This is a genomic window from Streptomyces sp. NPDC001970 (assembly GCF_053594115.1).
In genome coordinates, this window is sequence record NZ_JBSFDW010000021.1 from 55,586 (window position 1) to 113,256 (window position 57,671).

The 57,671-nt window shown below is 70.8% G+C and carries 44 protein-coding genes and 1 pseudogene (1 of these 45 cut by a window edge); 32 read left to right on the forward strand and 13 right to left on the reverse strand.

Going from position 1 to position 57,671, the window contains the following annotated elements; genetic code table 11:
• Nucleotides 1-273: pseudogene (locus ACWCP0_RS24310) on the forward strand (hypothetical protein); the annotation flags it as partial.
• Between the two features lie 127 nt (nucleotides 274-400).
• Nucleotides 401-1,144 carry a class III extradiol dioxygenase subunit B-like domain-containing protein gene (locus tag ACWCP0_RS24315; protein WP_451080904.1) on the forward strand — a complete coding sequence of 248 codons (744 nt, stop codon included), beginning with the start codon at nucleotides 401-403 and terminating at the stop codon, nucleotides 1,142-1,144.
• A 216-nt stretch (nucleotides 1,145-1,360) separates the two neighbouring features.
• On the opposite strand, the gene ACWCP0_RS24320 is transcribed toward ACWCP0_RS24315, so the two are convergent.
• Both ACWCP0_RS24320 and ACWCP0_RS24325 read right to left on the reverse strand, forming a co-directional pair.
• Complete coding sequence (locus ACWCP0_RS24320) at nucleotides 1,361-1,639, reverse strand: antitoxin (protein WP_351229221.1); 279 nt, start codon at nucleotides 1,637-1,639, stop codon at nucleotides 1,361-1,363.
• A 22-nt stretch (nucleotides 1,640-1,661) separates the two neighbouring features.
• Entirely contained in the window at nucleotides 1,662-1,955 is a 294-nt protein-coding gene (locus ACWCP0_RS24325; RefSeq protein WP_451080905.1) for a hypothetical protein, read from the reverse strand.
• A 183-nt stretch (nucleotides 1,956-2,138) separates the two neighbouring features.
• Between ACWCP0_RS24325 and miaA the strand changes: the two genes are divergently transcribed.
• The 6 genes from miaA to hflX all read left to right on the forward strand — a co-directional run bounded on the left by miaA (nucleotide 2,139) and on the right by hflX (nucleotide 10,331).
• Nucleotides 2,139-3,077 (forward strand): tRNA (adenosine(37)-N6)-dimethylallyltransferase MiaA, encoded by a 939-nt coding sequence (gene miaA, locus ACWCP0_RS24330; protein ID WP_451080906.1) that lies wholly within the window; start codon nucleotides 2,139-2,141, stop codon nucleotides 3,075-3,077.
• 107 nt (nucleotides 3,078-3,184) lie between these two features.
• The gene (locus tag ACWCP0_RS24335; RefSeq protein WP_451080979.1) at nucleotides 3,185-3,661 is read left to right on the forward strand and encodes a hypothetical protein; all 477 of its coding nucleotides are present in this window, start codon (nucleotides 3,185-3,187) and stop codon (nucleotides 3,659-3,661) included.
• A gap of 97 nt (nucleotides 3,662-3,758) precedes the next feature.
• The gene (dapF, locus tag ACWCP0_RS24340; RefSeq protein WP_451080907.1) at nucleotides 3,759-4,658 is read left to right on the forward strand and encodes a diaminopimelate epimerase; all 900 of its coding nucleotides are present in this window, start codon (nucleotides 3,759-3,761) and stop codon (nucleotides 4,656-4,658) included.
• 240 nt (nucleotides 4,659-4,898) lie between these two features.
• On the forward strand, nucleotides 4,899-7,049 hold the full coding sequence (locus ACWCP0_RS24345; protein ID WP_451080908.1) for a RelA/SpoT family protein: 2,151 nt from the start codon (nucleotides 4,899-4,901) through the stop codon (nucleotides 7,047-7,049).
• 147 nt (nucleotides 7,050-7,196) lie between these two features.
• Nucleotides 7,197-8,657 (forward strand): M1 family metallopeptidase, encoded by a 1,461-nt coding sequence (locus ACWCP0_RS24350; RefSeq protein WP_451080909.1) that lies wholly within the window; start codon nucleotides 7,197-7,199, stop codon nucleotides 8,655-8,657.
• A gap of 180 nt (nucleotides 8,658-8,837) precedes the next feature.
• A complete protein-coding gene (gene hflX, locus ACWCP0_RS24355) occupies nucleotides 8,838-10,331 on the forward strand; it encodes a GTPase HflX (RefSeq protein ID WP_451080910.1) in 1,494 nt (497 codons plus the stop codon).
• Between the two features lie 147 nt (nucleotides 10,332-10,478).
• Here hflX and ACWCP0_RS24360 read toward each other — a convergent pair whose 3' ends face one another.
• Together ACWCP0_RS24360 and ACWCP0_RS24365 are read right to left on the reverse strand one after the other, a co-directional pair.
• Entirely contained in the window at nucleotides 10,479-11,651 is a 1,173-nt protein-coding gene (locus tag ACWCP0_RS24360) for a trypsin-like serine peptidase (protein ID WP_451080911.1), read from the reverse strand.
• 327 nt (nucleotides 11,652-11,978) lie between these two features.
• Complete coding sequence (locus ACWCP0_RS24365) at nucleotides 11,979-13,196, reverse strand: trypsin-like serine peptidase (protein WP_451080912.1); 1,218 nt, start codon at nucleotides 13,194-13,196, stop codon at nucleotides 11,979-11,981.
• Nucleotides 13,197-13,496: 300 nt separating this feature from the next.
• Here ACWCP0_RS24365 and ACWCP0_RS24370 point away from each other — a divergent pair, with 300 nt between their 5' ends.
• The 6 genes from ACWCP0_RS24370 to ACWCP0_RS24395 all read left to right on the forward strand — a co-directional run bounded on the left by ACWCP0_RS24370 (nucleotide 13,497) and on the right by ACWCP0_RS24395 (nucleotide 22,628).
• Nucleotides 13,497-14,873 (forward strand): diaminobutyrate--2-oxoglutarate transaminase family protein, encoded by a 1,377-nt coding sequence (locus tag ACWCP0_RS24370; protein ID WP_451080913.1) that lies wholly within the window; start codon nucleotides 13,497-13,499, stop codon nucleotides 14,871-14,873.
• Nucleotides 14,874-14,915: 42 nt separating this feature from the next.
• Entirely contained in the window at nucleotides 14,916-17,003 is a 2,088-nt protein-coding gene (locus ACWCP0_RS24375; RefSeq protein WP_451080914.1) for an IucA/IucC family protein, read from the forward strand.
• Between the two features lie 45 nt (nucleotides 17,004-17,048).
• Entirely contained in the window at nucleotides 17,049-17,816 is a 768-nt protein-coding gene (locus ACWCP0_RS24380) for a GNAT family N-acetyltransferase (RefSeq protein ID WP_451080915.1), read from the forward strand.
• 59 nt (nucleotides 17,817-17,875) lie between these two features.
• A complete protein-coding gene (locus ACWCP0_RS24385) occupies nucleotides 17,876-19,696 on the forward strand; it encodes an IucA/IucC family protein (RefSeq protein ID WP_451080916.1) in 1,821 nt (606 codons plus the stop codon).
• Between the two features lie 220 nt (nucleotides 19,697-19,916).
• Nucleotides 19,917-20,549, forward strand: coding sequence for an RDD family protein (locus ACWCP0_RS24390; protein ID WP_451080917.1), 633 nt, complete (start codon nucleotides 19,917-19,919; stop codon nucleotides 20,547-20,549).
• Between the two features lie 105 nt (nucleotides 20,550-20,654).
• The gene (locus ACWCP0_RS24395; protein ID WP_451080918.1) at nucleotides 20,655-22,628 is read left to right on the forward strand and encodes an ATP-dependent DNA helicase; all 1,974 of its coding nucleotides are present in this window, start codon (nucleotides 20,655-20,657) and stop codon (nucleotides 22,626-22,628) included.
• A 143-nt stretch (nucleotides 22,629-22,771) separates the two neighbouring features.
• On the opposite strand, the gene lexA is transcribed toward ACWCP0_RS24395, so the two are convergent.
• Nucleotides 22,772-23,557, reverse strand: coding sequence for a transcriptional repressor LexA (lexA, locus tag ACWCP0_RS24400; RefSeq protein ID WP_351229253.1), 786 nt, complete (start codon nucleotides 23,555-23,557; stop codon nucleotides 22,772-22,774).
• Between the two features lie 523 nt (nucleotides 23,558-24,080).
• Between lexA and nrdR the strand changes: the two genes are divergently transcribed.
• Both nrdR and ACWCP0_RS24410 read left to right on the forward strand, forming a co-directional pair.
• On the forward strand, nucleotides 24,081-24,593 hold the full coding sequence (gene nrdR, locus ACWCP0_RS24405; protein WP_451080919.1) for a transcriptional regulator NrdR: 513 nt from the start codon (nucleotides 24,081-24,083) through the stop codon (nucleotides 24,591-24,593).
• A gap of 154 nt (nucleotides 24,594-24,747) precedes the next feature.
• Nucleotides 24,748-27,648 carry a vitamin B12-dependent ribonucleotide reductase gene (locus ACWCP0_RS24410; protein ID WP_451080920.1) on the forward strand — a complete coding sequence of 967 codons (2,901 nt, stop codon included), beginning with the start codon at nucleotides 24,748-24,750 and terminating at the stop codon, nucleotides 27,646-27,648.
• A 154-nt stretch (nucleotides 27,649-27,802) separates the two neighbouring features.
• Here the strand turns inward: ACWCP0_RS24410 and ACWCP0_RS24415 are convergent, their stop codons facing one another.
• On the reverse strand, nucleotides 27,803-28,333 hold the full coding sequence (locus tag ACWCP0_RS24415; RefSeq protein WP_451080921.1) for a TerD family protein: 531 nt from the start codon (nucleotides 28,331-28,333) through the stop codon (nucleotides 27,803-27,805).
• A gap of 115 nt (nucleotides 28,334-28,448) precedes the next feature.
• The gene (locus ACWCP0_RS24420) at nucleotides 28,449-29,408 is read right to left on the reverse strand and encodes a DUF1152 domain-containing protein (RefSeq protein ID WP_451080922.1); all 960 of its coding nucleotides are present in this window, start codon (nucleotides 29,406-29,408) and stop codon (nucleotides 28,449-28,451) included.
• Nucleotides 29,409-29,546: 138 nt separating this feature from the next.
• Here ACWCP0_RS24420 and ACWCP0_RS24425 point away from each other — a divergent pair, with 138 nt between their 5' ends.
• The 4 genes from ACWCP0_RS24425 to ACWCP0_RS24440 all read left to right on the forward strand — a co-directional run bounded on the left by ACWCP0_RS24425 (nucleotide 29,547) and on the right by ACWCP0_RS24440 (nucleotide 34,339).
• Nucleotides 29,547-30,152: a YdbC family protein gene (locus ACWCP0_RS24425; protein ID WP_451080923.1), complete on the forward strand. Its 606-nt coding sequence runs from the start codon at nucleotides 29,547-29,549 to the stop codon at nucleotides 30,150-30,152.
• Between the two features lie 102 nt (nucleotides 30,153-30,254).
• On the forward strand, nucleotides 30,255-30,938 hold the full coding sequence (locus tag ACWCP0_RS24430; protein ID WP_451080924.1) for a histidine phosphatase family protein: 684 nt from the start codon (nucleotides 30,255-30,257) through the stop codon (nucleotides 30,936-30,938).
• Nucleotides 30,928-31,908 carry an ADP-ribosylglycohydrolase family protein gene (locus ACWCP0_RS24435; protein ID WP_451080925.1) on the forward strand — a complete coding sequence of 327 codons (981 nt, stop codon included), beginning with the start codon at nucleotides 30,928-30,930 and terminating at the stop codon, nucleotides 31,906-31,908. The genes ACWCP0_RS24430 and ACWCP0_RS24435 overlap by 11 nt, the downstream gene beginning before the upstream one ends.
• Nucleotides 31,909-32,425: 517 nt before the next feature.
• The gene (locus ACWCP0_RS24440; RefSeq protein ID WP_451080980.1) at nucleotides 32,426-34,339 is read left to right on the forward strand and encodes a DUF4153 domain-containing protein; all 1,914 of its coding nucleotides are present in this window, start codon (nucleotides 32,426-32,428) and stop codon (nucleotides 34,337-34,339) included.
• A gap of 71 nt (nucleotides 34,340-34,410) precedes the next feature.
• Here ACWCP0_RS24440 and ACWCP0_RS24445 read toward each other — a convergent pair whose 3' ends face one another.
• Entirely contained in the window at nucleotides 34,411-35,964 is a 1,554-nt protein-coding gene (locus ACWCP0_RS24445) for an MFS transporter (protein ID WP_451080926.1), read from the reverse strand.
• A 125-nt stretch (nucleotides 35,965-36,089) separates the two neighbouring features.
• Between ACWCP0_RS24445 and ACWCP0_RS24450 the strand changes: the two genes are divergently transcribed.
• The 3 genes from ACWCP0_RS24450 (at nucleotide 36,090) to ACWCP0_RS24460 (ending at nucleotide 38,225) form a co-directional block, all read left to right on the forward strand.
• Nucleotides 36,090-36,716, forward strand: coding sequence for a TetR/AcrR family transcriptional regulator (locus ACWCP0_RS24450; protein ID WP_451080927.1), 627 nt, complete (start codon nucleotides 36,090-36,092; stop codon nucleotides 36,714-36,716).
• Between the two features lie 73 nt (nucleotides 36,717-36,789).
• Nucleotides 36,790-37,497 (forward strand): ribonuclease HII, encoded by a 708-nt coding sequence (locus tag ACWCP0_RS24455; protein ID WP_451080928.1) that lies wholly within the window; start codon nucleotides 36,790-36,792, stop codon nucleotides 37,495-37,497.
• 107 nt (nucleotides 37,498-37,604) lie between these two features.
• The gene (locus ACWCP0_RS24460) at nucleotides 37,605-38,225 is read left to right on the forward strand and encodes a hypothetical protein (RefSeq protein WP_451080929.1); all 621 of its coding nucleotides are present in this window, start codon (nucleotides 37,605-37,607) and stop codon (nucleotides 38,223-38,225) included.
• Nucleotides 38,226-38,401: 176 nt separating this feature from the next.
• Here the strand turns inward: ACWCP0_RS24460 and ACWCP0_RS24465 are convergent, their stop codons facing one another.
• A complete protein-coding gene (locus ACWCP0_RS24465; protein WP_451080930.1) occupies nucleotides 38,402-39,028 on the reverse strand; it encodes a hypothetical protein in 627 nt (208 codons plus the stop codon).
• A 213-nt stretch (nucleotides 39,029-39,241) separates the two neighbouring features.
• Nucleotides 39,242-41,413 (reverse strand): RecQ family ATP-dependent DNA helicase, encoded by a 2,172-nt coding sequence (locus ACWCP0_RS24470; protein WP_451080931.1) that lies wholly within the window; start codon nucleotides 41,411-41,413, stop codon nucleotides 39,242-39,244.
• Nucleotides 41,414-41,523: 110 nt separating this feature from the next.
• On the opposite strand from ACWCP0_RS24470, the gene ACWCP0_RS24475 reads away from it, so the two are divergent.
• From ACWCP0_RS24475 to ACWCP0_RS24500, 6 genes are all read left to right on the forward strand, one after another.
• Nucleotides 41,524-43,119, forward strand: a complete 1,596-nt coding sequence (locus tag ACWCP0_RS24475; protein WP_451080932.1) for a DUF4192 domain-containing protein — start codon at nucleotides 41,524-41,526, stop codon at nucleotides 43,117-43,119.
• Between the two features lie 515 nt (nucleotides 43,120-43,634).
• Nucleotides 43,635-44,396 (forward strand): NUDIX hydrolase, encoded by a 762-nt coding sequence (locus ACWCP0_RS24480; protein ID WP_451080933.1) that lies wholly within the window; start codon nucleotides 43,635-43,637, stop codon nucleotides 44,394-44,396.
• A gap of 234 nt (nucleotides 44,397-44,630) precedes the next feature.
• A complete protein-coding gene (locus tag ACWCP0_RS24485) occupies nucleotides 44,631-46,508 on the forward strand; it encodes an ATP-binding cassette domain-containing protein (protein ID WP_451080934.1) in 1,878 nt (625 codons plus the stop codon).
• Nucleotides 46,509-46,563: 55 nt separating this feature from the next.
• Complete coding sequence (locus ACWCP0_RS24490) at nucleotides 46,564-47,517, forward strand: FadR/GntR family transcriptional regulator (protein ID WP_451080935.1); 954 nt, start codon at nucleotides 46,564-46,566, stop codon at nucleotides 47,515-47,517.
• 448 nt (nucleotides 47,518-47,965) lie between these two features.
• Entirely contained in the window at nucleotides 47,966-49,540 is a 1,575-nt protein-coding gene (locus ACWCP0_RS24495; RefSeq protein WP_451080936.1) for an RNA polymerase sigma factor, read from the forward strand.
• Nucleotides 49,541-49,748: 208 nt separating this feature from the next.
• Nucleotides 49,749-50,579 (forward strand): S1 family serine peptidase, encoded by an 831-nt coding sequence (locus ACWCP0_RS24500; RefSeq protein ID WP_451080937.1) that lies wholly within the window; start codon nucleotides 49,749-49,751, stop codon nucleotides 50,577-50,579.
• Between the two features lie 160 nt (nucleotides 50,580-50,739).
• Here the strand turns inward: ACWCP0_RS24500 and ACWCP0_RS24505 are convergent, their stop codons facing one another.
• Nucleotides 50,740-50,970 (reverse strand): DUF7455 domain-containing protein, encoded by a 231-nt coding sequence (locus tag ACWCP0_RS24505; RefSeq protein WP_451080938.1) that lies wholly within the window; start codon nucleotides 50,968-50,970, stop codon nucleotides 50,740-50,742.
• A 449-nt stretch (nucleotides 50,971-51,419) separates the two neighbouring features.
• Here ACWCP0_RS24505 and ACWCP0_RS24510 point away from each other — a divergent pair, with 449 nt between their 5' ends.
• The 3 genes from ACWCP0_RS24510 (at nucleotide 51,420) to ACWCP0_RS24520 (ending at nucleotide 55,822) form a co-directional block, all read left to right on the forward strand.
• A complete protein-coding gene (locus tag ACWCP0_RS24510; RefSeq protein WP_451080939.1) occupies nucleotides 51,420-53,537 on the forward strand; it encodes a DNA gyrase/topoisomerase IV subunit B in 2,118 nt (705 codons plus the stop codon).
• Between the two features lie 171 nt (nucleotides 53,538-53,708).
• The gene (locus ACWCP0_RS24515; RefSeq protein WP_451080940.1) at nucleotides 53,709-54,233 is read left to right on the forward strand and encodes a DUF485 domain-containing protein; all 525 of its coding nucleotides are present in this window, start codon (nucleotides 53,709-53,711) and stop codon (nucleotides 54,231-54,233) included.
• Complete coding sequence (locus ACWCP0_RS24520) at nucleotides 54,230-55,822, forward strand: solute symporter family protein (RefSeq protein WP_451080941.1); 1,593 nt, start codon at nucleotides 54,230-54,232, stop codon at nucleotides 55,820-55,822. Before ACWCP0_RS24515 ends, ACWCP0_RS24520 begins: the two co-directional genes overlap by 4 nt.
• Nucleotides 55,823-55,832: 10 nt before the next feature.
• On the opposite strand, the gene ACWCP0_RS24525 is transcribed toward ACWCP0_RS24520, so the two are convergent.
• Nucleotides 55,833-56,519, reverse strand: coding sequence for a DUF7342 family protein (locus tag ACWCP0_RS24525; RefSeq protein WP_451080981.1), 687 nt, complete (start codon nucleotides 56,517-56,519; stop codon nucleotides 55,833-55,835).
• A 41-nt stretch (nucleotides 56,520-56,560) separates the two neighbouring features.
• Nucleotides 56,561-57,671, reverse strand: partial view of a sensor histidine kinase gene (locus ACWCP0_RS24530; protein ID WP_451080942.1) — the 3' portion only. It continues 566 nt past the right edge of the window; the window shows 1,111 of its 1,677 coding nt (coding positions 567-1,677); its start codon lies off the right edge, out of view; its stop codon occupies nucleotides 56,561-56,563.

Genomic DNA, 57,671 nt, shown 5'->3' on the forward strand with positions numbered 1-57,671 from the left:
CGGCTGCTCGGCGGTCGGCTGACGGCGGCCGCGCCCTGGGCCTGTCCTGTGGATCCTGCCGGGCTCGCGGGCTCCGGCACGCGCTCCACCGGAGTCCCGGCGCCGCTCCCGGCCGCCGACGGGTGGCTGCTCGGCGGTCGGCTGACGGCGGCCGCGCCCTGGGCCTGTCCTGTGGATCCTGCCGGGCTCGCGGGCTCCGGCACGCGCTCCACCGGAGTCCGCCCGGGGAGGTACCCCCAGCCGCGTCGGCGTCGGCCACCGGCTCCCCCGTAGCCCCGCGGGCACGGGAGGTACCCCCACCGCGTCGATGTCCGCTGCGCCTTGCAGCTGCACGCGCCGGACCCCGCTCCCTTGTCCGGCCCGATCCACAGGACATGCCCCCAGCCACTAGGCTGCGATCATGCTCGTCGCCGCCGCCGTCTGCCCCTGTCCTCCGCTCCTCGTGCCCGACGTGGCCGCCGGCGCCGCGCCCGAACTCGACGCCGCCAGGACCGCGTGCGCGGATGCGCTGAGCGTCCTCGCCGCGTCGCGCCCCGACCGGCTGGTCGTGGTCGGCCCCGCCGAGGACGACGAGCCAGGGGCGTATCCGCAGGGTGCGCGCGGCTCCTTCAAGGGCTTCGGGGTCGATGTCGGCGTCCGCCTCGGGGCGCCGGGTGCCGCGGATCCCGGCTCTGAGGGATCCGGCTCCGGGGCGCCCGAGCGCGCGCTGCCCGCGTCGCTGGCCGTCGCCGCCTGGCTGCTCGAGCGGGTGCGGTGGGCCGACGCCCCTGTCGAGGGCCTCGGCGTCGACCAGAGGCTGGCGGCGGAGCGCTGCGCGGAGACCGGCCGTGAGCTCGCTGCCGTGGCGCCGCGCGTCGCGCTGCTGGTCATGGGTGACGGCAGTGCCTGCCGCACGCTGAAGGCGCCCGGCTATCTGGACGAGCGCGCCGCCGCCTTCGATGCCGGAGTGGCCCGTGCCCTGGGCGCGGCGGACACCACGGCGCTCAAGGCGCTGGACGCCTCGCTCGCGTACGAACTGAAGGTGGCGGGCCGCGCCCCCTGGCAGGTGCTCGCGGGTGCCGCCGAGTGCGCCGACCCGGCCGGGCAGCTGCTGTACGAGGACGCTCCGTACGGCGTCGGCTACTTCGTCGCCGCCTGGTCCTGACGGGCCACCGCGTCCAGCGCGGCGCACGGTCCGTCGCGGAGGACAGGTCCGGTCGACGTTCTGACCGTGAGCCGTGAGCCGTGGGCCGTGGGCCGTGGGCCGTGGCCAGCGGCGGCGGACGGCGGACGGCGGACGGCGGACGGCCGCGGAGCTGAACGCTCCGCGGCCGTCCGCCGTTGCTCCGCCCACGCATCGTCGCGTCGGCGCGTCACCGTCTCAGGAGGCCGGCGGCATCGTCCCCTCGTCCTTGCGCTCGGTGCCCTCGTCCCTGTGGGCGAGACGATCGAGGGCCTCTTTGGCCTTGCCGGTGCCCGACTCGATCTTGTCGCTGTACTTGCCTTTGGTCCGCTGGTCGACCTTCCGCGCGGCCTTGTCCAGACCGTGCTCAAGCTTCTCGATCTTGTCCCCGTGCTTCTCCCCGTGATGGTGCGCGAAGTCGGAGACCTTCTCCTTGGCGGGGGCGAGCTTGGTTTTCAGCGTGTCCAGGAAGCCCATGGGTCACCTTCGCTCGTGAGATCTACTTCCGGGCGCCCTCACCGGCCTCGTTGTCCGCGGCCTCCTCGGCGGACTGCTGCTTCGGGATATCCACGCTCTCCGCGGCGGGTGCCCCCGCCTCCTCGGAGGCGCACACCGAAGCGACCGCTGCCGCCTCGGGCGCCTCCGCGGACGCCGCCCCGGAATCGGACTCGGTGCCGGCCGCAGCCCCGCCCTCGGAATCGGATCCGGCCGTCGGAGTGCCGGCCGCGCCGCCCTCGGTTGACGCCTCGGCAGTTCCCTTGCCCTTCCGGCGAAACCTTGCAAAAACGCCCATATCTGCTCCATAGCGTACTCGTGTGGGTGAAACTCCGCCCTGTCCGGGGCGTCCCATTGCGCCGCCCGGAGCCGCCGGTTCGGAAACGGGGCGGGCGGAACCTCGCAACAGGCAACGAACCCGGTGGTGTGCCGTCACGTAGCTCGTTCGGGGACGGTCCGTGAGGTTTGCGAGACTGGGGAAGTGAGAAGTGCAGCTCCCGCACCGCGGGTCATCGCCGTCGTCGGTCCCACAGCGGCCGGAAAGTCCGATCTGGGCGTCCACCTGGCCCAGCAGCTCGGTGGCGAGGTGGTCAATGCCGACTCGATGCAGCTGTACCGCGGGATGGACATCGGCACCGCCAAACTGATCCCGCAGGAGCGCGGCGGCATCCCGCACCACCTCCTCGACATCTGGGACGTCACGGAGACGGCGAGCGTCGCCGAGTACCAGAAGCTGGCCCGCGCGGAGATCGACCGGCTGCTCGCCGAAGGCCGCACGCCCGTCCTCGTCGGCGGCTCCGGACTGTACGTACGCGGGGCGATCGACGCCCTCGAGTTCCCCGGCACCGACCCCGGGGTGCGGGCACGCCTGGAGGCCGAGCTCGAGGAGCGCGGCTCCGGCGCCCTGCACGCCCGCCTCGCCGCCGCCGACCCCGACGCGGCCCGCGCGATCCTCCCGAGCAACGGCCGCCGCATCGTCCGCGCCCTGGAGGTCATCGAGATCACCGGCAGGCCCTTCACCGCGAACCTCCCCGGCCATGACGCCGTGTACGACACGGTCCAGATCGGCGTCGACGTCGAGCGCCCCGAGCTCGACGAGCGCATCGCCCTGCGCGTGGACCGCATGTGGGAGGCGGGGCTCGTCGACGAGGTGCGCGCCCTGGAGGCACAGGGACTGCGCGAGGGGCGCACCGCATCACGCGCCCTCGGCTACCAGCAGGTGCTCGCGGCGCTCGCGGGGGAGTGCACCGAGGACGAGGCGCGCGCCGAGACCGTACGCGCCACCAAACGCTTCGCGCGCCGCCAGGACTCGTGGTTCCGCCGCGACCCGCGCGTCCACTGGCTGAGCGGGGCCGCCGCTGACCGGGAGGAACTCCCGGAGCATGCCCTGGCGTTGGTCGAACGACCGGTCACAGCCTGATCACGTGATGGCATCGGGACGCCCTGCTCGTCATTCAGGCGCCCGAGGCCATGCCATCATCAAGCATCGATCCACCAGTGGAGTCCGAGTTGGGAGGGCGCGTGGCGATGGAGGCCGGCCCTCGCGAAAGAGACCAGGAAGCACGGCAGGACGCGACGCGTCTGAGCCCGGACGGTCCTGAGGACGCTCTGGACGTCAGGCTGGACCTGCCCTCGGACGACGCCGATACCGGGGTCGTGGTCGGCGCGGAGGTCGAGGTCGAGCTCCGTCCGCAGCGCCGGCTGAGGATCTGGCAGCTCGCCCCCATCGTGGGGCTCGCGGCCGTCGGCTCACTCATGTTCGCGTTCCCCCTCGCCTTCGGCTCGGGCGACGGCGGCGCGGTCGTCGCCATGCTCGGACTCCTGATCAGCAGCTGCGCCGCCGGCTGGGGCATGATGGCCGCCCGCCGCGTCGGCCACACCTGGCCGGGGCTGCCCGCCCGGGGCTCGGGCGAGCGACCCGACTGGCGCGTGATCGCGCTGTACGTCGTCGTCGTGGGCGCGCTGGTCGCGCTCGCCGTCTGGCGGGTCGCCCGGCTCCGCTGAGTCCCGGACCGTGCCCGGTAGCCTGCTGCGCCGAGTGCCGGACCTCCGCGGACGCCCGGCCCCGCCGGGTGCCGGCACCGCCCCGTACGATGGGGAGGTGACCATCTCCGAGACCTCGCCGATCACCTTCCTCAAGGGCCACGGCACCGAGAACGACTTCGTGATCGTCCCGGACCCGGACAACGTGATCGAACTGTCCGCGTCCGCCGTCGCCAGGCTGTGCGACCGCCGCGCGGGCATCGGAGGGGACGGCCTGCTGCGCGTCGTGCGCTCAGCCGCGCACCCCGAGGCGCGCTCCCGGGCAGGCGACGCCGAGTGGTTCATGGACTACCGGAACGCGGACGGCTCGATCGCCGAGATGTGCGGCAACGGCGTGCGCGTGTTCGCCCGCTATCTGCAGCACGCCGGCCTGGTCGATGAGGGTGATCTCGCGGTCGCCACGCGCGGCGGCGTGAAGCGGGTGCACATCGACAAGGCGATGTCCGACAGCGGCTCCGCCGAGGGCGACATCACGGTCTCGATGGGCCGCGCCATCCTCCCCGAGGAAGGCGTCACGGTCAGCGTCGGCGGCCGCAGCTGGCCGGCCCGCAACGTGAGCATGGGCAATCCGCACGCGGTCGCCTTCGTCGAGGACCTGGACCACGCGGGCGACCTGCTCTCCGTACCGCCCTTCTCCCCGCCCGAGGTGTATCCCGAAGGGGTGAACGTCGAGTTCGTCGTCGACCGCGGCCCGCGGCATGTCGCCATGCGCGTGCACGAGCGCGGCTCCGGCGAGACCCGCTCGTGCGGCACCGGCGCCTGCGCCGTAGCCGTCGCGGCGGCGCGCAGGGACGGATCCGACCCGGCCGTCACCGGGACCCCGGTGACGTACACGGTGGATCTTCCCGGCGGTCGCCTGGTGATCACCGAACACCCCGACGGCGAGATCGAGATGACCGGCCCGGCCGTGATCGTCGCCGAGGGACGGATCGCCCCCGGCCTGATGAGCCCGGCCTGACGCGCCCCCGGCCTGACCTGCCCGTGGCCTGACCGACACGGCCCGATCGACCCGCAGGTGTGGTCCGGATGGGGCGGACAGCCAAACGGCAGTCGCATGGAGCTTCGCTCGAATGGGTGATCCGGTTCACGCTGAGCGAGAGCCGGACTCCGCCACGTGGTGGGCTCGGTAGCATCAAGCACCGGCCCGGAGGGCAAGCCTGCCCCTCCCACCGCCGGTCGACGCTGCCGGAGGTGCCCCATGAGTGCAGAGGCCACCAACCCCGATGCGCCCAGTCGCCGGCGCGGCCGTCCGAGGATCGACCTCCGTCGGCTGGGCCGGGCCGCGCTGCTCGGCCCTGCGGCACGGGACCGGCTGCCCGACGCGATCGGCCATGTCGCCGACGCGCACCGCGCCCACCACCCCGACGCCGATCTCACCATCCTGCACCGGGCGTACGTCCTCGCCGAGTCCTCGCACCGCGGCCAGTTCCGCAAGAGCGGCGAGCCGTACATCACGCACCCGCTCGCCGTGACGCTGATCCTCGCCGAACTGGGCGCGGAGACCACGACATTGACGGCGTCGCTGCTCCACGACACGGTCGAGGACACCGAGGTGACGCTCGACCAGGTGCGGGCCGAGTTCGGCGAGGAGGTCTGCTATCTCGTCGACGGCGTCACCAAACTCGAGAAGGTCGACTACGGGGCCGCGGCCGAACCCGAGACCTTCCGCAAGATGCTCGTCGCCACCGGCAACGATGTCCGCGTCATGTCGATCAAACTGGCCGACCGGCTGCACAACATGCGCACGCTGGGCGTGATGCGCCCCGAGAAACAGGCCCGCATCGCCAAGGTGACCAGGGACGTGCTCATCCCGCTCGCCGAACGGCTCGGCGTACAGGCCCTCAAGACGGAACTGGAGGATCTCGTCTTTGCGATCCTCCACCCGGAGGAGTACGAACGCACGCGTGCCCTCATCGCGGAGAACGCCGACGCGGCCGACGCACTCGGCGTCATCGCCGAGAGCGTGCGCACGGTGCTGCGGGAAGCCGGGATCCAGGCCGAAGTCCTCATCCGGCCCCGCCACTTCGTCTCCGTGCACCGTGTCAGGCTCAAGCGCGGCGAGCTGCGCGGGTCGGACTTCGGGAGGCTGCTCGTCCTGGTCGGCGAGGACGCCGACTGTTACGCGGTCCTCGGCGAACTGCACACCTGCTTCACCCCGCTGATCTCGGAGTTCAAGGACTTCATCGCCGCCCCGAAGTTCAACCTCTACCAATCGCTGCACACCGCCGTCGCCGGCCCCGACGGTGCCGTGGCCGAAGTCCTCATCCGGACGCACCAGATGCACAAGGTCGCCGAGGCAGGCGTGATCGCCCTGGGAAATCCGTACGCGGCGGCGGACGGCCCCGAGACGGCCGGCCCGGAGGCGACGGCCGGCCCCGCTACGGACGAGGCCCGGCCCGCGGAACAGGCGGAGCACGCCGACGGCGAGCGCGCCGACCCGACCCGGCCCGGCTGGCTCTCCCGACTGCTGGCATGGCAGGAATCCGCCCCCGACCCCGACACCTTCTGGACCTCGCTGCAGGCGGATCTCGCCCAGGACCGCGAGATCACCGTCTTCCGCGCCGACGGCGGCACGCTGGGCCTCACCGCCGGGGCGACCTGCGTGGACGCCGCGTACGCGCAGTACGGCGAGGAGGCGCACGCCTGCATCGGGGCCCGCGTCAACGGCAGGCTCGTCACCCTCAGCACCCAGCTCGGCGACGGCGACACCGTCCAGTTGCTGCTCACCCAGGACGCCGCATCGGGGCCGTCGCCCGAATGGCTCGACCACGCCCGTACGCCCGCCGCGCGGATCGCCATCAGCCGCTGGCTGGCCGAGCACCCGGAGGGCGCGAAGCCGCCGGCCGCCGCCCCCCGCGCGCCCATGACCGCGGCCGTCACCGCGGGCCGGCGCGCCGCTGCGAACGCGGTCACCGACCTGCCGGGCGCGACCGTACGTCTCGCGGGCTGCTGCACCCCTGTACCACCCGATGCGGTCACCGGCTTCGCGGTGCGCGGCGGCGCCGTCACCGTGCACCGCGTGGAGTGCCCCGCCGTGTCCCGGATGCGAGGGCTCGGGCGGGCGCCCGTCGGTGTGCACTGGGGCGACGCGGCCGAGTGCCGGGTCACGCTCGTCGCCGAATCGTTCGGTCGGCCGCGACTGCTTGCGGACCTCACCGAGGTCATCGCGACGGCGGGCGCGGCGATCGTCTCCGCCACGGTCGAGCCGCCGAGCGAGCAGCGCGTACGGCACACCTACACACTGCAGCTCCCGGACGCGGCCGGGCTTCCGGCCCTGATGCGGGCGATGCGGGACGTGCCCGGGGTGTACGACGTGAGCCGCGCCCAGCATCCGGCGGCCGCGACCTGATCCGCAGGTGTGGACACCGCTGCGGACGCCCGCTCGGACGCCTGCCGCGTGCCCGTCGCGGCCGGCCGGCTGCCGGAGGAGCCCGTTCGGGTGGGGCGTGGAGCGCGTCGTCGTCATATAGAACGATCGCGCTGGTAACGGTGGTGCATGCCGCTCACCTCTCGACGCCTTCGAGGCGCACTGCTCGCCGCCGCCTCGGTCACCCTGGTGGCCGCCGCCCTGCCCGCGCCCGAACCCCTACCGCTCGGCATCGGCGATCCGCTCTACCCGCACCTAGGCAATCCGGGGTACGACGTCCTCACGTACGACATCGCGTTCACCTACGGCGGCTCGAACAGCAAGCCCCTGGACGCCGTCACGAAGATCGACGCGCGGGCGACCGAGCGCCTGGAGCGGATCAACCTCGACTTCACCCGCGGCACGGTGCGGACGGTGCAGGTGAACGGCCGCAGTGCCGAGTTCGCGACCGCCGGTGAGGACCTCGTCATCGCGCCGGTCGGCGGGGCGATCGCAGCGGGTGCGCCGATGAGCATCACCATCACCCACACCAGCGACCCGAAGGGCAAGGGGGACGGCGGCTGGGTCCGCACCGCGGACGGGCTGGCGATGGCGAACCAGGCCGATGCCGCCCACCGCGTCTTCCCGTGCAACGACCACCCCGCCGACAAGGCCTACTTCACGTTCCGTATCACCGCCCCCGCCGAGCTGACGGCTGTGGCCAACGGACTGCTGACGGCGAAGGCCCGGGTCGGATCGACCACGACCTGGCTCTACCAGATCCGGCACCCGATGGCGACCGAGCTCGCCCAGGTCAGCATCGGCAAGTCGTCCGTCGTCCACCGCCAGGGCCCGCACGGACTGCCCGTGCGGGACGTCGTGCCGACGGCCGACCGTGACAGCCTCGAACCCTGGCTCAAGAAGACGCCCGGGCACATCGAGTGGATGGAGAGCAAGGTCGGGCCCTACCCCTTCGAGAACTACGGCCTGCTGGTCGCCGCCGCCGACACCGGCTTCGAGCTGGAGACTCAGACGCTCTCGCTCTTCGAGCGGTCGTTGTTCACACGCCCCGAATTCCCCGAGTGGTACGTCGACTCGATCATGGTGCACGAGCTGGCCCACCAGTGGTTCGGGAACAGCGTCACGCCGCGCGGCTGGTCGGACCTCTGGCTCAACGAGGGACATGCCACCTGGTACGAGGCCCTGTACGCGGAGGAGCACGCGAAGCGGCCCGTGGAGGAGCGGATGCGTCACGCGTACACGCAGTCGGACGCCTGGCGTGCGGCGGGCGGGCCGCCCGCCGCCCCCGCACCGTCGGAGCCGGGCCGGCAGATCGGGCTCTTCCGGCCGGTGGTGTACGACGGCAGTGCGCTGGTGCTGTACGCGCTCCGGCAGGAGATCGGCAAGAGCGCGTTCGACCTGCTGGAGCGGCACTGGGTCGCCGAGCACAGGGATGCGACGGCGACGACGGCGGACTTCACGCAGCTCGCATCAAGGGTGGCCGGCCGTGACCTGTCCGCGTTCTTCAAGGCGTGGCTGTACGGGAAGAAGACCCCGAAGATGCCCGGACACGCCGACTGGCGCAGCGCCGCACCGAAGGTGAAGCCGTAAAACCGGGGTGACGGCCGTGTGGGCACCGTGCGACCATCGACACATCGGGCGGCCCGCCGGGCGATGGCCGGCCCTCACGGGGCCGGTGCCGGAGTCCATCGGGAATCTTTCCGGCCCGTCACGCGTTGTGACCGGCGTACTGTACTTTCCGTACCGTGTTTCCATCGACGTAAGGATCCAATGACCTCCTCTTCATCCCCTTCCAAGAACGCGCAGAGCTTCGCGGACACGAACCGCACCGAGAGCCTTCGGGCCGATGCCCTGATGGAAGAGGACGTCGCCTGGAGCTACGAGATCGACGGAGAGCGGGACGGCGATCAGTTCGACCGCACCGAGCGTGCCGCGCTGCGACGTGTGGCGGGCCTCTCCACCGAGCTCGAGGACGTCACCGAGGTCGAGTACCGGCAGCTGCGCCTGGAGCGCGTGGTGCTGGTCGGCGTCTGGACCTCGGGCACCGCGCAGGACGCGGAGAACTCGCTGGCCGAGCTCGCGGCGCTCGCGGAGACGGCGGGCGCACTCGTGCTCGACGGCGTCATCCAGCGCCGTGACAAGCCGGACCCGGCCACGTACATCGGCTCGGGCAAGGCGGAGGAGCTGCGCGACATCGTGCTCGAGACCGGGGCCGACACCGTCGTCTGCGACGGCGAGCTGAGCCCCGGACAGCTGATCCACCTCGAGGACGTCGTCAAGGTCAAGGTGGTCGACCGCACCGCCCTGATCCTCGACATCTTCGCGCAGCACGCCAAGTCCCGAGAGGGCAAGGCGCAGGTGGCGCTGGCACAGATGCAGTACATGCTGCCCCGGCTGCGGGGCTGGGGTCAGTCGCTGTCCCGGCAGATGGGCGGCGGCAAGGGCGGCGGCCTCGCCACCCGAGGCCCCGGTGAGACCAAGATCGAGACGGACCGGCGCCGGATCCGCGAGAAGATGGCGAAGATGCGCCGGGAGATCGCGGAGATGAAGACGGGCCGCGAGATCAAGCGCCAGGAGCGTCGGCGGAACAAGGTCCCGTCGGTCGCGATCGCCGGTTACACCAACGCGGGCAAGTCGTCGCTGCTCAACCGCCTCACCGGCGCCGGCGTCCTGGTGGAGAACGCGCTGTTCGCCACCCTCGACCCGACCGTACGCCGGGCCGAGACCCCGAGCGGCAGGCTCTACACGCTGGTGGACACCGTCGGATTCGTCCGGCATCTGCCGCACCACCTGGTCGAGGCGTTCCGCTCCACGATGGAGGAGGTCGGCGACGCCGATCTGATCCTGCACGTGGTGGACGGCTCGCACCCGGTTCCGGAGGAGCAGCTCGCCGCCGTGCGCGAGGTGATCCGCGATGTCGGCGCGCTGGACGTGCCCGAGATCGTGGTGATCAACAAGGCGGACGCGGCCGACCCGCTGGTGCTGCAGCGTCTGCTGCGGATCGAGCGGCGCGCGATCGCCGTGTCGGCCCGAACGGGCCGGGGTATCGACGAACTGCTCGCGGTGATCGACGCCGAACTGCCGCGGCCCGAGGTCGAGATCGAGGTCCTCGTGCCGTACACGCAGGGTGCACTCGTGTCGCGGGTGCACGCCGAGGGCGAGGTGCTCTCCGAGGAGCACACCTCCGAGGGCACGCTGCTCAAGGCGCGCGTCCACGAGGAGCTGGCCGCGGCACTCGGTCCGTACGTACCGGCGACCCGCTGACCTGCGCGCCGCCGCAGGACACACGCCGGCCGGCGTCGTAGGACACGACACGGGCCGACCGGCGGCGCAGGACGCAACGAAGGCCCGCCCCTCCGCACGAGGGGGGCGGGCCTTCGGCCGTTCACATGCGCCGACGAGCGTCCGGGGTCACTGGCCCGCGAACTTGTCGCTCATCGTCGTGTAGATCTGCTCGGCGCCCTCGCCGAGGCGCGGTCCGGCCAGCCAGCCGGCCGTCACCGGGCCGATCGACGTGTTGGACACGAGCGCCAGCTTGCCGTTCCGCTGCTCGGCGAACCAGCCGCCACCGGAGGAACCGCCGGTCATGGTGCAGCCGATGCGCCACATCGTCGGCGTACCGGGGCTGATGGACAGCCGCCCGGGGCGGTCGACGCACTTGTGCATGAGCAGGCCGTCGAACGGGGGCGCGGCCGGGTAGCCCCAGGCGCCCATCGCGTCGATGTCCTTCGCCTCGGGGGCGTCGAAATCGACGTCGAGAGCGACGCCCACGGTCTCCTCGAGGGACTTGCTGCCCTTCTCCGGCTTCACGTGCATCACGGCGTAGTCGTACGGAGCGCCCTCGCCGCCCGTCGGGCCACCCTGGGTGATCCACTCGGCGGAGGTCGCGACCCAGTCGGCCCAGTGGACACCGTACGGTGCGATCTCCTGCGCCTTCGCCTTCTCCAGCTCGGCCGACGACTTGCCGAGGTCGTTGTAGGCCGGGACGAAGGCGATGTTGCGGTACCAGCCGCCCGCCTGGCCCGCGTGCACGCAGTGCCCGGCGGTCCAGACGAGGTTGGACCTTCCCGGGGCCTTCGGGTCCTTGATCACGGTGGCCGAGCAGACCATCGTGCCCTCGGGAGCGTCGAAGAACACCTTGCCGACCGGCGCCGCGTTCTCGTGGTACGGCTTCGCCTCCGGCACGGCCTTCACGGGTGCCGGCTCCGGGTCCGTGACGCCCTGGTCGCCCGAGATGTCACCGGCCGCCATGGTCTTCTGAGGGGACTTGGCCTCCTTCATCCGCTCGGGCTTCCACAGCCCCTCGATCACCGGGTTGACGAAGTCCTTGGCCTCACGCAGCCATGTGTCCTTGTCCCAGTTCTTCCACTCGCCGTCCTTCCACTTGTCCAGGTCGACGCCGTGCTCCTTGAGCTTGTCGGCCAGGTCGGCGGGGAGGGCGGCGTCACCGCTGCCGTTCCCCGCCGTCGCGGATGCGGCCGGCTTGTCGGCCGCGCCGTTCTCAGTCGGGCCGCAGGCCGTGGCCGACAGCGAGAGGACCGCGGCGAGGCCGGTGACGGCAAGCAGCGGACGTATGGATCGCATGGAAACGAGTCCCCCTGATGAGAATTGCCATGAACGTGTCACGTGACAGTCACGCGAAAGGGCGGTCGTCAGCGGACCGCCCGTGGTGCGCCTCCACTCTATGCCCGTGCTGTACATGCCCAGTTGACAGGGCGTCCTCCTGCACGGAGTCTCCACGCGCCGGCCGCGAAGGGCGTGGATCCGGGCCGCCGAGCGGATGTCGCGCGGGCCACGGGGCGGCGGGCCGGACGTCGCGCGGCCCCGCCGCGGGCGAAGGGGCCTCCGGACTCGCTCCGGAGGCCCCCAAAAAAGGCTTCGCGCCGCGCGCGACCGGCTACCGGCTCCCCGCTACCGGCCCGCGAACTTCTCGCTGACCGCGTCGTAGATGCCCTTGGCCTCGGGGCCGAGCCGCGGCCCCGCCAGCCAGCCGGCCGTCACCGGACCGATGGACGTGTTCGACACCAGGGCGGGCTTCCCGTCCCGGCCTGCCGCGACCCAGCCGCCGCCCGACGAACCGCCGGTCATCGTGCAGCCGATGCGGTACATCGTCGGCTGGTCCGCCTTGAGGGACAGCCGGCCCGGCTGGTCCTCGCACTGGAACATCCGCTCACCGTCGAACGGCGGCGCGGCCGGATACCCCGTCGCCGTCATGCTGCTGATCTTCGGCGCGGCGGGGGCGCTGAACTCCACCGGAAGCGCCGAACCGACCGTCTCCTCCAGCGACTTGCCGGTGCTGCCCTTCTCCGGCGTCACATGGATCACGGCGAAGTCGTACGGCGCGCCCTGTCCGCCGGTCGCGGCACCCTGGGAGATCCACTGCTCGGAGGTCTGTGCCCAGTCGCCCCACCAGACGCCGAACGGAGCGATCTCCTCCTTCGTCGGCTTCCCCTGCTCCGCGGCCGACTTGGCGTCGTTGTTGTACGAGGGAACGAAGGCGATGTTGCGGAACCAGCCGCCCTCCTTGCCCGCGTGCACGCAGTGGCCGGCGGTCCACACCAGGTTGGACTTGCCGGGGTTCGCCGGGTCCTTCACCACCGTCGCCGAGCAGACCATCGAGCCCTGCGGTCCGTCGAAGAAGACCTTCCCCGCCTCGGGCACGTTGTCGTGGTACTGCGCTTTAACGGCCTGCGCCTCGACCGGCTGCGGCGTCGGGTCGGTGACACCCTCGTCGCCGGAGATGTCCTCCTCCTCGACCGGCTGGTCGGGCTGCTGGGCGTCCCGCATCCGGTCCGGGTCCCAGAGGTCCTCGATGATCGGGTTCACGAAGTCCTTGGCTTCACGCAGCCAGGTCTCCTTGTCCCAGTTCTTCCACTCGCCGTTCTTCCACTTGTCCAGGTCGATCCCGTGCTCCTTGAGCCGGTCCTTGAGATCGTCCGGGATCGTGATCTTGTCGTCGGCGGTCGGGGCGCTCGCGCTGGGCGTGCCCCCCGCGTTGTCCTCGCTCGGGCCACAGGCCGTGGCCGTCAGCGTGAGCGCCGCGGCGACAGCGGCAGCAGCGAGCGCCGGAGTTCTGCGACCGGCGCTCCTCCCACGGCGTGCTGCGAAGGTCGGGCGATTGAGTCGCATGTCCTGATCCCCCTGGGACTTCATGAATTCCGAACCTGCTGAAACGAGTTGCGTCGCACCCCCGGTGAGCCTGTCCGGCACCGGAAGTACAGCCCTCCACTATGCCGGTGCCGATGGGGACGGCGTGCGGCAGGGGCGTGGTTCCCCGGCCGCAACGATCTTTCCGAGAGCCGTGATCCCTTGGTGCCGCCGTCGTTGGTACGTACGGGCGACACAAGGTCAGCGTTCAGCCCCGCGGTGCGACGGAGAAGCACCGTACCGACGTGGAACGCAACTGTGACAGCTGGAGGACACAGACCCGTGGCCGTGACCGAACCTGCCCCGGTGGCGCAGCCCGCCGCGCACGAAGGGATCCTCCGGCGCCAGTCGCTCCGCGAGTCGGCGGCCCGTACGTATGCGCGCTCGCTACCGATCGTTCCCGTACGGGCCAGAGGGCTGACGATCGAGGGGGCGGACGGCCGCCGCTACCTCGACTGCCTCTCGGGCGCGGGCACCCTGGCCCTCGGTCACAACCATCCTGTCGTCCTGGAGGCGATCAGGAAGGTCCTCGACTCGGGTGCGCCCCTGCATGTGCTCGACCTCGCGACCCCGGTCAAGGACGCCTTCACCACAGAGCTGTTCGCCACCCTGCCGCGCGCACTCGCCGACAACGCCCGCATCCAGTTCTGCGGACCGGCCGGCACCGACGCGGTCGAAGCGGCCTTCAAACTCGTTCGCACCGCCACCGGCCGCACGGGACTGCTCGCCTTCACCGGCGCCTACCACGGCATGACGGCCGGGGCCCTCGACGCCTCGGGCGGCGCGACCGAAGTCCATGTGACCCGGCTGCCCTTCCCGCAGAACTACCGCTGCCCGTTCGGGATCGGCGGCGAGCGCGGCGCCGAACTCGCCGCCCGCTGGACCGAGAACCTCCTCGACGACCCCAAGGGAGGCGTCCCCGCCCCGGCCGGAATGATCCTCGAACCGGTGCAGGGCGAAGGCGGCGTCATCCCGGCGCCCGACGCCTGGATGCGACGGATGCGCAACATCACCGCGTCCCGCTCCATCCCGCTGATCGCCGACGAGGTGCAGACCGGCGTGGGACGCACCGGCACCTTCTGGGCCGTCGAGCACAGCGGGATCGTCCCCGATGTGATGGTCATGTCCAAGGCCATCGGCGGCTCCCTCCCCCTGGCCGTCATCGTCTACCGCTCGGACCTCGACGCTTGGCAACCAGGAGCCCACGCCGGGACGTTCCGGGGAAACCAGCTCGCCATGGCCGCTGGCGCCGCCACCCTCGCCTACGTGCGCGAGAACCGTCTCGCCGACCGGGCCGCCACCCTCGGCGCCCGTATGCTCGGCCGGCTCCAGGGCCTCGCCGCGACCCACCGCTGCATCGGCGACGTACGCGGCCGGGGCCTCATGATCGGGGTCGAACTCGTCGACCCGGACCTCGACGCCCCGCATGCCGATGCCCCGCCGCCCGACACCGCCCTCGCCGCCGCGGTCCAGCAGGAGTGCCTGCGCCGCGGGCTCATCGTCGAACTCGGCGGCCGCCACTCGGGCGTGGTCCGCCTGCTGCCTCCTCTCACCCTCACCGACGAACAGGCCATGGCGGTCCTCGACCGTTTCGCCGATGCCCTGGCAGCGGCCGAACGCTCCCCCCACCGCCGGAACCCCACCGGACCGGCTCACTGATCCCGTCTCCAGATCCCGGACGACATCGCAAGGAAGTCCCCCGTGAACCCCAATCCCGCACCCGACGCCCCCGAGCACGACGGCCGCCCCACCGCCCACCCCGGAGCGGAGAGCGGCACGCGCGGCCCCCTCACGGTCGAGCAGGCGACGGTGCCGCGACAGCTGTCGGGGTCCCCCGGCGGGCGGACCGCCCCGGCTTCCGTCCTGGGCGCCCCTGCCTCCGCCCCCGCCGCGTCGGGGGCGGAGCCGATGTCGGCGACGACGCGCGCGTCGGCCTCGGCCCCGGCCCGGACCGGTGCCGGGACGTCCGATCCGCTCGACCATCCCGACCCGCACGTAGCGGGGGACGCTGCCGCGGTGGAGAGCCTGCTGCGCTGCTGGGTCCGCGAGAACGACCTTCCCCGGCCCGACTGCCGCACCCTGCGCATTCCGCTCGATGCCAGCGGCACCGCCCTCCTTGTTCCCGTTCTCTACTGGTCTGCCACCGGCTGGCACCGCTTCGGCGCGCCCGCCCTCGAAGGCGCTCCCCACGATGCCCCGCGGGCCGACGCGGTCACCGTCGCCACCCTGCTCACCCGTGAGCCGGGCAGCACCGGCCGGTCACCTGCCCTCCCCGACACCGCCAGGGCCGAACTGGCCCGCCCTGAGCTCGACCGGCCCCCGTTCGGCCGTGAGGAGCCCGGCCGCGGGCGGCTCTCCGAGGGGGCCGATCTCGTCGGCAGAGTCGCCGACTCGCTCCGCCGGACCGCCGGCTTCATCGCCGACCGACGGCAGCGCCCCGGCCCGCGCCCCGATGCCGACATGTTCCTCACCGCCGAACAGTCGCTGATCCTCGGACACCCGCTCCATCCCACGCCCAAGAGCCGGGAAGGACTCTCCGAGGCCGAGGTACACCTCTACTCACCCGAGTTGTACGGCTCCTTTCCGCTCCACTGGATGGCCGTCGACCGGAGCGTCCTGGCAACGGACTCGGCCTGGACGGAGGACGGTCGCGCAGTCCCCGCCGAGCGCCTCATCCACCGCCTGGCCGACGACCTCCGACTCCCGCCCGACAGCGTGCCGTTGCCGCTCCACCCGTGGCAGGCCCGCGAACTCGGCCACCGCCCCGCCGTCGCCCGACTGCTCGACGCCGGCCTGCTCCACGATCTCGGCCCCAGCGGTGCCCCCTGGCACCCCACCTCATCGGTCCGCACCGTCCACCGGCCCGGCGCCCCCGCCATGCTCAAGCTCTCTCTCGGCGTACGCATCACCAACTCCCGCAGGGAAAACCTCCGCAAGGAACTCCACCGCGGCGTGGAGGTCCACCGTCTGCTCCGCAGCGGACTGGCCGACCAGTGGCGCGCGGCCCATCCCGGTTTCGACATCGTCCGTGACCCCGCCTGGCTCGCCGTCGACGCGCCCGAGGGTCCGGCCGTGCCGGGGCTCGACGTCATGCTGCGCCACAACCCCTTCGGCCCCGGGGACGACGCCGTCTGCATCGCCGGTCTCACCTCGCCCCGGCCCTGGCCGGGGCGGCCCGGGATGCACTCGCGCCTCGCCGACATCGTGGACCGGCTGTCGGTCCGCACAGGCCGGCCCAGGGGTGCCGTCGCCGCCGAGTGGTTCCTGCGCTACCTCGACCAGGTGGTGCGCCCGGTGCTGTGGCTGGACGCCACGGCCGGAGTCGCCCTCGAAGCGCACCAGCAGAACACGCTGGTGATCCTCAGCCCCGACGGCTGGCCGGTCGGCGGCCGCTACCGCGACAACCAGGGCTACTACTTCCGCGAGTCCCACCGCGCGGCTCTCGAACGCAGGCTCCCCGGCATCGGCAGCGCAAGCGACACGTTCGTCCCGGACGCGGTCACGGACGAGCGCTTCGCCTACTACCTCGGCATCAACAACGTCCTCGGCCTCATCGGGGCCTTCGGAGCCCAGCGGCTCGCGGACGAGCGCGTACTCATCGCCGCCTTCCGCCAGTTCCTCGCCTCCTCTGCCGCGCTGGGCTCACCCCTGCCGGAGCAGCTGCTCGGGACTCCGACCCTGCGCTGCAAGGCCAATCTGCTCACCCGGCTCCACGGCCTCGACGAACTCGTGGGCCCCGTGGACACCCAGTCCGTCTACGTCACGATCACCAACCCCCTTCATTCCTGAACGACATCGACCGATTCCGAACCGCTGAGAGGAGAGCGCCCTTCCATGCCTCCCACCGACTCGAGCACCGACAGCGGACCGTCTCCCGCCTCCCCCTCGGCGGAGAGCACCGAGGACACGCTGGACCTTCGGCTGCCCGACGACCTCCTCGCGCTGTTCGGACAGGACGAGTCGGACGACGGATTCCAGGCCCAGGTGGAGCGGACCGCCGCCGATGCCGTCGGTGCGGTGCTCGACGGCGAGGACCTCCTCGACTCCCTCGCCGCATGGGGCACGGCCGCCACACCCTTCGGCTCCTTCCAGCTCCTCCCCGTCCGTATCGAGCGCGACCTCCAGCTGATCAGCCGCTGGATGAACGACCCCGCCGTCGCCGCCTTCTGGGAACTGGCCGGACCCGAGTCGGCCACCGACGCACACCTCCGCCCCCAGCTGGACGGCGACGGCCGCAGCATCCCCTGCCTCGGCGTCCTCGACGGCACACCCATGAGCTATTTCGAGATCTATCGCGCCGATCTCGATCCGCTCGCCCGCCACTATCCGGCCCGACCTCATGACACCGGTGTCCACATCCTCATCGGCGGTGTCGCCGACCGCGGCCGTGGCGTCGGCACCGCACTGCTCCTCGCCGTCGCCGATCTCGTCCTCGACAACCGCCCGCGCTGTGCGCGCGTCATCGCAGAACCCGACCTGCGCAACACCCCCTCCGTGTCCGCCTTCCTGAGCGCCGGCTTCCGCTTCTCCGCGGAAGTCGACCTCCCCGACAAGCGAGCCGCCCTGATGGTCCGCGACCGAGCGCTGGGCAAGCTGCTGTGAAAGACCCGCTGATCTACATACACCGCTCGCCCCGCATCGGTTCCACTCGAGGAGTCCCCGTGCCGAAGCCCCCTGCCGCCCCAGACTCCGACGAGCCGCCCGCCCTTCTCGCCCCGCCCGAACTGAACCCGGAGACGTGGCGTCGCGCAGGGCGTCGCCTCCTCGCCAAGATGATCGGTGAGTTCGCGTACGAAGAGCTCGTCGAGCCGCTCCCGCACAGCGGCGGCGGCAAGGGCTGCGGCGACCGGTACGCCCTCCGCCTCGACGACGGCGAGACCCTTGCCTTCCGGGCCCGGCGCGGCGCGTACGGCAGCTGGCGCGTCGCACCCGACTCGATCGAACGAGGCGGAGAGCCCTTCACCGATCCACTCCGGTTCCTCGTCGGGGCCCGCCGCCTCCTCGCCCTCGACGGAGCCACCCTCGGCCATCTCCTCCGCGAACTGAGCACGACACTCGCGGCCGACTGCAGGCTCGACTTCACCGCACTGCCCGCAGCCCGGCTCGCCGACCTGGACTACGCCGCACTCGAAGGCCATCAGACCGGCCACCCGTGGCTCGTCCTCAACAAGGGCCGCATCGGTTTCTCCGCCGGCGACACCGCCCGCTGGGCCCCGGAGGCGCGCACGCCGGCCCGGCTGCCCTGGATCGCCGTCAGCACCTCCCTCGCGACGTACCGCGGAGTCCCCAAGCTCGCCACCCCCGACCTTCTCTACGCCCGGGAACTCGACGACGGCGTACGCGAAACCCACGCGGCCGAACTCCGGTCCCGCGGCCTCGACCCCGAGAGCTACCTGCTGCTCCCCGTGCACCCCTGGCAGTGGGACCAGGTGCTGTTGCCCCTCTACGGGGCCTCCGTCGCTCAGGGCGACATCGTCCCGCTGACCACTCCGGACGACGATCTCCGGCTGCCCCAGCAGTCCGTCCGCACCTTTCTCAACGTCAGCCGGCGCGACCGGCACACCGTCAAGCTGCCGCTCTCCGTCCTCAACACCCTCGTCTGGCGCGGCCTGCCCACCGAACGGACCCTCGCGGCTCCGGCCGTCACCGCCTGGGTGCACGGCCTGCGCGACGCCGACCCCTTCCTCCACGAGGAGTGCGGCGTCATCCTGCTGGGCGAGGTCGCCTCCGTCACGGTCGAGCACCCGCACTACGACCGGCTGCCCGAGGTCCCCTACCAGTACAAGGAGCTCCTCGGCGCCATCTGGCGCGAACCACTGCGGCTGCTTCCCGGCGAGCGGGCGCGCACCCTCGCCTCGCTCCTGCACACCGACCCGGAGGGGCGTGCCTTCACCGCCGAGCTGGTCGAGCGCTCGGGACTCGCCGCGACCGCATGGCTGCGGCACCTCTTCGCCGCGTTGCTGCCGCCTCTGCTGCACTTCCTCTACCGCTACGGCACCGTGTTCTCCCCTCACGGGGAAAACGCCATCGTCGTCTTCGACGACCACGACGTGCCGGTACGGCTCGCCATCAAGGACTTCGTCGACGATGTGAACATCAGCGCCCAGCCGCTGCCGGAGCACGAGACGATGCCGGACGACGTGCGGGCGGTCCTGCTCACCGAGGAGCCCGCCTTCCTCACCCAGTTCATCCACGCCGGCCTCTTCGTCGGCGTCTTCCGCTTCCTCGCCCCGCTGTGCGAGGAGCAACTCGGCGTGGCGGAGGGCGACTTCTGGTCTCTCGTGCGAGCGGAGATCATCCTCCACCAGTCGCGCTTTCCCGAACTCAAGGACCGGTACGAGACGTTCGACCTGCTCACTCCGCGTATCGAGCGGCTCTGCCTCAACCGCAACCGACTCCACCTCGACGGATACCGCGACCGCGCCGAGCGCCCGCACGCCGCGGTCCACGGCGCGGTCCCCAACCCGCTCGCAGCGGGCTGAGACGAGTGCCTGGCCGCTGGTGACCGACGTTCGCACCTGCGACGGTCCTGGGCTCGACTGCACCTTCCGCCCCACATGTCCGGCTGGACAAAGGGCCTCCGGCCTACGACGATGATCCGCGCAGCAGCGCGGCACTGTTGGGGGAGCAAACCGCACGCAATGTGAAGTCCCTCCGCCCGGACCGCCCTTGTCCCCGAATCACCGACGGAGGGAATTCGCCATGAGCTTCGGCGACCCGAACAACCCTTACAGCCGGCAGCCTTCGCAGGACCAGCCCCCTTACGGCTACCCGCAGCAAGCCCCGCAGGGCGTGCCGCAGCAGTACGGCCAGCCACAGCAGCAGTACGGCTCCCCCCAGCAGTACAGCTACCCGCAGCAGCAGCCGTACCCCTACGGCGCCCACCCGCCGGCGGGCATGCCGGGCATGCCCGGAGCCGGTGTGCCACCGCTGGCCCACTGGGGCCTGCGCGTCGGCGCGTACCTGCTCGATGTCCTGATCATCGCCGGCCCCATGTACGCCCTCGCCTTCGTCGACCTCGCCACCAGCGACGATCCGTCCAGCCCCCGGGTCCTCGGCATCATCGGCATGCTGTACGCCCTCGGCATGGCCATCTTCCAGCTCTACAGGGAAGGCAGCACCGGCCAGACGATCGGCAAGAGGGTCCTCGGGATCAGCCTCCACCGGGAGAGGGACGGCAGCACCCTCGGCTTCGGCATGGCCCTCGTCCGCAAGCTCGCCCACTTCCTGGACAGCCTCGCTTGCTACCTCGGCTGGCTGTGGCCGCTGTGGGACGACAAGAAGCAGACCTTCGCCGACAAGGTGTGCAGCACCGTCGTCATCCGCGTCAAGTAGCGCCGAGCATCCGACCGCGGCGGACCGCACCGCGGCTCGAACAGGCCGTAACAAGATCTCGTGACGTCCGGGACTGTCAGAGCGACGGATTAGGGTGGACGGCCTATGACGAAGCCATCCCTCCCCGACCTCCTCCACGCCGCCGTCACATCCGTCGGCGGGGTGGAGCGGCCTGGCCAGGTCTCCATGGCCGAGTCCGTCGCCGCTGCCATCGACGACGGCTCCCACCTGCTCGTCCAGGCCGGCACGGGCACCGGAAAGTCCCTCGGCTATCTGGTCCCTGCCCTGGCCCACGGGGAGCGTGTCGTCGTGGCCACGGCGACGCTGGCGCTGCAGCGCCAGCTGGTGGAGCGCGACCTTCCACGGACGGTGGAGGCGCTGCATCCGCTGCTGCGCCGCAGCCCGCAGTTCGCCATGCTCAAGGGGCGGTCGAACTATCTCTGTCTCCACCGCCTGCACGAGGGCGTTCCGCAGGAAGAGGAGGACGGCCTCTTCGACCAGTTCGAGGCCGCCGCGCCCACCAGCAAGCTGGGCCAGGACCTGCTCCGTATGCGGGACTGGGCGGACGAGACGGAGACCGGCGACCGCGACGACCTCACCCCCGGCGTCTCCGACCGCGCCTGGTCCCAGGTCTCCGTGTCGTCCCGGGAGTGCCTGGGCGCCAGCAAGTGTGCGTACGGGGCGGAGTGCTTCGCCGAGATGGCCAGGGAGCGCGCCAAGCTCTCCGACGTCGTGGTCACGAACCACGCCCTGCTCGCCATCGACGCGATCGAGGGCGCTCCGGTACTGCCGCAGCACGAGGTGCTGATCGTCGACGAGGCCCATGAGCTGGTCTCCCGGGTCACCGGCGTCGCCACGGGCGAGCTCACCCCCGGCCAGGTCAATCGCGCCGTGCGCCGCGCCGCCAAACTGGTGAACGAGAAGGCGGCCGACCAGCTGCAGACGGCGGCCGAGGGCTTCGAGCGGTTGATGGAGCTCGCCCTCCCCGGCCGTCTGGAGGAGATCCCGGAGGACCTGGGATACGGGCTGATGGCGTTGCGTGACGCCGCCCGTACGGTCATCTCCGCCCTCGGCTCCACCCGTGACAAGTCCGTCCAGGACGAGGACGCCGTGCGCAAGCAGGCCCTGGCGTCGGTCGAGTCCATCCATGACGTCGCCGAGCGGATCACCAACGGTTCCGAGTACGACGTCGTCTGGTACGAGCGCCATGACCGCTTCGGGGCGTCCTTGCGCGTCGCGCCGCTCTCGGTCTCGGGGCTGCTTCGCGAGAAGCTCTTCGCCGACCGCTCGGTGGTTCTCACCTCGGCGACGCTCAGGCTGGGCGGCGACTTCAACGGTGTGGGCGCGTCGCTCGGGCTGGCCCCGGAGGGCACGGAAGGCGAGGACGTGCCCGTATGGAAGGGCATCGACGTCGGCTCGCCCTTCGACTATCCGAAGCAGGGGATCCTCTACGTCGCCAAGCATCTGACGCGCCCCGCGCGCGACGGCGATCGCGGTGACATGCTCGACGAGCTGACCGAGCTGATCCAGGCGGCGGGTGGGCGCACGCTCGGACTGTTCTCCTCGATGCGAGCCGCTCAGCTCGCGGCGGAGGGGCTGCGTTCCCGTATCCCGGAGTTCCCTGTCCTGCTCCAGGGCGAGGAGACACTCGGTGAGCTGATCAAGAACTTCGCGGCCGACCCGGAGACCTGTCTGTTCGGCACGCTCTCGCTCTGGCAGGGCGTGGATGTCCCGGGCCCCAGCTGCCAACTGGTCGTCATGGACAAGATTCCGTTCCCACGCCCCGACGACCCGCTGATGAGCGCGCGTCAGAAGGCGGTGGAGGAGGCCGGAGGCAATGGCTTCATGGCCGTCGCGGCCACGCATGCGGCGCTGCTGATGGCGCAGGGCGCGGGCCGTCTCGTACGGGCGACGGGGGACCGTGGTGTGGTGGCCGTACTGGACCCGCGGCTGGCCACGGCCCGCTACGGCAACTACCTGAAGGCGTCACTGCCCGACTTCTGGTACACCACGGACCGTAACCAGGTGCGCCGCTCGCTGGCCGCGATCGACGCCGCGGCGAAGAAGGACGGCATGTAGCCGGGACACGGGCCTGTCCGGCGCCGGAACACGACGCGGCCCCGGATACCACTGGGCCCAGGACACGGCTGCCCCCGGACACAGCTGGGCCCCGGGACCGGCGCAGTGGTTCCCGGGGCCCAGTCAGAGCCGACGAGGTGTCGTCACACCCGCCGGAGCACCGCCACCACCTTGCCGAGGATCGTCGCCTCGTCGCCGGGGATCGGCTGGTAGGCAGCGTTGTGGGGGAGCAGCCAGACGTGGCCGTCCTCCCGCTTGAAGCGCTTGACCGTGGCCTCTCCGTCCAGCATGGCCGCGACGATGTCACCGTTCTCCGCGACCGGCTGGCGGCGGACCGTCACCCAGTCGCCGTCGCAGATCGCGGCCTCGATCATCGAGTCACCGACGACCTTCAGCACGAAGAGCTCACCGTCGCCGACCAGTTGGCGGGGAAGGGGAAAGACGTCCTCGACCGACTCCTCCGCGAGGATCGGGCCACCGGCGGCGATGCGGCCGACCAGCGGCACGTACGACGCGGCGGGCTTGCCGGTGGTGTCCGTCGGCTGTGTGCTCGGCTGGTCGGAGCCACGCACCTCGTACGCACGCGGCCGGTGCGGGTCGCGGCGCAGGAAGCCCTTGCGCTCCAGAGCCATGAGCTGGTGGGCGACGGACGACGTGCTGGACAGGCCCACCGCCTGACCGATCTCACGCATGGACGGCGGGTATCCCCGACGCTGCACGGAGTCGCGAATGACCTCGATGACCCTCCGCTGCCGGTCCGTGAGCCCCGAGCTGTCCGCACGGATCCCTGGAGGTCGGCCGGGCAGCGAGCGCGTGGGCTTGGGCCCCTCCGGGGTCGTGGCTGCGTCATTCATGGCATGCACCGGCTCGAATCGGTTCTGGGAGCGGTCATGGGCAGTGATGGTGGCACTGTCTGCGGTGGTGGTCACGTCGGCCCCTCTCGAGATGGTCTCCCTAGCTGGACAACGGTAGTTGCTTTCGAAAGGTTGCGCCAAACACACGTTCGAGTGAAAAATCACGGATCGCCTGACGTGTGCTTGTGGCCGGGTGTATGAGCGGGTTCGGCCGTGCCGGCCGCCACGCCGGCGGCCCAGGCTACGACGGTAGTCTTCGCCGCCGGGCGTGAAGCCATGGGGGGTACCCGTGGGTGTGTCTCCAGTGTGTCATCCGGGGGGCCGGAATCGAGGGAGCGCGGCGTTTCTCGTACCCTCGTGGCCGGTCGCTTCCGCCCGGTGCTCCGCCCCGGTCCCGTGCGGCTCCGTGCGACACGCGTTGGGGCATGGAAGGCGACCAAACCCCAGATCTAGTGGTTGGATTGTGGCAGCCACCCAGAAGTTGTGGTCCCCGGTCATCGAGCCCGCGGCCATCGCCTATGCTTGTGGCTGCTTCGAGGGGGTCCGACTGGTCCTCCCGGGGCTATTCAGTCGTGCTGTGAAGGAGGGTTGGGAAGCCATGTACTGCCCCTTCTGCAGGCACCCGGACAGCCGTGTCGTCGACAGTCGGACCACCGATGACGGAACGTCGATCCGGCGTCGCCGCCAGTGCCCTGACTGCTCCCGTCGTTTCACGACGGTGGAGACCGCCTCGCTGATGGTGATCAAGCGCAGCGGGGTGACCGAACCCTTCAGCCGTACCAAGGTCATCACCGGCGTGCGGAAGGCATGCCAGGGACGGCCGGTCACCGAGGACGCCCTCGCTCAGCTCGGCCAGCGGGTCGAGGAAGCGGTGCGCGCCACCGGCAGCGCCGAGCTGACCACCCACGACGTGGGGCTGGCCATACTCGGCCCGTTGCAGGAACTCGACGTCGTCGCGTACCTGCGCTTCGCGTCCGTGTACCGAGCGTTCGATTCGCTCGAAGACTTCGAGGCCGCCATCGCGGAGCTCCGCGGGCAGCGGCCTCCCGCACAAGAGGGCGGGTCCGGTGCGACCTCCGAGGTCCCCGTGCCCGCCACCGCCGCCGACTGACCGGCCGGCCCCGTGAGGGGCCCGGCGATCGGCCGCAGAGCGGCAAAAGGACCAGTCACGGGCGCCGTGCGCGGCGTCCGGGGCGACAGACAAAACCGTGCCACGGGAAGATCTGGGCACTTCAGGGCGTTTTTGCCCGTATATGGGAGGCGGCATGACAGAGACGACGAGCGGCCCGGCACGAGGCTCCCGAGCCAAGGGGTCCAAGGCCGCAGCAGCCCGGCAGGGCCTGCGAATCGAGCGCGTCCACACCACCCCCGGCGTACATCCGTACGACGAGGTCGTCTGGGAGCGCCGCGACGTCGTCATGACCAACTGGCGTGACGGCTCGATCAACTTCGAGCAGCGTGGCGTCGAGTTCCCCGACTTCTGGTCGGTGAACGCGGTCAACATCGTTACCAGCAAGTACTTCCGCGGTGCCGTGGGCACCCCGCAGCGCGAGGTGAGCCTCAAGCAGCTCATCGACCGCATCGTGAAGACGTACCGCAAGGCCGGTGAGGACTACAACTACTTCGCCTCGCCCGCCGACGCGGAGATCTTCGAGCACGAGCTGGCGTACGCCCTCCTGCACCAGATCTTCAGCTTCAACTCGCCGGTGTGGTTCAACGTCGGCACGCCCCAGCCGCAGCAGGTCTCCGCCTGCTTCATCCTGTCCGTCGACGACTCCATGGAGTCGATCCTCGACTGGTACAAGGAAGAGGGCATGATCTTCAAGGGCGGCTCCGGCGCCGGCCTGAACCTCTCCCGCATCCGCTCCTCCAAGGAGCTGCTGTCCTCCGGCGGCAACGCCTCCGGCCCGGTCTCCTTCATGCGCGGTGCCGACGCCTCCGCTGGAACGATCAAGTCGGGTGGCGCGACCCGCCGCGCCGCAAAGATGGTCATCCTCGACGTCGACCACCCCGACATCGAGGACTTCATCGAGACCAAGGTCAAGGAAGAGGAGAAGATCCGCGCGCTCCGCGACGCGGGCTTCGACATGGACCTCGGCGGTGAGGACATCACCTCGGTCCAGTACCAGAACGCCAACAACTCGGTCCGCGTGAACGACGAGTTCATGAAGGCGGTCGAGGAGGGCGGCAAGTTCGGCCTGCGTGCCCGCATGACCGGCGAGGTCATCGAGGAGGTCGACGCCAAGGGGCTCTTCCGCAAGATGGCCGAGGCCGCCTGGGCCTGCGCCGACCCGGGCATCCAGTACGACGACACCATCAACCACTGGCACACCTGCCCCGAATCCGGCCGGATCAACGGCTCGAACCCGTGCAGCGAGTACATGCACCTGGACAACACGTCCTGCAACCTGGCCTCGCTGAACCTGATGAAGTTCCTCAAGGACGACGGCGAGGGCACCCAGTCCTTCGACGTCGAGCGCTTCCAGAAGGTCGTCGAGCTCGTCATCACGGCGATGGACATCTCCATCTGCTTCGCCGACTTCCCGACCGAGAAGATCGGCGAGAACACCCGCGCCTTCCGCCAGCTCGGCATCGGTTACGCCAACCTCGGCGCCCTGCTGATGGCGACCGGCCACGCGTACGACTCCGACGGCGGCCGCGCCCTGGCCGGTGCGATCACCTCGCTGATGACCGGCACCTCGTACCGCCGCTCCGCCGAGCTCGCCGCGGTCGTCGGCCCGTACGACGGCTACGCCCGCAACGCCGAGCCGCACAAGCGCGTCATGAAGCAGCACGCCGACGCCAACGGCGCGGCCGTCCGCATGGACGACCTGGACACGGCGATCTGGGCCGCCGCGACGGAGGCCTGGCAGGACGTGATCCGCCTCGGCGAGAGGAACGGTTTCCGTAACGCCCAGGCGTCCGTCATCGCCCCGACCGGCACCATCGGTCTCGCGATGTCCTGCGACACCACCGGCCTGGAGCCCGACCTCGCGCTGGTCAAGTTCAAGAAGCTGGTCGGCGGCGGCTCGATGCAGATCGTCAACGGCACCGTTCCGCAGGCGCTGCGCCGCCTCGGCTACCAGCAGGAGCAGATCGAGGCGATCGTCGCCCACATCGCCGAGCACGGCAATGTGATCGACGCCCCGGGACTGAAGACCGAGCACTACGAGGTCTTCGACTGCGCCATGGGCGAGCGCTCCATCTCCCCGATGGGCCACGTCCGCATGATGGCCGCGATCCAGCCGTGGATCTCCGGCGCACTCTCCAAGACGGTCAACATGCCGGAGTCGGCGACCGTCGAGGAGGTCGAGGAGATCTACTTCGAGGCGTGGAAGATGGGCGTCAAGGCGCTCGCGATCTACCGCGACAACTGCAAGGTCGGTCAGCCCCTCTCCGCCAAGAAGAAGGAGCAGGAGAAGACCCAGATCACCGAGAAGGCCGAGGAGACGATCCGTACCGCGGTCGAGAAGGTGGTCGAGTACCGTCCGGTCCGCAAGCGCCTCCCGAAGGGCCGTCCCGGCATCACCACCTCCTTCACCGTCGGCGGTGCCGAGGGCTACATGACCGCCAACTCCTATCCGGACGACGGTCTCGGCGAGGTCTTCCTGAAGATGTCGAAGCAGGGCTCGACCCTCGCGGGCATGATGGACGCCTTCTCGATCGCCGTCTCGGTCGGTCTGCAGTACGGCGTGCCGCTGGAGACGTACGTCTCGAAGTTCACCAACATGCGCTTCGAGCCGGCCGGCATGACGGACGACCCGGACGTGCGGATGGCGCAGTCGATCGTCGACTACATCTTCCGCCGCCTGGCGCTGGACTTCCTGCCCTTCGAGACCCGTTCGGCGCTCGGCATCCACTCCGCGGAGGAGCGCCAGCGTCACCTGGAGACCGGTTCGTACGAGCAGTCCGTCGACGATGTCGAGGTGGACGTCGAGGGCCTGGCCCAGTCCGCCCCGCGCCAGCAGGAGACCCTGAAGGCCGTCGCCCCGCCGAAGGCCGAGGTCCCGGCCCCGAAGCAGGCGCACACCTCGGCGGAGCTCGTCGAGATGCAGCTCGGGATCAGCGCGGACGCCCCGCTGTGCTTCTCGTGCGGTACGAAGATGCAGCGGGCCGGCTCCTGCTACATCTGCGAGGGCTGCGGCTCGACCAGCGGCTGCAGCTGATGCGGCAGCCGGCTGCGGCTGATCGGCTGCCCGCAGCCGGCTGATCTGCTCGTCACGGAGGGCGTCGACCTGGGGTCGGCGCCCTCCGTACGCGTCCGGACGGCCGACAACCGGGCACGAAACGGGCTGCGGCCGCTCCGTCCGGTTCCGGCGCTCAGGAGGATGTGGCGCCCATCAGCTCCGCGAACTCGGCCGGGTCTGCGGCGAAGCCTCGGACGGCGGGACGGAGCTGCCATGCGCCGCTGCCGTCACGGGTGAACTCCGCGACCGTCGCTGCGGAGGCCTCCGGCACGCCCGCGAGGTCCTCGTTCGCCAGCTCGACGGGGCCTTCGAATATGCGTACGCCGGTGTTCCTGATGTCGGAGAACGTCAGCCCGCCGCCGCGCTGCTGGATGACCACACCCACCACGACCCGCGCGTATCCCTCGGCCAGACGGTCCAGTTCCAGGGTCATCACCTCGTCCGCACCGAAGCCCTGGCCCGTCCGGCTGTCCCTGTTGAGCGTGATGGTGCCATCGGGGGAGCGGCTGCCGAAGTGCACCAGATACGCGGGCTTTCCGTGCGGATCGTCCACGCCGTACGTCGCGGCGACGATGTCGAGGTCGATGGCCGGTGCGCCGATGGGGCTGGGGTCCCACTTGAGCGTCACCTGGACCTTCCGGAGCCCTTTGCTGAGAGTGCTCACCCTGCTTCCCTTCCTCGTGGACGCCGTTGCGGACGTCAACGCCCCCTGTGGAAGGCCCATGTTGTCACGCTCGGGAGGACGCACTCCGAACAGTTTCGGTCGCTCCGTCGCCCGGTCAGTGCGGGATGCGCCGGGGCGGGCGCTGCCGTGCGACGTCCTCCCGGAAGACCGCGATGGCGCTGCTCACCTGGCGTATCAACTGCGTCTCCTCGATCTGTTCCAGATAGAGGCAGCGCCGGGCGATGCCCTCCAGTTCGAAGGCGAAGTAGAGCGACATCAGAGGATTGATGAAGAGTTCGCTGCCGCGAGTGCGCGAAGTGAACTGGACGTCTCCGAACGCACCCTGGACCGCTGCAGCTATGGAGCCGTTCACGATGCTCGGGTGATCAGGAGTGTGCTCCTGGGCGTGCGCGACCGCGTCCACGAACAGGGCGCCCTCCCGGGTCGCACGGGAGACCGAGAAGCTGCCCAGGTACGCGCCGTCGCGCTCGAGCGCCGCGATGTTCTCCAGGACGAGGCCGTGGCTCACCCCGTGGTACGCGTCCACGCCGAAGCCGAGCGAGAGGACCAGGCGTTCGGGCACGTCGAGCCCATGGAGCGCGGCAACGCTCGTCAGGTCCTCCTCGGGTGTGCCGAGCCCCGATTCGTCGCCCCGCATGAGGATGTCGGTGCCGCCGTCGACAAGGACGACCGCGTCGATCCGGTGCCGCTCGATCAGCGACCGGTAGGCGGCGCGCAGCGGCTGCACTCCGACGCGTGGCAAGGCGTGGACCGTGCTCGGGTAGCCGTGGCGGTCGAGCCACTGGGCGAGGGTGCGCTCCGGGAAGTAGGTCTGGTGCAGCGCGGTGGTGGGCGTGACGATCGCGACGTCCGGGGCGAGCCAGGCTTCGAGTGGCAGCCCTTCGACCGCGCTGAAGGACAGGTTGGCGAGATGGACCTCCTTGCCCTGGTGGAGCAGCGAGAGGGCTACGGGGAGCCCGGCGTAGATGTCGAAACCGCCGCCCGCGCCCGCGACGAGGATGCGCTCGGCGGATTCCAGGCGTGCGAAGAGAGGGTTGAGATGCAGCGCGGTCATGTCGGTCATTGTGCGGAACGAGGGGCTGATCGGCTTGCGAATTCATGTGCGAACGAGGCGCACGATGGGGTGTGACAACGGGTATCGCCTTCTGCCGGAGAGTGACCAGGGCCACGTTCGGGGCCGTACGATGGCGCGGTGCTGGTCAAGTGGATTCGCTGCACCGTGGTGGACCGTCGAGGGTTCGAGCGGGGGCAGCGGAAGTGGGCGGGGCTGCTGGGTGAGCCGGGATTCCGGGGACAGGGCGGGGGGTGGAGCCGGCGGCGGCCGGATGTCGCCCATGTCTTCGCGTTCTGGGAGACCCGTGCGTTCTACGACTCCTTCATGGCGCGTTCGCACGACCGGCTGGCGGCCGCACAGTCAGGCACGTTCAAGGACAGCCAGGTCAAGCTCTTCGACCATCGTTTCGACGTGAAGACGGGCTTCGAGCCCCGCTTCACCGACGCCGACGTCGTACGTGTCGCCCACTGCAAGGTGCACGAGCACAAGGTCGAGCACTTCTCGCTGATGCAGGAGAAGGTGTGGAACCCGGCGATGGCGGGGTCGCCGGGGATGGTGCGCGGACTGTTCGGCGCGGCGCCCGGTAACGAGTTCCTGGTGCTGTCCATGTGGCAGTCCGCCGCGGAGCACGGCAAATACCGCGTGGAGCGGGTGGAACGGCTCTCGTTGCGCGCGCAGACAGAGGCGGACGTCGCGGCCCTGGCAGGGGACGTCGTGGGGCTCGAACCCTCCTGGACGGTGTGACGGGACGGCGTGATCGCGGCCGGCGGCACTCCATGGGATGACACGCCGGACGAAGGTCGGACAACTGCTCGACCGGGCCCTTCTGGATCTAGGGTTTGTCATATGGCACGACCGCGGCGCATCGTTCTTGTCCGGCACGGCGAGTCGGAGGGGAACGCCGACGACTCGGTGTACGAGCGAGTGCCCGATCACGCCCTGCGGCTCACCGAGCGCGGGTGGCGCCAGGCCGATGAGGCCGGGGAACGGCTGCGGGAGACGTTCGGGCGGGAACACGTCAGCGTCTATGTGTCGCCGTACCGCCGAACCCATCAGACGTACCGGGCTTTCCGCCTCGACCCGGAGCTCGTGCGGGTCAGGGAGGAGCCCAGACTGCGCGAGCAGGACTGGGGGAACTGGCAGGACAGGGACGACGTACGGCTGCAGAAGACCTATCGCGACGCCTACGGGCACTTCTTCTACCGCTTGCCTCAGGGCGAGTCGGGGGCCGATGTGTACGACAGGGTGGGGGCGTTCCTGGAGAGCCTCTACCGGAGCTTCGAGGCGCCGGACCACCCGCCCAACGTCCTGATAGTCACCCATGGGCTGACCATGCGGCTGTTCTGCATGCGGTGGTTCCACTGGACGGTGGCCGAGTTCGAGTCGCTCTCCAACCCGGACAACGGAGAGATCAGGATGCTGCTGCTCGGTGAGGACGGGCGCTACACACTGGACAGGCCGTTCGAGCGGTGGTGCATCCCCGAGTCGTACGGGGACCACCGGATAGAGTGGCCGAGCGATGACCGCTGATTCCTTTCCCGCCTCTCCCGACGCTGCCGGCTCCTCCGGCTCCTCCGGTTCCTCCGATGTTTCAGAGTCGCCCGAATCTGTCGACCGGCGCTTCGCCCGCGCCCTGGCCAGCCTCCGGGGGCTGTCAGTGGGCGATGCCCTGGGCTCCCAGTTCTTCGTCCCCGCGAACTATCCGCTGCTGAAGCGGCGCGAGCTGCCGTCCGGTCCCTGGCAGTGGACCGACGACACCGAGATGGCGTGCTCCGTGGTGGCCGTGCTCGCCTCCCACGGCCGGATCGACCAGGATGAGCTCGCCCGTTCCTTCGCCGATCACCATGACTTCGACCGCGGCTACGGGCCTGCGGTCAACCGGATGCTCCGGTTGATCCGCGAGGGCGCCGACTGGCGTGAACTCGCCGCGGCGTTGTTCAACGGCCAGGGCTCGTGGGGCAATGGTGCGGCAATGCGGATCGCCCCGCTCGGCGCCTGGTACGCCGACGATCCGGAGCAGGCCACGCACCAGGCCGAGATCTCCTCATACACGACGCACCAGCATCGCGAGGCCGTGGTGGGCAGCATGGCGGTCGCGGCGGCCGCGGCGCTGGCCGCCTCCCCGGCAGGGCCGCCCACGCCCACCGAGCTGCTGGACGGGGTCGTCGCCCTCGTGCCGCGCAGTGCGGTGGGAGCAGGGCTGCGCAGGGCGCGGGACATGCTGGACTACGGCGACGCGGGCACGGTCGCCGCGGTGCTCGGCAGCGGGCGGCGTACGAGTGCGCACGACACGGTGCCGTTCGCCCTCTGGTCGGCCGCCCGTGCGCTCGGCGACTTCGAGCAGGCCTTCTGGACGACCGCCCAGGTGGGCGGGGACGTCGACACGACCTGCGCGATCGTCGGGGGAGTGGTCGCCACGACGGAGGCCGGGGCTCCGCCGGCGGACTGGCTGGACAGGACCGAGGCCCTGCCGGCCTGGCTGCCGACCCGCGTGGGCTGAGCTCCGGCCGACACGGCTGGTCGGTGAACCGGCTGCACGGCTGGAGGGGCGGCGGCGCGGCGTCCCGCGGTGCGGCGCGGACGGGGGGCGGCGCGGCGTCCCGCGGTGCGTCGCGGAGGGGCGACAGTGCGGCGTCCCGCGGTCCGGCGTCGCGTTCGGCGGTGCGGAACCGGCCTCGGGCAGGGCCTGCGTGGCCCCGGGGATCCCGACGGCCGGGCAGCGCCACGCGTCGCACGGCGCGCGGAGGCAGGTCGCCTGGCAGTGCCGTCCCACTGTCACGGTCCTGCCACAGCATGGCCGCGGACGACCGAGCCGGTTTGCGGAGGGCTAGCCTGTCGGCCACGCCGCTGCGTTGATCATTACCGGCGTGCGCCAACGAGACGCCGGGTCCGCTGCGCCGCCACGAGGCAGGGCACGGGGCACCCGGCCGGGAGGGGGTCCCGTGTCAGACGTACCGTCCACACCATCCGGCCTCGGGCCGGAGCCGGAAGACCGGTCCGACGGCAAGGAGTCAGGCCTGCGCCGGAGCGAGGCCCGGGACCCTGCCTCGGGACCGCAGCCGGTGCCGGGTGCTGCCTCGGAGCCGGAGCCGGAGCCGGGTCCGGGCGCTGCCGTGGTCCAGGGCCCTGGCCCGGACGCGGTTCGGGACCGAATACCGGATCAGGAGCGAGGCCAGGGGAAGCAGTCGGGTCCGGGCACGGCCCCTGATCGGACCGAGGAGAGGGATCCCGGACAGGCGTCCCCCGGGGCGCGCGCCTCGGCCACGCTTGCGTCGCAGCACCCGTCCGCCCCGGTTCCGCAGTCGGTGCCGGGCCCGGTACAGGTGTCCCCGCCCTGGCCCCACCCCGCGCAGCCCTGGCCGCCGAAGACGCCGCCTGCCAAGTCCCGGCTCGACGCGATACGGCCCGGCCCACCCGCACCCGTGCGCGCGGCCACCCTCTGGTGTGCCCTCGCCGCCGCGCTGCTCAGTGCACTGCTGCTCGGCGACGGGCTCGGCGTCAATCTGCTGATCGTGGCCGTGCCGACCGCACTCGCCGCATTCTTCGCAGCTCAGGCGGCCGGCCGACGGCTCCGCCCGTGGACTGCGGTCTGGGCGCTGGCCACCCTGGGCCTGTTCGCCGTTCCCGCACTTCGCGACGCAGGCTGGCCCACCTTCCTGGCAGTCGTCTCCGCGCTCGCGGTCGGCTCGCTGGCCCTGCACGGTGGCCGCAGCTGGCCGGGCGTGGTCTTCGGATCGGTGGGCCTGTTCGACTCGATCGGCTCCGGAGCGGCCTGGGGCTGGCGAGGGCTGCGTGAGCGGGCGGACGGTTCGCGCGGCCGCTGGGGCCCCGTGGTCCGGACGATCGCCGTCGCGGCGGCGCTGCTCGTCGTGTTCGGCGCCCTTTTCGCCGGAGCCGACGCGGCCTTCGCGGATCTGCTCGGCGAGCTGATCCCCGATGTCTCGTTCGTCGACGGCCCCTGGCGGTTCTTCCTCTTCGTGGTCGGCCTCGTCGGCGCACTCGCCGCGGCCCGCACGGCCGCCGCCCCGCTGCGCTGGGACCGTCTCACCCTGCACCCGGGCAAGGCCAGGGGCCGGTTCGAGTGGGCGCTGCCCCTCGTCGTCCTCAACCTCCTCTTCGCCGCCTTCAACACGGTCCAGCTCGCCGTCCTCTTCGGGGGCTATGACAAGGTCCTCAGCGAGACGGGACTGACCTACGCGGAGTACGCCCGGCAGGGCTTCTGGCAGCTTCTCTGGGCCACCCTGCTCACGCTGGTCGTCATCGGGCTCGCCCTGCGCTGGGCCCCGCGCGACGGCGCCCGCGACCGCGTCCTGGTGCGCTCGGTGCTCGGCACCCTGTGCGTGCTCACCCTGGTCGTCGTGGCGTCCGCGCTGCGCAGGATGGACCTGTACGTCGACGCGTACGGGCTGACACGGCTGCGCGTCTCCGTGGCAGCGATGGAACTGTGGCTCGGCCTGGTGATCGTGCTGATCATCGCGGCCGGGCTCTTCGGCGGCCGCTGGCTGCCCCGCGCCGTCGCGGGCAGCGCCGCGGCCGCGGTGCTGGCCTTCGGCCTCGCGTCCCCGGACGCCCTGATCGCCGAGCGGAACGTACAGCGCTACGAGGCGACCAAGAAGATCGATGTCGACTATCTGCGCGATCTTTCGGCGGATGCCGTGCCCGCCCTCGACCGGCTGCCCGAGCCGGTGCGCTCGTGCACGCTGCAGTCGATCCAGACCCGCTCGCGCGAGGACGAACCCTGGTACGCCACCAGTTGGGGTGAGGAGCAGGCCCGGTCGATCTTCAAGGAGCGGCCTGCCAAGCTCGACAGGACCGGCTGCCCATGGGCGGACGGACCGTACGGCGAGGAGCGCGACGAATACGACGAGGACGCCGAGTTCGGCGACGGCGGCAGCGACGAGGAATACGACCCGGGTACCGGCATGGACTGAGGACCGACGGACAACAGGTGTGCGGTCCGTCCCTCCGCGGGCGGACCGCGCACCGTCGTTCAGGCGGCTCGCTACGCGGCGGGACCGGCTGCCCCCGCCGTGCCGCTCAGCGCTTCCAGGTCGCTCTTGCGGACACGTATCACCACGATCGCCGTGAGCAGGGCCAGCAGCACCATGGCGACCGCTGCCGTGAACGACGTCGAGATGCCTTCGGTCAGCACCTCGTGGCCCCAGGGTGCGGGCAGCTCCTGCGTCTTGGCGAACTCCGCCTGCTGTTCCGGCGTCGCCTGGGCCAGGAAGGACGGAACCTGCTTCTCCGCTTCGTTCCGGCTGGCCGTGCCGAACACCGTCACCAGGATGGACAGTCCCAGCGATCCGCCCACCTGCTGGGTCGCATTGAGCAGTCCGGATGCCGCGCCCGCCTCGTGCTGGGCGACGCCGGAGACGGCGGTCAGGGTCAGCGTCACGAAGTTGAGGCCCATCCCGAATCCGAAGAGCACCATCGGGCCGAGGACCCCGCTCACGTACGAGCTGTCCGGGCTGATCAGGGTCTGCCAGAAAAGGCCGATCCCGGTGATCGCGGAACCCGTGACCATGAACGGTTTGGGGCCCAGCACCGGTAGCAGCCGCTGGGAGAGCCCTGCGCCCGTGATGATGGCGACCGTGACGGGAAGGAACGCCAGACCGGCCTCGATCGGGCTGTAGCCGAGCACGTTCTGGACGAACAGCACGATGAAGAAGAACATGCCGAACATCGCCGCGGCCAGGCTCAGCATGATGACGTACGTACCCGACCGGTTCCGGTCGGCGAACATCCTGAGCGGAGTGATAGGTTCCCGCGCCCGCGACTCGACGACCGCGAAGGCCGCGAGCAGCACCACCGCAGCGCCGAAGGAGCCGAGCGTGAGCGAGTCCCGCCAGCCTTCCTCCGAGGCGCGGATGAACCCGTAGACCAGCGAGGCCATACCGGCGGTGGAGGTCAGTGCGCCCGCTATGTCGAAGCGGCCGGGGTGGCGCTCCGACTCGCTGATGTACAGCGGCGCGAGGAACGCGATCAGGATGCCGATCGGTACGTTGACGAACAGCACCCAGCGCCAGTCGAGCCACTCCGTGAGCATGCCGCCGGCCAGCAGGCCGATCGCGCCACCGCCCGCGGAGACGGCGGCGAAGACGCCGAACGCCCGGTTCCGTTCCGGTCCTTCGGGGAACGTCGTCGTGATCAGGGCGAGCGAGGTGGGCGATGCGATCGCGCCGCCGACGCCCTGGAGCGCCCGCGCGGCGAGCAACTGCCACGGCTCTTGCGCGAGTCCGCCGAGCAGCGAGGCGAGCGTGAAGACCAGGATGCCGGCCATGAACACCCGCCGGCGGCCCAGAATGTCGCCCGCGCGACCGCCGAGCAGCAGCAGGCCGCCGAAGGTCAGGGTATAGGCGCTGAGTACCCAGGAGAGGTCGGTGGTGGAGAAGCTGAGCGCGTCCTGGATATGCGGAAGCGCGATGTTCACAATCGTCGCGTCGAGTACCACCATGAGTTGGCAGGCGGCGATGACGGTGAGGGCTATTCCCGGACGCCCCTCCCGGCGGGCCGCGCCCGGCTTTGGCTGTGATTGGAGCTGAGAGGTTGTCACTATGGTCCCCCCACACTTGAGTTAGTGAACGGATCCGTTCACTGTGTCCTCAACGGTAGTGAGTCCCCGACAGTGAACGCAAGCGTTCACTGGAGCTACCGCATTGCTGCGATGGAGAGTTGTTGATGGATACTTCGCGATCCGCGGCCACCGCTCGGCCGCGGTCGATGTCGTGTCGACGCCGCGGACCTGTGTTGGAGCGGGCGATCCTCGACGCCGCGCTCGACCAGCTGAGCACCGTCGGCTGGAACGGGCTGACCATGGAGGGAGTCGCCGCCGGTGCCCGGACCGGCAAGGCCGCGGTCTACCGCCGCTGGCCGTCCAAGGAGGACCTCGTCGCGGACGCCCTGCAGGCCGGAATCCCCAGCCTCGGCGACGCGCCCGATCACGGGAGCGTCCGCGAGGACCTCTACCAGCTCTGTCGGAGGGTGCGCGCGGCCATGTACTCCAAGCCGGGGTACGCGCTGCGCTCGGTCCTTCACGAATGCGATACGTCCACGGCCGAGCGCTTCCACGCACTGATCCTGAGCGGGGTCATCGAACCCTCGATCCGGCTCTTCGAGGAGGTGGTGCACCGAGGTATCGCACGGGGTGACGTGCGTGCCGACGCCACCGGCAGCCTGGTCTGCGACGTGATCCCGGCGATGATGATGTATCGCTCCAAAGTGTGCGGAAGCGAATGGGGTGATGCGGATATCGCGGCGATGATCGATCAGGTCATGGTGCCCCTGCTGCGCCCTCGCGCCGGCTGAACCCGGGGGAGCGTCCTCGGAACGGGATCCGGGGTGTTGCGGCACGTCCGGGCGGCGTAACCTGACTGGCGCCATGCCGTACGAACCACCCACCCACACCGTTGAGCGCTCGCTCCGGGCCACCACCGGTGCCAAGATCATTGTCGGAGTCGACGAGGTCGGGCGCGGGGCGTGGGCCGGGCCGGTCACGGTGTGCGCCGCCGTCACAGGGCTGCGTCGGCCCCCTGCCGGTCTCACCGACTCCAAGCTGCTCACCCCCAAGCGCCGTACGGAGCTGGCGGGAGAGCTGGAGGGGTGGGTCACGTCGCACGCCCTCGGGCACGCGTCCCCGGCGGAGATCGACACGCTCGGGATGACCGCGGCGCTGAGGCTCGCAGCCGTGCGCGCCCTGGACGCCCTGCCGGTGCGTCCCGACGCGGTCATCCTCGATGGCAAGCACGACTACCTGGGTCTGCCCTGGCGCGTTCGTACGGTCATCAAGGGCGACCAGTCCTGCGTCGCGGTCGCAGCCGCCTCGGTGATCGCCAAGGTGCGCCGGGACGCCATGATGACCGAGCTGGGGCTGGAGCCGGTGTGTGAACCCTTCGGTTTCGCGGAGAACGCCGGCTATCCCTCGCCGGTGCACAAGGCAGCACTCGCCGAGCTGGGCCCCACGCCGTACCACCGGGTCTCCTGGGCCTTCCTCGACGCGCTGCCGCAATGGCGGCACCTGAAGAAGGTCCGGGTCTCCCCGGAGGCGGCCGCTCTGGAGAGTGGGGGCCAGCTCGGCTTCGACTTCTGATCCGGCCGGTCGACCCGACCGCCGTGCGAGCCGGACGACGAGTCCGGCCGCACTCATGTGCGCACCCGCCGATGCCAGACGCAACAGCGTTTGATAGATATCCACCCATGCCTCTCATCCCCGAGGAGCCTCAGATTCACGAGAGTGCCCAGGGTCCCCGCGCTACTCCGGCCGCCGGCCGCACCGCGCCGACCCCCCGTCCCGTACCCGGTCCGCGTACCGCGGCCGCCCCCCGTCCCGGTCGCCCGGGTCCCGGTCCGGCCCGGCCCACACCGCCTGCGCAGCGCGCGCACGCCCCTGTCGGGCAGAGCGCGTCGTCGCGGCAGGAGAAACGTTCCGCACCGCAGATCCAGCTGATCCCGGCCACCGCCACGGGCGCGCTCGACGCCGCAGACGAGGCCGTCGACCTGCTGCTCGACTCCGGTCGGGCACCCGGCGATGTCCTGGTGCTCACCACCGGTGAGCAGCACCCGTGGGCCGCGCACGAGCTGTCCTTCGGCGAGACCGCCTACTGGGCGCAGCACGACGCTCGTGACGACGTCTTCTACGCGGACGCCGCCTCGGCGGGCCGCGCGTCGACCCGGCCCGTGGTCGTCGTCGCCGTCAATGGCGGCAGCGACGACGTGACCGCCCAGGCCCTGCCTGTCGCCATGAGCCGCGCAGGAGCGCTGCTCATCGTGTGCGGCGACCCGCAGCGCATCAACGCCGTACTCGGCGCGGGCGTCTGAGCCTTCGCCGCGCCGGTGTCACGGCGCCGCCCGCGCCTTGTGCGTGGTGCGGTCGTCGTGCCCTGGCCGGCCGTGCACCGCGGCCGGTCGCTTCGACGTACGCGCCCGGGCGGCCCCGAGGTACGGGACCCCCGGAGCGGTGCTGGTACCGGTGCCGACGCCCGTGGCCGTGTGGCTCAGCGGGCCGCCGTGCGGCGGAGGACCTCGGCCGCCCCGCTCGCTGTGCGCAGCGGGAGCACCGCCGGATCCGGTACCTGGTCGCCGAAGCCGCCGGGTCGGGACTCGGAGTTGGGCCGGCGCCCGCCGCGCCCCTCACCGAGCACCTGCCACCCTGCGCGCGTCAGCGTGATGTACGCGCCGCAGCGGAGCCCGTGCAGGGTGCAGGCGTCGCGCAGCCCCCACATCCATGCTCCGTCCTCCTCCGTCCAGCGCTCGTCGCCGTCGCGGCAGTAGAGCAACACCGCGGTGCGAACCGGGGTGCGGCGGCGCAGATCGTGCGGGATGACCCGGCGCAGCTGGGCGAGCACCGCGTTACGGAACTCCCAGCCGTCGGCGGGGACGCCGCGCCGGGCGAACGAGGCGCTGGCCGCGAGTCGTTCCTCCTGGTCGAGCACGGCCACGACGGCCGTCGACGGAGTCGGCCTGTGCCGGCTGTGCAGGCCGCTGACGACGTCACGGGGGTTGCGCAGCAGGGGTATCCCGGCTGCCGCCCACTCGGCGGGCTCCAGCATCCTGACGAGGCTCGCGGAATTGGCCGATCCGTTGATCGAAGTGGCTGCGGACGAAGCGAATCCGAAGGTCACGTTCCTCCCTTCGCATACGCGCCCACAGTGCGGGCAGGGGTCGGTGAGGCGCACCGCAGCACAGCCCTTGCGGACCGCGAGCGAGCCGTGCGGGGATGGCTCCAATTCTTGCGGGCCTGCGGGCGAGCGGCAACGAGCAATTGAGTCCGCTGACTGGAATAGGGAGGTATGACGCTCATATCCCTGCCCAATCGGGCCAAGTGCCACGCCCTTTCAGGCTTGAACCGCGAGGACCAGCGGAAACACCCCCTTTGCTCCGGCTCGGCGCAGCAGCCGTGACGCGACGGCCAGCGTCCAGCCGCTGTCCGAGAGATCGTCGACGAGCAGCACCGGCCCGGCCGCCGACTCGACCGCCGTGGCGAGTGCAGGCGGAACGATCAGCGCATCGTGCAGCCCCCGTACCCGCTGTGCACTGTTCGTCCGCGAGATGTGTGTGACTTGCGCATCCGGCGCGTATTCGACGGTGCCCAGCAGCGGCAGACGACCGACCTCGGCGATCCGGGACCCGAGCGAGGCGACGAGCCGCGGCTTGCTCCGCGAGGCGATCGTGACCACTCCCACCGGGCGGGGCGGTGCGTCGTCGGCTCCTGACGACCAGCCGCCGGGCCCCTTCGCCCAGTCGGCCAGCACACTCACGACCGCGTTCACCACGTCGTCCGGAACCTGTCCGTCCGGGGCCTGCGGGGCAAGCATCGGGCGCAGCCGGTTCCCCCATCCGATGTCGGAGAGCCGCCCCAGCGCCCGACCCGTGAAGGACTGCTCGCCGACCGGGATACGGCCCTTCAGATCGACGCCGACGGCCGCCAGCCCGGTGGGCCACATCTTGCGCGGCTCCACCTCAACACCGGGCCGACCGAGCTCCCCACGCGCCGCGTCCAGCGCCCCCGTCGACACGCCGGCGTCGAACCGGGCCCCCGCGCAGTTGTCGCAGCGGCCGCACGGAGCAGCCTCCTCGTCGTCCAGCTGCCGCCGCAGGAACTCCATTCGGCAGCCCACCGCCGACGCGTAGTCACGCATCGCCTGCTGCTCGGCCTCCCGCTGCCGTGCCACCCAGGCGTAGCGCTCCGCGTCGTACGCCCAGGGCTCGCCCGTCGTCGTCCAGCCGCCCTTCACGCGGCGCACTGCTCCGTCGACGTCGAGCACCTTGAGCATCGTCTCCAGCCGCGTGCGCCGCAGCTCGACCAGGGGCTCGAGCGCGGGCAGCGAGAGCGGCCTGCCCGCTTGGGCCAGCACGTCCAGGGTGCGCCGCACGAGATCCTCCGGGGGGAAGGCGACCGAGGCGAAATACTGCCAGATCGCCTCGTCCTCCTTGCCCGGCAGAAGCAGCACATCGGCGTGCTTCACGCCTCGCCCGGCACGGCCGACCTGCTGGTAGTAGGCGATGGGGGAGGAAGGTGAGCCCAGATGGACGACGAATCCGAGGTCCGGCTTGTCGAAGCCCATGCCCAGGGCGGAGGTGGCCACCAGGGCCTTCACACGGTTGGCGAGCAGATCGTCCTCGGCCTGCTGCCGGTCCGCGTTCTCCGTACGCCCCGTGTACGACGCCACGGTGTGGCCGCAGTGCCGAAGGTATGCCGTGACCTCCTCGGCCGCCGCGACCGTGAGCGTGTAGATGATGCCGGAGCCGGGCAGGTCGCCGAGGTGGTCGGCCAGCCAGGCCAGACGGTGTGCCGCATCGGGGAGTTGCAGCACGCTCAGGCTGAGGCTCTCCCGGTCGAGCGCACCGCGCAGGACCAGCGCGTCGGTGCCCGCGCCCGTCCCGAGCTGCTCGGCGACATCCGCGGTCACGCGGGCGTTGGCGGTGGCTGTCGTCGCGAGCACCGGAACTCCCGGCGGCAGATCGGCGAGCATCGTGCGCAGCCGCCGGTAGTCCGGCCGGAAATCATGGCCCCAGTCCGAGATGCAGTGTGCCTCGTCGACGACCAGGAGCCCGGTCGCGGCTGCGAGCTTGGGCAGGACCTGGTCCCGGAAGTCCGGGTTGTTGAGCCGCTCCGGGCTGACCAGCAGCACATCGACCTCGCCGGCGGTGACCTCCGCCTGGATCGTGTCCCACTCCTCCGTGTTCGACGAGTTGATCGTCCGGGCGCGGATGCCCGCCCGGGCCGCGGCCTCCACCTGATTGCGCATGAGCGCGAGCAGTGGCGAAACGATCACGGTCGGACCGCTGCCGCGCTCCCTCAGCAGTGAGGTGGCGACGAAATACACGGCGGACTTGCCCCACCCGGTCCGCTGCACCACCAGCGCCCTGCGCCTGTCGGCGACGAGTGCCTCGATCGCACGCCACTGGTCCTCGCGCAGCCTGGCGGAGCCGGTGATGTCTCCGACGAGGCGCGTGAGGACGGAGTCGGCGGAGGCTCTCAGATCTGCGCGCTCTGTGTTGGTCATGCCCCCATGCAACCCGATGGCACGGACAATGCGCGAACGCCGCCGCTGCCCTGTGGATAACGTTATCCACAGGGCTGGCGGGGATTTCTTGATCACGGGACCGTCGAGGCATGCGAAACAGCAACGAACCCAACGAGTCTCATGAATGCCACGAGTCCCACGGCCGAGCCGCTGAGTCCCACGGCCGGGCTGCGGAGTCCCATGGCCGGGCCGCTGAGTTTCAGGCCGGCGTGCCCCGCAACCTGCCCGCCGAGCCTCACAGGCCGGCCGGTGAGCCCCACGAGGGGGAAGGTGAGCCCCTCACTCGGGCCGGTGAGCCCGGCGGACGCGCCGACGAGCCGTCCATCACCCTGCGTGGACCGGCCGAGCTCGCCGATGCCCTGCCATATCTGATGGGTTTTCACCCGACCGATTCGGTGGTCATGGTCGCGCTCCACGGCCCGCGAGGTCGCTTCGGCGGGCGGCTCAGGATCGGTATTCCCGCCACTCAGCGGGAGTGGCTGCCGGTGGCCGAGCAGCTTGCGGAGTGCCTCGTCGAAGCCGGTGAGCGGCGTGGGGCCAGGCCGGACGGCATTGTCGTCTTCCTGTGCCAGGACCCAGGGGAGGGGGAGACGGGCCGCGTGGTGATGGAGCGGCTTCGGCCGCTTGCGCAGTGGCTGCGGACGGCCTGCGGATCGCTCGACGTGCCGGTGTACGAAGCACTGTGCATCTCCGACGGCCGCTTCTGGTCCTACTGCTGCCCGGATTCCCGGTGCTGTCCGGCGGAGGGGACGGCCATGGCGATGCAGGGCACTTCCGTGATGGCCGCGGCCGCCGCCTATGCCGGGATCCAGGTGAGGGGGTCGCTCCGGGACATGGAGGAACGTCTGGAGGCGCGGACGTCCCTTTCGGTCGAGCAGGAGCGCTCGCTGGACGACACGGCTTCCGCCCTGGTGCCCAGGATTCTGGATCAGGGAAGCCGGGAGCAGGTCGGTGAGGAGACGCTGCGGCTCGCCCGCCGGCTGATGGAGCGGCTGGGGGAGAAGGCCACTCTGGGGGTCGGATGGCCGGAAGCGGACGCGACGGACGACAGACTCCTCTCGCACGACGAGGCGGCCGCTGTCATCCTCGGCCTCCAGGACCGGGACACCCGGGACCGTGCCGCGGCCTGGATGGAGGGGCCTGAGGCGGACCGGGCACTGCGGCTCTGGCGGGCGCTGGCCCGGCGCTGCGTCAGGCGGTACGCGGAGTACGCGGCCGCACCGCTTGCCCTGGCCGGGTGGGTCGCCTGGTCGACGGGGGATGAGCCCGCTGCCCGGGTCGCACTCAGTCTCGCCCTGCGCGCCGACCCGGAGTACGTATTCGCGCGGCTGCTCCACCAGGCGTGCAACGACGGGCTGGATCCGGAGTCGCTACGTCGCTGCCTGCGCGGGGAGCGCGCATCGGAGGAGGTCACCGACCGAGCCGAAGCCGGGTCCGCGGTGGGGGCCGACTCGGGTGGCCGGACGGCGACGCCGTCGTCCCGGCCGCGCGCGGCGACGGGACGTCCGCTGGAAAAGGCCGTGAGGAAAAGGAAGATCCCGCAGCCCGGCCCTTCGGCGCCCGGGGCGGCCAACCCGGCCCGGCGCCGCCCCACCGCCCCGAGTTCGGGCACGACGGTCGGCAGGAACCGGGCGCGCACGATCGGTCAGGGCGGCGGGCGGCGCGATTCGGGAGATCAGCGATGACGGCCGTGACCCTTCCGGGTGCGGTGCCGTTCATATGTGTGGCGGTGTCGTTCGACCCGTGACGCCGTCCTCGCAGCGGCTGGCCTGAGCGCAACAGAAGGCAGCAGAATCCCCATGCCCCTCAGCGATCATCTTCCGTCCTCGGCCCAGGGTCAGCCATCCGCTTTGGCGCCTGCTGTGGGTCCGGCTCCAGGTACCCGCGCATTCACGCTCCGGTCCTCCGTGCCCGCCGCTACCTCCGGGCGGGCATTGCGTGCCACAGGGCCGCACCCGGAGCCGGGCCCTCGCACACGCCGGGCTTCGGGACGCCGGAGGGTCCATCTTCCGTACGGGTCGGCAGGCTCGGTCTCCGGGTGATCGACGAAGCCGCCGACGGACTTCAGTTGGGTGCGTGAAAGGGGAGCGTGAGGGGGATGGCCCCGACGATCGGCATGCGCAACGGAGTCCGTGAAGAAGTCGTTGTCACCGATCACGAAGGGAGTGTTTATCGTCAGGAAGACGACTATGATCGCGGCATGTCGCCCTACGACCCGTCGGCCTTCCCCCCCTTCGCCGTCACCGTCGACCTGGTCGTGCTCACCGTGCGTCGCCACGCGCTGTGCGCCCTGGTCGTACGCCGCGGGGAGCCGCCGTTCCAGGGTAGCTGGGCGCTGCCCGGGGGATTCGTACGGGCCGACGAGGATCTGGCGGCGGCAGCGGCACGAGAGCTCGTCGAGGAGACGGGGCTGTGTGTGCACGACCCCGGTTCGCCCGAGCCGGGCAACGGTGCCCATCTGGAGCAGCTCGCCACCTACGGCGACCCGAAGCGCGACCCACGTATGCGGGTGGTGAGCGTCGCCCACCTCGCGCTCTCCCCGGATCTGCCGTCGCCACGGCCGGGTGGCGACGCGAACAGTGCGCGCTGGGCGCCCGTCGAGACGCTGCTGAACCCGGAGAACGGCGGGCGCGAGGACGAGCCGCCCGCGGCGCTCGCCTTCGACCATGCGCAGATCCTGGCGGACGGCGTGGAGCGGGCCAGGTCCAAGATCGAGTACTCCTCCCTGGCAACGGCGTTCTGCCCGCCCGAGTTCACGGTGGGCGAGCTGAGGCGGGTGTACGAGGCGGTGTGGGGAGTGGCACTGGACCCGCGGAACTTCCACCGGAAGGTGACCGGGACGCCGGGCTTCCTGGTTCCGGCGGGCGGGACGACGACCCGCCAGGGCGGCCGACCCGCCCAGCTGTTCCGGGCCGGTGGAGCGACACTGCTCAACCCGCCCATGCTGCGGCCCGAGGTCTGAGTCCGCCGGATCGCCGTTCTGTCGTGGTCGGATCGGGGCCGGGCTGCGGCCCGACGTGCGCCGGCCGCGTCCGACGAGGTGGTGGGCCCGGGCCGTCGGCCCGTCGTCCTGCCTCCTCCACCCGGGTCAACTTGCCGGAGAAGTCGGAAATGTCGGGTTATCTTTCTGCGTACCTGCACGCGACCGCGTACCCGCCCTGCCCGCTGAGCGGTCTCACCTCCTGCGAGAGAAGCGATGCTCAAGGTCATCGGACTCACCAGCACCCCCGGCCGGGACGCCGCGCGCGCCGTGGACGACCTGACCTTCGAGGCGCTGCCTGGCACCGTCACCGCACTGCTGGGCGCGCCGGGCTCCGGCAAGACCGCGGCTCTGCGCCTGATGCTCGAACTCGAGGCGGGCCGCGGGCTCGCCTGCTTCCGGGGCCGCCCCCTGCACCGCATCGCCCGCCCCGAGCATGAGGTGGGGGCACTGCTCGGCGATGTGCCCGGGCATCCGGCCCGTACGGTGCGTGGCCAGCTCCGTATGCTCTGTGCCGCCGCCGGGGTGCCCGCATCACGCGCCGACGACATGCTGGAGGCCGTCGGGATCGGAGCTCTGCGCGACAGCAGGCTCGGCAGCCTCTCCCTCGGGATGGACCGCAGACTCGGCCTGGCCTGCGCCTTGTTGGGGGACCCGCACACACTGCTGCTCGACGATCCCGCCAAGGGGCTGTCCCTCGGAGAGAGCGGCTGGCTGTTCGGGCTGCTGCGGGCTCATGCGGCGCACGGTGGCACGGTGCTGTACACCACCGACGACCCCAAGGAGGCTGCCCGGACCGCCGATCGCGTCGTCACCCTCGACGGAGGCCGACTCGTCGCCGACCAGGACGTCGCCGAATTCGCCCGCACTCGGCTGCGGCCGCGCGTCGTGGTCGGGACCCCGCACGCCGCCCGGCTCGCCGCGATCGTCAGCCGCGAGGCCCGGGCCGCGCGACGCTCCGTCGAAGTGGTCACCGAACACGGCAACCGGCTGTCCGTCTTCGGCAGCAGCTGCGCCGAGATCGGCGAGACCGCCTACCGGCACGGCATTCTCGTCCATCAGCTCGCCGACGAGATCGGCGCCCCCGCCCCCACTCCGAGTCCCGCCCCCGCCCCGGCCCCGGACGCCCCCGTCATCCCCACCCACACCTCCACGTCCACGCCGCCACCTTCCGAGTCCGCACGCACCGGCACTGGCACCGGCACCGGCACTGGCACCGAGGCCGACGCCGACGCCGGGACGCCTCTGTCTCCGCTCCACCTCCGCCCGCCGCGCACGCCCCTGCAGCCCGTGCGCTACGAGCTCCGCCGTCTCATCGGCGTCCCGGCAACCCATCTGATCGGGGCGGCCGTTCTCGTCGTCTCGGCCGGCATCTCGGTCCTGCTCGCCCGCACCGGCGGCACCCCGCAGCCGAGCCTCCTCGCCGCCTGGCCGGAGCTCTTGCCGCTGCCGCCCGCCGCCCTCGGTGCCGGACTGCTCGGCGCCCTCTCCTTCGGCGACGAGTTCCGTTACCCCGCCCTCGCGTCCGGTTGCGGGACCGTGCCGCGCCGCCTCGGGCTGCTGCTCGCGAAGCTCGGGGTCACGGCGGTGGCAGCGCTCGTGCTCGGTTTTCTCGTCGCCGTAATCGACCTGCAGGTGCTCCGCCTCGCGTACGGAGGTGACTTGGCGTCCGTCCCCGAAAACTGGGACGCACTGTCGGCGAGTTGGTCCGGCCTGGTGGTGGGCTGTGCCTGGTCGGGGCTGCTCGCCGCAGGGATCTTCCGGTTCACCGCCGCGGGAGTGGCGGCCGTGCTCGCCGTACCGCTGATGGTCGTGCCGCTCGTGCAGAAGGCACTTGCGGGACCATCCGCGCGCTCGATCGCCGGATTCCCGGCCCGCTTGCGCGAGCTGGTCTGGCTGCAGTGGCCGTACGAGGTGGACCGCTGGCTGCTCGCAGGACTGCGCATGCTCACCCAACCTGTGGGTGCGGCACTGGCGTTGTCGCTGTCCGCGCTGCTCTGCGGATATCTGCTCACGGGTCCTCGCGGCAGGGCCCGTTGGTGGCAGAAACGGCGTCCGAAAGCAATGAGCGCCACGCAACTCCCCGGGGAATGACTGATTTCTCCTGATAAGTCGTCAATTGTGGAGTGGGCTGCGATCACCCTTTCGTGTGCTTTTCACCAAAGACCTCAAGGGGCGGGAGAGGCGCGCCGACAAAGGATGCGTGAGTACCCTTGCGCACACCATGATGACCGCCGCCCGCCCCGCCGACTCCGGCCTCGCCGGTCCGGGCGATCTCGACCGTTACCCCTACCCGGAGGTGCCCGGCGTCGACCGTGTGGACCGCGTCGGACCCTCGGCCTGGGACACCTCGGACGCCGACCTGGGCCGGGCGGCCGGCCGCCGCGCGGCGGGCAGCCGGGGCCGCGGACTCCACGGCCAACTCGTCCAGCAGCTCGGTCAGATGATCGTCTCCGGCGACCTCGGGGCCGACCGTCCGCTCGTACCCGAGGAGATCGGCCAGCGCTTCGAGGTCTCCCGGACCGTCGTCCGGGAATCGCTCCGCGTCCTCGAGGCCAAGGGCCTCGTCAGCGCCCGCCCGAACGTGGGCACCCGGGTGCGTCCCGTCAGCGACTGGAATCTGCTGGACCCCGACATCATCGAGTGGCGCGCCTTCGGCCCGCAGCGCGACGACCAGCGCCGCGAGCTCACCGAGCTCCGCTGGACGATCGAGCCCCTCGCCGCCCGTCTCGCCGCCGGACACGGCAGGGAGGACGTGCAGCAGCGCCTCGGCGACATGGTGGAGATCATGGGTCACGCGCTCACTCAGGGTGATGGGATCACCTTCGCGCGGGCCGACGCCGAGTTCCACTCCCTCCTGATCCAGGTCGCCGGCAACCGCATGCTGGAGCACCTGTCCGGAATCGTCGCCGCCGCTCTTCAGGTGTCGGGGGGGCCGGCCGTCGGGTGCGACCGGGCCTCCGAGGCGTCCCTGACGCACCACGCCCGCATCGTCGACGCCCTCGCCGCCGGCGACGCGAACGGTGCCGAGGCGGCCATGCGTCAACTTCTCACCGTTCATCCGGAGGTGGAGCGCGTCGTGCCCGCCCCGCGCGAGCACTGACCGCAGACACGGCAGGTGTTCCACGGCGTACCCATCGTGTGTCGCCGGACCCTGGGGTCCGGCGACACGATCATGGAAACGTTCCAGCGGAAGGCTGTGCGATACGCCGCGTGAGCGCCGTCAGAGGAGCGCCCCCCAGCGGGCGACGGCCCGGCAGTGACGCCCGGGCAGGCGATTGTCGAGGCGATTGGGGAGCGAACTTCCCATTTGTTCGTTTCGTCGCACATGAGGTGTGACTCGGGCCACGCGGATTGGGCGTAACACTCCTCGAAACAGTGCGATGACCTAAGAGGTGACAGCCGCGGAGGGAATACAGACGTCATTCATGGCGCTGTCCAGCTCTGAGGCTCAGCCCGCGCCGTCGGTACATCCCCAACCGGCGGTCGTCGGCTCCGGCCCGATCATGGGCGGGGCCGGAAGCCGTTTCCATCGTTCCGAGAGGTTGTTCGTGTCGGCCAGCACATCCCGTACGCTCCCGCCGGAGATCGCCGAGTCCGAGTCTGTGATGGCGCTCATTGAGCGGGGAAAGGCTGATGGGCAGATTGCCGGCGATGACGTGCGTCGGGCCTTCGAGGCTGACCAAATTCCGCCAACCCAGTGGAAGAATGTTCTGCGCAGCCTCAACCAGATCCTCGAGGAAGAGGGTGTGACGCTGATGGTCAGTGCCGCGGAGTCGCCCAAGCGCACCCGCAAGAGCGTCGCAGCTAAGAGCCCGGCAAAGCGCACCGCCACCAAGACCGTCGCGGCGAAGACGGCCACGGCGAAGACCGTCGCGGCAGCCACCGCCGCACCGGCGGCCACGACCGAAGACATCGCGGCAGCCACGGCCGACGAGACCGGGGCGCCCGAGAAGAAGGTGGCCGCGAAGAAGACCGCGGCCAAGAAGACTGCGGCGACCAAGAAGACGGCCGCCAAGAAGACGACGGCCGCGAAGAAGACCACGGCTGCCGCCAAGAAGGACAGCGACGAGCTGCTCGAGGGCGAGGACGTGATCGAGGAGGCGCAGCCCGGCAAGGGCGGTGCCGACGAGCCCGAGGGCGCCGAGAGTGCGGGCTTCGTCCTCTCCGACGAGGACGAGGACGACGCTCCTGCGCAGCAGGTCGCCGCGGCCGGTGCCACCGCCGACCCGGTCAAGGACTACCTCAAGCAGATCGGCAAGGTCCCCCTGCTCAACGCCGAGCAGGAGGTCGAGCTGGCCAAGCGCATCGAGGCGGGTCTGTTCGCCGAGGACAAGCTGGCGAACTCCGACAAGCTCGCCCCGAAGCTCAAGCGCGAGCTGGAGATCATCGCCGAGGACGGGCGCCGCGCCAAGAACCACCTGCTCGAGGCCAACCTCCGACTGGTCGTCTCGCTCGCCAAGCGCTACACGGGCCGCGGCATGCTCTTCCTGGACCTGATCCAGGAGGGCAACCTCGGTCTGATCCGCGCCGTCGAGAAGTTCGACTACACCAAGGGCTACAAGTTCTCCACGTACGCCACCTGGTGGATCCGTCAGGCGATCACCCGCGCCATGGCCGACCAGGCCCGCACCATCCGTATCCCGGTGCACATGGTCGAGGTCATCAACAAGCTCGCGCGTGTGCAGCGCCAGATGCTCCAGGATCTGGGCCGCGAGCCCACCCCGGAGGAGCTGGCCAAGGAGCTCGACATGACCCCCGAGAAGGTCATCGAGGTCCAGAAGTACGGTCGCGAGCCGATCTCCCTCCACACCCCCCTGGGTGAGGACGGCGACAGCGAGTTCGGTGACCTGATCGAGGACTCCGAGGCGGTCGTTCCGGCCGACGCGGTCAGCTTCACGCTTCTCCAGGAGCAGCTGCACTCGGTGCTCGACACCCTGTCGGAGCGTGAGGCGGGCGTGGTCTCCATGCGCTTCGGCCTCACCGACGGTCAGCCGAAGACGCTGGACGAGATCGGCAAGGTCTACGGCGTGACGCGTGAGCGGATCCGCCAGATCGAGTCCAAGACGATGTCGAAGCTGCGCCACCCGTCCCGTTCGCAGGTGCTGCGGGACTACCTCGACTGAGTCCGTGGCACTGCACAGGACAGTTGCGTGACCGAGGGCCCGGTTCCCGAGAGGGAGCCGGGCCCTCGGCGTTGTGCAGGGGGCACGGGCGGCCGGCGTCGGCTGCCGGGTTCGGCTGTCGGGTCCTGTCGGCGTGCACCGGGTGCGGTCCGACGTGGGCTGACTGACTCTGAGTGGATGGAGTTCACCGGAGAGTCAGGAGATCGGTATGAGTCGCCCCATCGTCCGAGCACTGGCAGGACCCATAGCTCTGGCGGCTGCAGCGGTCCTGGTGCCACTCGCCCACCCGGCTCCGGCGTCCGCCGACAGTGTGATCATCGGCGGTCGTCCGGCGCGGTCCGTGGACAGCCCGTGGGTCGTCGCCCTGTCGAGCCGTGACCGGTTCGGAGGTATGCGGGCCGGGCAGTTCTGCGGCGGGGTCCTCGTGGCGCCGACGAAGGTGCTCACGGCGGCTCACTGCCTCAGTCGCGAGGTGCTGGGGATGCCGGTGGAGCAGATCCCCGATCTGCGCGTCATCGCGGGCCGGGAGGAGTTGCTCGGCGCGGGCGGCCAGGAGGTTCCCGTACAGGAGGCGCGGATCGCGCCCGCGTACGACCCGCACACGAACACCACGGATCTGGCCGTTCTGACGCTCGCGAAAGCCCTCCCCGCAAGCCAGGTGATCGGGACTGCGCGTGACGGGGACCCGGCGTACCAGGTGGGCACCGCCGCCGAGGTCTACGGATGGGGCGATACGACCGGGGTCGGCACCTACGCCCATGCGCTGCGCGCCGCGCCGGTGCGGGTGCTGCCGGACGAGACGTGCGCGCAGGCCTACCCGGGTGGCGCGGGCGGTCGCTACGAATCGTCGACGATGCTCTGCGCGGGAGACGAGCGAGGCGGGCACGACGCGTGCCAGGGGGACAGCGGAGGGCCGCTGGTGGCGGGCGGCCGACTGATCGGGCTGGTCTCCTGGGGCAGCGGATGCGGCCGAGCGGACAGCCCCGGGGTGTACACGCGGATCTCGGCAGCGCTGCGTTCGGCGGCCGATCTGCTGTGACGGCGGGGCAGTTGATCAGCTTTTGCGCCAATTGCCCATGCGCGCATGGTGACTGCGCGAATGCGCTGGGTCATGAGAATGGGCGGCCGCCCCTACGAGAGGGGCGGCCGCCCATCGGCCGGTCCGGGACCGGCCCTTGGCTCGTCGTCGGACGCGAGAGTCAGCGGTCGTCGTCTCCGGCGGCTGCCGGTACGGCGGTCAGCCGGTCCGTCTCGTCCTGTATCTCGGCGGCGATCTTCTTGAGTTCCGGCTCGAACTTGCGCCCGTGGTGGGCACAGAAGAGCAGCTCACCGCCGCTTGTCAGGACGACGCGCACGTACGCCTGGGCGCCGCAGCGGTCGCAGCGGTCAGCGGCCGTCATTGGGCTCGCGGGGGTCAGAACAGTAGTCACGTCGCCTCTTCTCTAGCTCGACGAGCTGTCGTACCAGGGTCAACATCCAACCAGGCCGAAAACGTTCCCGCTCGGGCCTTTTCCCTGAAACTTCTTCGTCCAGGTGGCTGTCTGCTGCCGGTTGGCGGCGAATGTGCCGTATCGCTGCTTCGCTCTACGGTTTTCGCTTGGCTTGCTGGGCTTGCTTGTCTCGTTCGCCCTCCCGGCTGGGGTGCCGGTTGTTCATGAGGACGTGCCCGGAGCCTAAATGGTTCATGCCTGGAAGGGAACGTGATGTGCACGTCACTCCAACGAGGGATCGAACGTACATGCGAGTCTGGACTAACATGACGAATCACGAGGGTGGCGTTACATCGGCTCTACCAGGCCTCGGTACCCTCTGACCGGCGACCGACGCCGGGCCTTTACCCCACAGGGGCCAGATCCAAATTCAGCGAGGAGCGAACCGCGTGACCGCCGAAACGTCCGTGCCGTCCAGTGCGCTGCTGACCGCAGACCGTGACGGTTCCAACTACACCGCGCGGCACTTGCTGGTTCTCGAAGGGCTCGAGGCGGTCCGCAAGCGGCCCGGCATGTACATCGGGTCGACCGACAGCCGCGGCCTGATGCACTGCCTCTGGGAGATCATCGACAATTCCGTGGACGAGGCCCTCGGGGGCTACTGCGACCACATCGATGTGATTCTCCACGACGACGGCTCCGTCGAGGTCCGGGACAACGGCCGGGGCATCCCCGTCGACGTCGAGCCCAAGACCGGCCTGTCCGGTATCGAGGTCGTCATGACCAAGCTGCACGCCGGCGGAAAGTTCGGCGGCGGCTCGTACGCGGCCTCCGGCGGTCTGCACGGCGTGGGCGCCTCCGTCGTCAACGCCCTCTCGGCCCGCCTCGACGTCGAGGTCGACCGGAACAGTGCGACCCACTCGATCAGCTTCCGCCGCGGTGTCCCCGGCATCTTCACCGAGTCCGGACCCGACGCGCCCTTCGACCCGGCCAACGGGCTGATCAAGGGCAAGCGGGTGCCCAGGACCCGCACCGGCACCCGCGTGCGCTACTGGGCGGACCGCCAGATCTTCCTCAAGGACGCCAAGCTCACCCTGGAGACGCTCCACCAGCGCGCCCGCCAGACCGCCTTCCTGGTCCCCGGCCTCACGATCGTCGTCCGCGACGAGCGCGATCTCGAGGGCGAGGGCAAGTCGGAGGAGATCTTCCGCTTCGACGGCGGCATCAGCGAGTTCTGCGAGTACCTCGCCCAGGACAAGGCCGTCTGCGACGTCCAGCGCCTCACCGGCCACGGCACCTTCAAGGAGACGGTGCCGGTCCTCGACGACCGCGGTCACATGACGCCGACCGAGGTCACGCGCGATCTCGCCGTCGACATCGCGCTGCGCTGGGGCACCGGCTACGACACGACGGTCAAGTCGTTCGTGAACATCATCGCGACGCCCAAGGGCGGCACCCACGTCACCGGCTTCGACCGGTCCCTCACGAAGACGGTCAACGAGGTGCTCCGCTCCATGAAGCTGCTGCGCGTCGCCGAGGACGACGTCGTCAAGGACGACGCGCTCGAGGGCCTCACTGCCGTCGTGACCGTACGACTCGCCGAGCCGCAGTTCGAGGGCCAGACCAAGGAGGTCCTCGGCACCTCCGCGGCCAACCGGATCGTCGCCAACGTCGTCGCCAAGGAGCTGAAGGCCTTCCTGACGTCGACCAAGCGGGACGCGAAGGCGCAGGCCAGGGCCGTCCTGGAGAAGGTTGTCGCCGCGGCCCGTACGCGCATCGCGGCACGCCAGCACAAGGAGGCGCAGCGCCGGAAGACGGCCCTCGAGACCTCGTCCCTGCCGGCCAAGCTCGCCGACTGCCGCAGCGACGACGTCGAGCGCAGCGAACTCTTCATCGTCGAGGGGGACTCCGCGCTCGGTACGGCCAAGCTCGCCCGGAACTCGGAGTTCCAGGCGCTGCTGCCGATCCGCGGCAAGATCCTCAACGTCCAGAAGTCGTCCGTCTCCGACATGCTCAAGAACGCCGAGTGCGGAGCGATCATCCAGGTCATAGGAGCGGGCTCCGGCCGCACCTTCGACATCGACGCCGCGCGGTACGGCAAGATCGTGCTCCTCGTCGACGCCGACGTCGACGGCGCACACATCCGCTGTCTGCTGCTCACGCTCTTCCAGCGCTACATGCGACCCATGGTCGAGGCCGGCCGGGTCTTCGCCGCCGTGCCGCCGCTGCACCGGATCGAGCTCGTCCAGCCCAAGAAGGGCCAGGACAAGTACGTGTACACGTACTCGGACAGCGAACTGCGCGCGACGCTGCTGGAGTTCCAGCGCAAGGGTGTCCGCTTCAAGGACTCCATCCAGCGCTACAAGGGCCTCGGCGAGATGGACGCGGACCAGCTGGCGGAGACCACGATGGACCCGCGCCACCGCACGCTGCGCCGGATCAACATCGGCGATCTGGAGGCCGCCGAGCAGGTCTTCGATCTCCTGATGGGCAATGAGGTCGCCCCGCGCAGGGAGTTCATCACCAGCTCCGCCGCGACCCTGGACCGCTCGCGCATCGACGCCTGACAGCTCCTGACGACTGCTGACGACTCCGCCCCGCGGCCACCGCGGGGCGGAGTTCTCGTTTTCCGTCACCTGATGGGGTGAAGAAAAGGAGAGAAGAGTCCTGGATCTCCCCGTTCTGTCCATCCTTGAGCACGCGGCCGAAACGGGTCCGCCGACAAGGAGAGCAAGAGCGTGGAGAAGCAGGAAGGCCGGGACGCCGGAGCTGTGCGGCTCGACGACCCGTGGTACGACGCGCTGGCCTCCGGCTGGGGCGAACTGGACGGGACGGGCGCGCCCGGGCCCGCGGCGCCCCCGGGGGCCGCCGCAGGGACCGCAGGTCCCGAGCCCCGGCACAGCGCGACGGACATCTACCAGGAGGTCCAGCGCAGTGCGGCCTTCCAGGAAGTCCGCAGCCGCTACCGGCGATTCGTCGTCCCCGCCACCATCGCCTTCTTCGTCTGGTACGTGGCGTACGTCGTGGCCGCCACCGCCGCACCGGGGCTGATGGCCAGGCCCGTGACCGGCGCGGTCAACGTGGCCATGGTGGCGGGGCTCGGGCAGTTCCTCAGCACCTTCCTGCTCACGTGGGCGTACGCCCGGCACGCCCGGCTGCGCAGAGACCGCGCCGCGCTCGATCTGAGGTGGACGGTCTACGACCAGACACGCACGAAGGAGCCGGCCAGGGACGCGGAGACGACGCGGGGGAACGAGAGTTGACCGGCGACCACCAGACCCTCGCGCTGCTGCTCTTCAGCGCCTTCATCGCGGTCACCCTGGCCATCACCACCTGGGTCGGCCGCAACCGGCACGGCTCGGCGGAGGAGTTCTACGCCGGCGGACGGTTGTTCTCGCCCATGGAGAACGGGTTCGCCATCGCGGGCGACTACATGTCGGCGGCCTCCTTCCTCGGCATTTCCGGGCTCATCGCGCTCTACGGCTACGACGGAATGCTCTACTCCGTGGGCTTCCTCGTGGCATGGCTGGTCGTTCTGCTCCTCGTTGCCGAACTCGTCCGCAACTGCGGCCGGTTCACGCTCGCCGACGTCGTCGCCGCGCGGATGAGCGAGCGGCCGGTCCGCATCGCGGCGGGAACTTCCTCGGTCACCGTGTCCGTTCTCTATCTGCTGGCACAGATGGTGGGGGCAGGCAGCCTGGTCGCGCTGCTCCTGGGCGGGACGAGCGAAGCCGCGCGCTCATGGACCGTCATCGGTGTCGGCGCCCTGATGGTGATCTATGTGTCGTTGGGAGGGATGCGAGCCACCACGTGGATCCAGATCGTCAAGGCCGTGCTGCTGATGGCGGGCGCGATCGCGCTCACCGTGCTCGTCCTTGCACGCTTTCACGGCAACGTCAACGAGCTGCTCAACTCCGCCGCCGAACAGAGCGGCCACGGCAAGGACTTCCTCTCGCCGGGTCTGCGCTACGGCGGTGACTGGACCGCGCGCCTCGACTTCATCAGCCTCGGGCTCGCGCTGGTGCTCGGCACCGCCGGCCTGCCGCACATCCTGTCCCGCTTCTACACCGTGCCGACCGCCCGGGCCGCCCGCCGCTCGGTCGTCTGGTCCATCGGTCTCATCGGCAGCTTCTACCTGATGACGATCGTGCTCGGCTTCGGCGCCGCGGCCATTCTCGGCACGGACGAGGTGCGTGCGTCGAACGCCGCGGGGAACACGGCGGTCCCGCTGCTCGCCCTCGACCTCGGCGGGGGAGCGGGCTCCACCGGAGGCACGGTGCTGTTCGCGGTCGTGGCGGCGGTGGCCTTCGCGACGATCCTGGCCGTCGTCGCGGGGATCACGCTCGCCTCGTCGGCCTCGGTCGCCCACGATCTGTACGTCTCGCTGAAGCGCCGCCACGCGAAGCAGCACAGCGAGGTCGCCGTGGCACGCGTCGCAGCGGTCGGCATCGGCGCGGTCGCGATCGCGCTCGCCCTGCTCGCCCGCGATCTGAACGTGGCCTTCCTCGTAGGCCTGGCCTTCGCGGTCGCCGCCTCGGCCAACCTTCCGGTGCTGCTCTACTCGCTCTTCTGGCGCGGTTTCACGACACGTGGCGCGGTGTGGTCGGTGTACGGCGGGCTGATCCCCGCAGTGCTGCTGGTGCTGCTCTCGCCGGTGGTGTCGGGCAGCCCCGATTCCCTCTTCCCCGGGGTGGACTTCCATGTCTTCCCGCTGCAGAACCCGGGACTGGTCTCCATCCCGCTGGGCTTCCTGGCCGGCTGGATCGGCACGGTCACCTCCTCCGAGGAGCCGGACGAGGCGAAGCACGCCGAGACCGAGGTGCGGGCGCTGACGGGGGCGGGCGCGGTGTGAGCCGTGGGCGTCACCGCCCCGGAGCGGCCGCCGCCCATGTGTACCTGTGCTCAGGGCGCCCGGTCTCGCCGTATCTCAGCGACAACCGCACCCGGCCCGAGCGTTCCAGGAGCTTCAGATAGCGCTGGGCGGTCTGGCGGCTCACGCCGGCCCGTTCGGCGATCTCCTGGGTGGACAGTGCGGTGTCGGCCGCCTGGAGGACCTTGCGGACCAGTTCGGCCGTGGTCGGCGAGTGGCCCTTGGGGAGGTCGGGGGCGCTCGTGGCGGAGAGGGCACCGAAGATGCGGTCCACCTCGGCCTGTTCGGCCTCCCCGCCGCCCGCCAGGGTCCTGCGGAGCTCGGCGTAGGCCTCGAGCTTGGTGCGCAGGCCCGCGAAGGTGAACGGCTTCACCAGATACTGGAGCGCGCCGTGCCGCATCGCCGCCTGGACGGTGGCGACGTCACGGGCGGCCGTCACCATGATCACGTCGGTGTGGTGACCCTGGCGTCGCAGCTCCCGGACCACCGAGAGCCCGTTCTCGTCGGGCAGATAGTGGTCCAGCAGGATCAGATCCACGGGCAGCTCGGCGACCCGGGCGAGCGCCTCCGTGGCCGTGTGGGCCCGGGCGACGACCCGGAAGCCCGGCACCTTCGCCACATACGCGGCGTTGATCTCCGCGACCCGGACATCGTCGTCCACGACCAGGACGTTGATCAGTGGCTCGGGTCGTGCCTCGGGTCGTGCGTCGGGCAGCGCGGTCATCGTGTCTCTCCCACGGTCGCGAGCCCCGGCTCCAGCCCCGGCTCGGCCAGCGCCTCGGGAAGTACGACGGTGAACTCGGCACCGCCGCCCATGGCCGCACCCGCCTCGGCCACCCGGGCGCTGCCGCCCTGCCGCTCCGCGAAACGCCGGACCAGGGCCAGCCCGAGGCCCCGCTTTCCGTGTGCGGGGAGCTCCTTCGTGGACCAGCCCTCGGTGAAGATCAGTTCGCGCTGCTCGGCCGGGACGCCGGGCCCGCTGTCGGAGACCCTCAGGACGACCGTACGCCCCTCGCCGCGCAGCTCGATCTCGATGCGCGGATCGTCGGAGCCGGCGGCCGCGTCCAGCGCGTTGTCGACGAGATTGCCCACGACCGTGACGAGCCCGCGCGGGTCGACCAGCCCGTCGGGCAGCAGCGTCCCGGGCGCGATCCGCAGCGAGACGCCGCGCTCCGCCGCGACCGTCGCCTTGCCGACCAGCAGCGAGGCCAGCAGCGGATCGTGGATCTTCTCGGTGACCTGCTCCGCGGTGGCCCGGTGCACTCCGACGACCTCGGTCACGAAATCGACGGCCTCCTCGTGCATCTCCAGCTCCAGCAGCCCGAGCAGCGTGTGCATACGGTTCGCGTGCTCATGGTCCTGGGCGCGGAGCGCGTCGATCAGCCCGCGCGTCGAGTCCAGCTCACGGCCGAGCTGCTCCAGCTCGGTACGGTCGCGGAGCGTGGCAACGGCGCCGCCGTCGTCCGTGGGCATCCGGTTGGCGATCAGTACGCGGTGGCCGCGTACGGTCACGAGGTCCTCGCCGGTGACCCGGCCGGCCAGCACATCCGTCGTGCGGCCTGTGCCGAGCACCTCGTCGAGCGGCTGCCCCGTCGCCTCCGGCCCGAGGCCGAGGAGACGCTGCGCCTCGTCGTTCATCAGCCGGATCCGGCCGGCCCCGTCGAGGGCGACGACGCCCTCGCGGATGCCGTGCAGCATCGCCTCGCGCTCGGCGAGCAGGGCCGAGATGTCGGAGAAGGCCAGGTCGTGGGTCTGCCGCTGGAGCCGCCTGGAGATCATGTACGCGGCGAGGGCACCGACGGCCAGGGCGCCGCCGGCGTAGGCGAGCAGC

Coding starts and splice junctions, on each gene's coding strand:
- ACWCP0_RS24315 (WP_451080904.1), top strand. CDS start 401: ATGCTCGTCGCCGCCGCCGTCTGCCCCTGTCCTCCGCTCCTCGTGCCC.
- ACWCP0_RS24320 (WP_351229221.1), bottom strand. CDS start 1,639: ATGGGCTTCCTGGACACGCTGAAAACCAAGCTCGCCCCCGCCAAGGAG.
- ACWCP0_RS24325 (WP_451080905.1), bottom strand. CDS start 1,955: ATGGGCGTTTTTGCAAGGTTTCGCCGGAAGGGCAAGGGAACTGCCGAG.
- ACWCP0_RS24335 (WP_451080979.1), top strand. CDS start 3,185: ATGGAGGCCGGCCCTCGCGAAAGAGACCAGGAAGCACGGCAGGACGCG.
- ACWCP0_RS24345 (WP_451080908.1), top strand. CDS start 4,899: ATGAGTGCAGAGGCCACCAACCCCGATGCGCCCAGTCGCCGGCGCGGC.
- ACWCP0_RS24350 (WP_451080909.1), top strand. CDS start 7,197: ATGCCGCTCACCTCTCGACGCCTTCGAGGCGCACTGCTCGCCGCCGCC.
- hflX (WP_451080910.1), top strand. CDS start 8,838: ATGACCTCCTCTTCATCCCCTTCCAAGAACGCGCAGAGCTTCGCGGAC.
- ACWCP0_RS24360 (WP_451080911.1), bottom strand. CDS start 11,651: ATGCGATCCATACGTCCGCTGCTTGCCGTCACCGGCCTCGCCGCGGTC.
- ACWCP0_RS24365 (WP_451080912.1), bottom strand. CDS start 13,196: ATGCGACTCAATCGCCCGACCTTCGCAGCACGCCGTGGGAGGAGCGCC.
- ACWCP0_RS24380 (WP_451080915.1), top strand. CDS start 17,049: ATGCCTCCCACCGACTCGAGCACCGACAGCGGACCGTCTCCCGCCTCC.
- ACWCP0_RS24390 (WP_451080917.1), top strand. CDS start 19,917: ATGAGCTTCGGCGACCCGAACAACCCTTACAGCCGGCAGCCTTCGCAG.
- ACWCP0_RS24395 (WP_451080918.1), top strand. CDS start 20,655: ATGACGAAGCCATCCCTCCCCGACCTCCTCCACGCCGCCGTCACATCC.
- nrdR (WP_451080919.1), top strand. CDS start 24,081: ATGTACTGCCCCTTCTGCAGGCACCCGGACAGCCGTGTCGTCGACAGT.
- ACWCP0_RS24410 (WP_451080920.1), top strand. CDS start 24,748: ATGACAGAGACGACGAGCGGCCCGGCACGAGGCTCCCGAGCCAAGGGG.
- ACWCP0_RS24420 (WP_451080922.1), bottom strand. CDS start 29,408: ATGACCGCGCTGCATCTCAACCCTCTCTTCGCACGCCTGGAATCCGCC.
- ACWCP0_RS24430 (WP_451080924.1), top strand. CDS start 30,255: ATGGCACGACCGCGGCGCATCGTTCTTGTCCGGCACGGCGAGTCGGAG.
- ACWCP0_RS24435 (WP_451080925.1), top strand. CDS start 30,928: ATGACCGCTGATTCCTTTCCCGCCTCTCCCGACGCTGCCGGCTCCTCC.
- ACWCP0_RS24450 (WP_451080927.1), top strand. CDS start 36,090: ATGGATACTTCGCGATCCGCGGCCACCGCTCGGCCGCGGTCGATGTCG.
- ACWCP0_RS24455 (WP_451080928.1), top strand. CDS start 36,790: ATGCCGTACGAACCACCCACCCACACCGTTGAGCGCTCGCTCCGGGCC.
- ACWCP0_RS24460 (WP_451080929.1), top strand. CDS start 37,605: ATGCCTCTCATCCCCGAGGAGCCTCAGATTCACGAGAGTGCCCAGGGT.
- ACWCP0_RS24470 (WP_451080931.1), bottom strand. CDS start 41,413: ATGACCAACACAGAGCGCGCAGATCTGAGAGCCTCCGCCGACTCCGTC.
- ACWCP0_RS24475 (WP_451080932.1), top strand. CDS start 41,524: ATGCGAAACAGCAACGAACCCAACGAGTCTCATGAATGCCACGAGTCC.
- ACWCP0_RS24480 (WP_451080933.1), top strand. CDS start 43,635: ATGTCGCCCTACGACCCGTCGGCCTTCCCCCCCTTCGCCGTCACCGTC.
- ACWCP0_RS24485 (WP_451080934.1), top strand. CDS start 44,631: ATGCTCAAGGTCATCGGACTCACCAGCACCCCCGGCCGGGACGCCGCG.
- ACWCP0_RS24500 (WP_451080937.1), top strand. CDS start 49,749: ATGAGTCGCCCCATCGTCCGAGCACTGGCAGGACCCATAGCTCTGGCG.